We start from the raw sequence: 57671 nt of genomic DNA, 5'->3' as shown, positions 1-57671 counted from the left end.
TAGATGCAGTCGCCGGCAGCGTCACCGATCGAACGAAGCTGATGATCGTCAACTCACCGAACAACCCTTGCGGGTCGATAATCCCGAAGGAAGACCTGGAGAAGCTCGCCGATATCGCCAAGGAGCACGACATACTGGTGCTCTCCGATGAGATCTACAGCCGCTTTCTCTACGGAGGCGAACATCACTCGATATCCGGCTTCCCCATGATGAGAGAGCAGACTGTGATCCTGGACGGCTTCTCCAAGACATATGCCATGACCGGATGGAGAATCGGCTACGGCGTGATGCCTATGGAGCTGGTGGAACCGATCTCACGATTGGTGACTAACAGTGTTTCCTGCACCGCAAGCTTTACACAGATTGCCGCCCTGGAGGCGCTGAATGGCCCTCAGGACGACTCTTATGAGATGGTAGCTGAGTTCCAGAAGCGGCGTGACATCGTCGTGGACGGGCTGAACGCGATAGACGGTATCCGGTGTGCGGTGCCGCAGGGCGCTTTCTACGCGTTCCCAAATGTGGCAGACGTAGGCCTTTCCAGTCAGGAGTTTGGCGATCGTCTATTGAGAGAGGGCGGAGTCGCCTGCCTACCTGGTGAGTCATTTGGAGAGTTCGGGAAGGGGTTCGTGCGCTTCTCATTCGCCAATTCGACCGAGAACATCGAGAAGGCACTTGCCAGGATAGAAGATTTCGTCAAGAGTGTGCGTCAGTAGTTCAGACGCCGGCACTGTTGATCCGCTCAACTTTCCAGACTAGAGAATTCTTCCAGGCGACGACGATGCCACAGACCTGCGAATCCCGGTAGCGAAGGCCAACATATGCCCATGCGAAAGTTCAGAGTCGCGCTGGCGCAGATTAATGTAACGGTTGGCGACTTGCCGGGGAACACCGCGAAGATCCTCGATGTCATTAGCGATGCCAGAGACGTAGGCGCGAGTCTCGTAGCTTTCCCGGAACTCACTGTTCCCGGGTACCCTCCTGAAGACCTGCTCCTGAAACCGCAGTTTCTTACCGAGAACCGGCGTTGTATGGAGCGGATTGCAGAGGCCTCTCACGACATTTGCGTCGTGGTTGGATTCGCCGACTTCGTTGGTGGAGAGGTGTACAACGCCGCCGCCGTTGCCTACGACGGCAAGCATGTTGGCACATACCACAAGCAGTTCCTTCCCAACTACGGGGTGTTCGACGAGGACCGCTACTTTCGTTCAGGTGACACCTGCCCGGTGTACGTGATTGACGGCACTCCTGTGGGCGTCAACATCTGCGAAGACATCTGGTACGCGGTCGGCCCGTCGGTCGTACAGCGCTCAGTTGGGGCGGAGGTGATCGTCAACATAAATGGGTCACCGTTCCACGCGGGCAAGTGGCGCTTGAGAGAGAAGATGCTGGCCACTCGCGCGGCGGACAACGAGGTGTTCCTGGCCTACGTCAACATGGTGGGCGGGCAAGATGAGCTCGTTTTCGACGGCGGAAGTATGATTTTCGACCCTACCGGGGAGATGATCGCTTCTTCGAGCCAGTTCGAGGAAGACCTGTTGATGGTCGACCTGGACGTCGAGGCTGTATTCAGGTCGCGTCTGAGGGACCCGCGTCCTCGCAAGGAGGACCCTGAGTCGATCAGAAGGCTGGGACGGGGTGAACTGGTGCCAGTATCGGAATGGGACGAAGAGAGCCTGGACGGAGCCGCAGCAGAACCTGGTTCAGGCATGTTCCATGACGGACCCGCTGAGGTGTATCAGGCATTGACGCTCGGGACTCGCGACTACGTCTTAAAGTGCGGGTTCGAGAAGGTGCTCGTGGCCCTCTCCGGTGGAATCGACTCAAGCCTGGTCGCAGCGATCGCGGTCGACGCGCTTGGCAGTGATAACGTCGTAGGCGTGTCCATGCCATCGCGGTTCTCTTCCGAGGGAAGCGTCGTCGATGCCAAGCTTCTGGCTGATAACCTGGGAATCGAGCTTTGGACCCTGCCGATCGAGCAGCCCTTCGAGGCGATGCTGGACACGCTGGAGCCTCAGTTCAAGGGAACTGACTGGGGTGTCTCTGAAGAGAACATACAGTCCCGGATCAGGGGCAACCTGATCATGGCGCTATCCAACAAGTTCGGCTGGCTGGTACTTACAACCGGCAACAAGAGCGAGATGGCGACGGGGTACGCAACGATCTACGGCGACATGTCCGGCGGGTTCGCAGTGATCAAGGACGTGCCGAAGGTCATGTGCTACGAGTTGTCAGAGTACCGGAACAGCGAGGCTGACAGGCCGATTATTCCGGTGTCAGTCATAGAGAAACCGCCCAGCGCGGAACTGCGTCCGGACCAGTTTGACGAGGACAGCCTGCCCTCTTACGAACGCCTCGACCCTATCCTCAAGGCCTACGTAGAAGACGACATGAGCTTTGAAGAGATCATTTCGACTGGCGAAGACCCTGAGGTGGTCAAGCATGTGATCGGACTTGTTGACAGGTCCGAGTACAAGCGGCGACAGGCAGCGCCCGGCATCAAGATCACCCCTCGCAACTTCGGGAGGGACCGGCGAATGCCGATCGCCAACAGGTGGAGAGCCTGGCTGTAGTCTGAGCCCGCTACCAGTTGCGGTGGACCAGGATTCGGGAGCGGTCGGCCTCGGTGAGATGCGGCTCTATCTTGGACTCGAACTCGGCGACCGTCTCTTCTACGCTGGATGAGCTTGTATCCAAGGCAATTTTGTGCCTGAGCGTCGACCTTTCGAAAGCGTCGTTGTAGGCGTTGAGAACAGTTTGAATGTCGTCGCTCTTGAGCGGACTGTTGGGATGCGGGTCGGCTTCCATTCGTTGAGCGATTACATCGGCGTCCGCAGTAACTTGGACGAGGACTATGTCAGGGGCGAAGCGGAGAATTGAGCTCTCTACCTGGTGCGACACGACCTTGCGATCGTGGGGCTGTCCATCTCCACCGTAATCGAAGTAGAGAGGGCCATACACTGAATCGTCGATGTGCAGGCCAATGGCCATCCAGTCCGGCCCGTTCCACGAGTTTGCCTGAATGTGATAGTACAGGCTGTGACGCTGGGTCATCTCCTTGAGCTCGGAACTGAGAGCCAATACCTGACGTCGCTCGTCGTCAGTCATGTCTGGCTGTGGATGACCGGAGGTGTCAGGTATCTTCCAGTGATCATGTATCAGCGGGAAGCGTACCCCCATCTTTTCGTGAAGCCAGTCGTCAATGGCGAACGCCAAGGTAGACGTTCCTGAGTACTCGCAGCCTGCAATGACCAGTCTCATGTCTTTTCTCCATTACTCTATAAGTGTGTGTTCAACGAAGTGGCAGCACTCTGCCAAAGATTCCCACGCGTCCTGGTGATTTTCCAACTTGCAGGACTGGGTTGCAAGTGGGCGAATGTTGCCCACTGTGTGGAATCTAGCTACACTGATTCAGAATTTCCGAGGGTGAGTTTAAGTACAAATCAAAGCATGGTTATAAGGCGAAAAGTCGATAGTCGCGCGCAGTTGCGCAGTATGCGCGAGGAGTCGCTCCTTGGCGGAGGCCAGCGGCGTATCGACGCTCAGCATAGCCGAGGGAAGTTGACCGCGAGAGAGCGGGTCGACCTGCTGCTCGATGAAGGGTCTTTCCAGGAACTGGACACGTTCGTCACTCACAGGGCCACCGACTTCGGTCTGGCCGACCAGCACTTCCTGGGAGACGCGGTCGTTACTGGATACGGTAACGTCGACGGGCGGCTCGTGTTCGTATACGCGCAGGACTTCACCGTACTGGGCGGATCGCTATCGGAGGCCGTGGCCCAGAAGATCTGCAAGGTGATGGACCTATCCATGTCGACAGGAGCCCCTGTGGTTGGCCTGATCGACTCCGGCGGCGCGCGTATCCAGGAAGGCGTGGACAGCCTGGGCGGGTACAGTTCGATATTCCACAAGAACGTGCGGGCGTCGGGAGTAGTCCCGCAGATTTCGGTAATCCTCGGTCCGGCTGCCGGTGGCGCTACGTACTCCCCTGCCCTTACCGACTTCATATTCATGGCGTCGGGTATAGGCCAGATGTACATAACCGGGCCAGACGTGATTCGTTCGGTCACCGGAGAAGACGTCAGCCATGAGGACCTTGGGGGTGCGAACGCTCACACCTCTCGAAGCGGCGTGGCGCACTTTGCTATTGAGGGGGAAGAGGCCTGTTTGGCGGAGGTAAGGCGGCTGCTGTCGTTCCTGCCGCTCAACAACATGGAGGACCCGCCGAGGGTCCAAGCGGCAGATGATCCACTCAGGAAGGACGAAGAACTCGCCTACGTCGTCCCCGACAACCCGAACCAGCCATACGACATGCTGGACGTAGTTGGCCATGTTGTCGACAACGGCGACTTCATGCAGGTGCATGAGAACTTCGCCCCGAACGTCATCGTTGGTTTTGCCCGCTTCGATGGGAGAACTGTCGGCATCGTCGGCAACCAGCCTTCACAGCTTGCAGGTGTGCTGGACATAGACGCATCCGTAAAAGCAGCGAGGTTTGTGCGCTTCTGCGACGCCTTCAACATCCCACTTGTAACGTTCATCGACGTGCCGGGATTTATGCCAGGTACCAACCAGGAATACGGCGGCATCATAAGGCATGGCGCGAAGCTGATCTTTGCGTATGCCGAGGCCACCGTGCCGAAGATTAGCGTGCTGACTCGAAAGGCATACGGTGGCGCCTATATCGTCATGAGCAGCAAGAACCTTGAAGGTGACATCAACTACGCCTGGCCGACTGGTGAGGTCGCCGTGATGGGTGCGGGTGGCGCAGTCAACATTATCCATAGGAACGAGATTCGCGCATCCGACGAGCCCGAGGCGACCCGAGCCGAGCTGGTTGCCGACTACGAACAGCGCCTGATGAACCCTTACGCTGCGGCCGCGCGTGGGATGATCGACGACGTGATCGATCCACTGGACACCCGGCCCAAGATCATCGCCTCGCTGGAGATGCTCGAAAACAAGCGCGAGCATCTCCCTCCCAAGAAGCACGGGAGCATTCCACTTTGACATCGGTGACGATAAACGGTTCCTACGGTGTCAACAGCGAAGTGGTCGCGGCAGCAATAGCTGCGGTTCAGGCGTATCTCGAGAGCGAGGCCCAAGCGGCTCCTGATTCGCCACGAAGAGGGATTTCATCGTGGCGAATGGCCCAAGCCGACCGACCAGCGGTGCGCGGATTCGGCGCTAACGTGTCCTGGCGTTGTCGGGACTGATAGACAACTGACGAGAACCAAGGAACAATGAACGGACCTCCCCTCAAACTCAGCGACACCACATTCAGGGACGCACACCAGAGCCTGATGGCGACGCGGCTGAGGACGGAGGACATGGCGCAGCTGGCGGAGGAGATGGACTCCATCGGGTTCTATTCGATGGAGGTCTGGGGTGGCGCGACGTTCGACAGCGCAACGCGGTTTCTCTATGAGGACCCATGGGAGCGGTTGCGGACATTCAAGTCGCTCATCCCGAACACGCAACTGTCCATGCTGCTGAGGGGACAGTCCCTCGTAGGCTACCGCAACTATGCCGATGACGTCGTCGACGCGTTTGTGGAGCGGTCGGCTGAGAACGGAATAGACATATTCAGAGTGTTCGACGCCCTGAACTATGAGCCGAACCTCGAGCGCGCCGCGGCTGCCGTAAAGCGGGCCGGCAAGCATTTACAACTCACCATGTGCTATACGGTGACAGACGAAGGCCGAATGGGCGGGCCGATATATAACCTGGACTACTACCGGGCCAAGGCGCAGAGCCTGAGGGACATGGGCGCCGACAGCATCTGCATCAAGGATATGGGCGGCCTGTTGGCTCCCTACGATGCGTATGAAATAGTCAGTGCGCTCAAGGAAGACAGCGACCTCCCCGTCCAACTTCACTGTCACTACACCAGCGGCATGGCGTCTATGAGTGCGCTGAAGGCAGTCGAGGCCGGACTGGACATCCTGGATGTCTGCCTTGCGCCATTGGCGCTGAGGACATCACAGCCGGCCGTTGAGCCAATCGCTGTGACCCTTGCTGGAACGGAGAGAGATCCGGGTGTCGACGTGGAAGCGCTTCTCGGCATTGGAGACAGACTCGAGGCGGTGCTGCCCAAGTACGCTGAGCACATGCAGCCGACGCGAGCTGCGGTAATAGACCCCAGCGTGCTCAAGCACCAGATTCCTGGCGGTATGGCGTCCAACATGGTATCCCAGCTCAGGGAAGCGGACGCCGTTGACAGGCTGGGTGAGGTACTTGACGAGATCCCACGAACAAGGGCGGACCTCGGCTATCCCCCGCTCGTCACACCAATGAGCCAGATGGTTGGAGCGCAGGCTGTCAGTAACGTCCTCTTTGGGCGATACGTAGCTGTTTCTGAGCCGGTAAAAGAGTACGTCAGCGGCGGTTACGGCAAGCCCGTTTCCGAGTTGAGCGAGGAACTTGTCGAGAAGCTGAAGGGCGAAGGGGTGGAAGTACCAGACGACAGTCCAGAACGCCCCGGTGATGCAATAGAACCGGAGATGGAGTCGGCTAGGCAGGCAGTAGCGGAACTGACTTCGGACATCGACGATGTGTTGATATACGCGCTGTACCCGCAGACAGGGGAACGGTTCCTGCGAATAAAGCACGGCGTCGAGCAGGCACCAGCGGAAGAGCAGACGCCAGCAGCATCTGCTGCTGAGGCCCAGCCTGCGGCCAGTGCGCCACCCCGGAGTTCAAGAGCCAGGCGATTCAACGTGTATGTTGGCGACCAGTTCTTTGAGGTGGATGTGGACCCGATCGGCGCTCAGTTAGGCGCTGCACCGGCAGTTCGAGCAGCCTCCTCAGCACCGTCCGCCCCCATCAGCGCAGCTCCCCAGCAGGATACACAAACTGCTGAAGGAGAAATCCAGGTCACCGCACCGATGCCGGGCATACTCGTTAGCGTCGCGGTGGAAGTGGCGGAGCAGGTAAGCGAGGGCCAGCCTCTACTGATACTTGAGGCGATGAAGATGCAAAACACCATTCCGAGCCCGTCGGACGGCACGGTCTCTTCACTACCAGTAGCGCCTGGTGTGCAGGTCACCAGAAACCAGGTGCTGGCAGTTATTAAACCTTAGGAATCCAAGCCAGGTCGGTCTGACCTGGGAAACATCAGGAAAGGAGCCTATTGTGGCTGACAAGCAGACTATCGAGGCCGCGAAGGAGCACTTTGGCGAGGTTGTGGCGCAGCAGTTGGAGCGAGTAGAGCGCCTCAAGAACGAGCCAGACTGGGTGGACTATTCGGCGGTGTCGCCCATAATCGTGGGAATGCTCGGGGGCGACGGCATCGGACCATCAATCAGCGCAGAGACCCAGACGGTGTTGGAGCACCTTCTCAGGGGCGAAGTGGACTCCGGCAAAGTCGAGTTCAGGGTAATCGACGGCCTGACCATTGAGAACCGCGCAGAAAAGCTGCAGTCTATTCCAGACGATGTGCTGGCAGAGATCAAGAAGTGCCACGTTACGGTGAAGGGCCCGACCCATACCCCGGAGCAAGGTGACGGCTGGCCGAACATTGAGAGCGCCAACGTGTCAATGCGTAAGGAACTCGACCTGTTCGCCAACATCAGGCCCGTCAGAATCCCCTCACAGGGTATCGACTGGACGTTCTTCCGTGAGAACACGGAAGACATGTACGCCGTAGGAAGCCAGGGTATGAACGTCTCCGACGACCTAGCCATGGACTTCAGGGTGATCACCTCACAGGGTTCGAGGCGGATAATCGACGCCGCGTTCGCGCACGCACGCCGAACGGGCAAAGACCGCGTCACAATCGTAACCAAGGCAAATGTAGTTAAGACCACTGACGGAAAGTTCCTGGACATCGCACGCGAAGTCTCGGAGAACTACCCGGGCATCGAGTGGGATGGCTGGTACATAGACATCATGACGGCCGCGCTCATCAATCCGGCCCGTCAGAAGGACTTCCAGGTCCTGGCCCTTCCCAACCTGTACGGCGACATCCTCACTGACGAGGCGGCGCAGATACAGGGCGGTGTCGGGACTGCCGGCAGCGCGAACGTTGGCAAGCAGTACGCAATGTTCGAGGCTATCCACGGCAGCGCGCCCCGAATGGTAAGAACTGGACGGGCGCAATTCGCCGACCCCAGCTCTCTGCTGCGTGCAGGCGCGATGATGCTCGAGCACGTTGGATACTCTGACATCGGCGCCAGGCTGCATAAGGCGATCGACGTTTGCGGTCAGTACGAGCGCAAGATCGTCATGACGGGACGCGACACCGGCGCGACGAGCGCAGAGTTCGGTCAGTACCTTATGGACACTGTCGCCGACCCGACGCTTGACGACCGCTGGCAGGAGTATGTCGAAACAGTCGGCTAGACACGGACTGCGAGACCGATAGAAGAGTGTAAACAGAGGGGCGGGTACATACTGACCCGCCCCTTCTAACGTCAGAAAGGCGCGAACGCGCCGGAGGTTTGAATCGATGGCAAGGAACAAGGTGACAGTAGTTGGCGCGGGCAACGTCGGCGCGACGGCCGCCCAGAGAATCTACGACAGGGGCTATGCCGACGTGGCGCTAGTCGACATTGTCGAGGGACTGCCACAGGGGAAAGCGCTCGATATGCTGGAGTCGGGCCCAGTGCTGGGATCGGATGCCAAGGTAATCGGCACGAATGACTACGCGGACACAGCGGGGTCGGACGTAGTCGTCATAACTTCGGGGATTGCGCGACGCCCCGGCATGAGCCGTGACGATTTGCTGCTAACCAACATGAACATCGTGACGTCTGTGACCGAGGCGGTGGTCGCGGCATCTCCTGACTGCATTCTTGTCATTGTTACCAATCCTCTTGACGCAATGGCGCAAAGGGCATTCCAGGTAAGCGGCTTCCCCAAGGAGCGAGTGGTCGGGATGGCCGGCATCCTGGACACAGCGAGGTTCCGGACGTTCCTCGCAGAGGAACTCAACGTATCGGTCAACTCAGTCGAAGCGTACGTACTTGGTGGACACGGAGACACGATGGTGCCGGTGACGGCGAGCACGACTGTCGGCGGAAGGCCTATTGCCCAGGTGCTGTCGGCTGAACGCATCGACGAGATCGTCAAGCGCACACAGGACGGTGGAGCCGAGATCGTCAACCTTCTGAAGACGGGCAGCGCGTACTACGCTCCGTCGGCAGCGATCATGCAGATGGTCGAGGCGATCCTGTTCGACAAGCAGGAGATACTTCCCTGCACCGCCTTGCTGCAGGGCGAATACGGTATCGACGGCCTCTTCGTTGGAGTGCCACTGAAGCTTGGCGCCAACGGAGTCGAGGAGATCATCGAATTCGACCTCACGCCCGATGAGCAGGCTGCCCTCAAGCACTCCGCGGATGCTGTCCAGGAGCTCGTCGAGGTCATGGCCAACAGCGGATAGTTTCCGCAGCTTACCTGCCTGACTCTCTTACATCCCCGAGGCGACACGCCAGCGTATAATCATCAACAGTTGACTACTGTTGTGATGCTCTATGCGTTTCCCGTGGGCGAACATACTTCTGCTGTTCTTCCTGTTCCTCGAACTGGTCTCGGGGTTCTATGGGCTGACGTCTGGCTCTGAGGAGCGCGCCTTCCACATACAGATACACCGCATAGCGGGGTACGGCATAATCGTGGTGGCAGCCTGGAAGGTGCTGAATGTTCTCAGGTCGCTTAGGTGGCCGCGGGCAGGGTCTGTAAGAGTCGCATCGCTGGCATTGGTAGTTGGGCTCGTAGCGACCATGACTCTCGGCCTCTTCTGGTCAATCGGCGGCTCGTATCGATGGTGGCTGTTCAGCGGAATGAGCTGGCATATCTATGCTGGTGCGGCGATCGTTCCACTGCTGGTGTGGCACTCGTGGTACATGCTGAGCAAGTTTCCTATTGCAGTCTGGGTCGAGCGGCGGCTTGCGATCAGAGCGCTTGGTCTGGCAGTAGCGGGCTTCGTGGGATGGCAGTTGATCGAACGAACGGCCTCCTCCGCACAGCTTCCGGGCAGTGAGAGGCGATTTACAGGGTCGTATGGCCAGGGCGAATTCACTGGTAACGCGTTTCCGCGGGTCTCGTGGCTGAATGACAATCCCTCGCGAATCGACGTAAATGACTGGGAGCTGAGGATCACCGGTGCTGTTGACCAACCGACCGTGCTGAACTACGACGACCTGCAGTCAGATGCGGAGGTGACGGCAACGCTGGACTGCACGGGGGGATGGCACACGACCCAGCTTTGGAGCGGAACAAGGCTCGCGGATCTTCTCGAGCAGGCGGGGCCCTCATCGGAGGCCAGGTCGATCGTTGTACGGTCAGTGACCGGCTACTATAGGCGTTATGCCATGAGAGATGTCGATAGCCTGATACTGGCAACGCACGTCACCGGCGATCAGCTGTCGCACGGGCACGGCTTTCCGGTGCGGCTGGTGGCTCCTGGTCGCAGGGGGTTCGAGTGGGTGAAGTGGGTCACCGAAATCGAGGTCGATGAGACGCCGTCGTGGTGGCAGCCGCCGCTACCGCTGCAGTGACTGTGGCGCGACACTGAGGTCAGGCAGCCATTTCAGGGATTTCGGGAAGTACCAAGCTGCCGAACCGAGTAACTTCAAAGTGGCAGGCAGAAGGACCAGTTGGACTACCACCGCGTTCAGTACCAGGCCGACAGCCATTGCCACTCCAAGCTGATGGAACGGGAACAACCGCCACCCGAATATCTCTAATACGAGGTTCCCGAAGACCGCCGCCATGACCAGCGACATCAGTGTGACAGGCACGACAGTACCACTCATGCCTGCTGCAATTGACTCTGTGTATTCGCCGCTATTGCCAAGGAGCTCCCGGATACGTCCCAGTAGGACGAGTTGAGAAGCCATGAGAAGTCCGAAAAGCAACGGTACGATAAGCATAGGCAACCATGCTTCTGTGACCAGGACTCCGTCGGCCGTTCCGCCACCATTCTGAAACAGGAGCGCCATGACTCCAAGAGCCGCTCCTGCCGAGAACATGTTTAACACAGTAAGCAGAACCGGGACAGCCAGCGAGCGTGTTCCCACAAGAAGAATCAAGAGACTCGACACTATCACCAAAGCCACCACGACGGGAGTGTAGCTCTCCACGAGATGGAGCAGGTCCGCGGCAAAGGCGGACCGTCCGGTCACCACAGCCACGATATCTGTGTCGCCGAACACATCCGGCAAAGGCTCATCCCTGAGGCTGCGCACGGCTCCAATTGCCGACTCACTCTCGGGATGACTTATGGTTGGAGAAGAGATCAGGACGACGTCCCGATCAAGATTGGTCTGAACAAACGTCTGACCCGATAAGTCCGGTGCGAATATTAGCCCAGCCTGAAGATCCGCCACTCGGGCCTCCACATCAGGATCCACAAAAGGGGCGTCGATCACCACCTCTACTGGTGACATGGCCCCAACGGGGAAGTTCTCGGCAAGTCGCGTGAATGCCTCGTAGTGTTGAGGACCGTATGCCGCCCTGTTGTCATGACGGTTGGGTATGGTCTCGGGGCTGTTGAAACCGAGCGTTAGATCGAGGACTGGAAGAGACAGGGCAACCAGGATGGCTATAGCAGCGAGTGAGCTCAGCACTGGCCTGTTCATGGCAACGTCGACTATCCAGTCCAGCATACGAGAGAGCCGGCCCCTCCCATCGTATGAGGCACCAACTACTTCTTCCGCATCATCCTGCTCAGCAGCCCGGGAGTTGGTTACGCGATCGTAGCGGAGGGTCAACAACGCCGGGGTCAGGGTAACGGCCCCAACCAGCGGTACGCAGAGTGCGAGAATCGCTCCGAGTCCCACGCTCACGACTAAGTTGGAAGGGACGATCAACAGTCCCGCAAGTCCGATCACTGCAATCAATACACCGAAGGCAATGGCCATGCCAACGGTGGAACATGTTCGCTCTATCGCGTCCAGGTTATGGAAGCCTCGATGCCTCTCTTCCCGATACCTGAGTGCTATCAGGACCGTGAACACCAGTCCGAGTAGCGCTGCGATCAAGACCAGCAAATTTGCGGCGATGGCATGAACGGGGAACAGCATTCCGATCAAGGCCATAATGGCCGATGGTATAGCGACCATTGGCAAGCTCAGCACAACGGGCAGCCGCATTCCGGCCAGTGCGCCGATGCCGAGTAATCCAATGAATGCAATGTAGTATGCGGCATTGCCGAACCCAATCGTTTGGGAGGCGAGATATAGTCGAGTCGCCGATTCCGCGATTCGCGCGGCAACCGAAGCCTCGCCAACCAGGAGAACCTCGAAGTCATCCTGCCCGTTGTGGCGGCGAACCACGCTCATGAGTTCGGAAATGTTTTCGGCGGCCTCATCGAGTGTCCCTGACATCGTCACAGAGATAATGGTCGAGTGACCGTCGTCCGACACCTGCCAATCTGATCCGGAGTTGTAGTACTGGCTGACACCTGAGACGACACCAGGAGCGAGAGCAGCAAGGCCGAAGAACAGGTTTTGCACCGTGGCCTCAAATTCGGGATCGACGATCGTGTAAGTGTCCGAGTGGACTACCACGACCTCAGTAGCTGGACGAGGGCCCCGGAAACGTTCCTCCAGAATCTCTTCGCCGACGTTATATTCGGACCCGTCGAAAAGGACGCTTTCGCTGGTGAAAGAGCCTTCCCATAGCAGGCCAATCACTCCAAATGCCGCGAGCATGACCACGGCCCAGAGGGCGACAATCACCCAAGGACGACGGGCGGAACATCGAGCAAGTGAGCCAAGGACCACTTCGAGACACGCCCCCTTTCGCGAACGTGAGGAGCCTAGGGCGTCAGGGCGAGTTCTGAGAGCAGGTTCTTGGTGGAGACTATGTGGCGGTTGAGACGCATGGCCTTCGGATCGATGCCGAGGGCCAGCCCGATGAGCTGCGGCAAGTGCAGAATCGGGATGTCGATGGGAGCCATGGGGCTGTTTGCCTTGGCCGCCTGGGGCTGGTAGCCGTCCAGGTTGAGGTGGCACAGCGGGCATGGCGTGACCATAGCGTCGGCGCCGAGACCCTTGGCGTCCATGGTATGAGTGGCGACCATCTTGAGCGAGTTGGTCTCGTTGATCGTAAGGATGGGGAAGCCACAACAAAGGGTCTTCCCCGCAAATTCCACGACCTGGGCGCCCACGGCTTCAATGACACACTCGAGGGCGTCTTCGCGCTCGGGATGTTCGGCGAACTTTAGATCTGAGGACGGCCTGACTATGTAGCAGCCGTAAAAGGGAGCCAACTTCAGGTTGGGCAATCTCTGGACGACCATGGACTCGAGCTTTTCGACACCGATCTCCTCGACCATCACCCAAAGAAGGTGACGTGGATCGGCGGTGCCGCTGTACTGTAGGCCCTCTTCTGCGAGGTCTTCGTTGATGGAGGCCCTGTACTCATCGTCCTGGAGTCGAGCGTTGGCCTGTGACATTACGCCCTGGCATGTGGAGCAGATGGTCATGATCTGCTGACCGGCGCGTTCTGCCATTGCGAACGTACGGGCATTCAGGGTATCGCCGAGTCGCAGGTTCTTCTCCTGCAGGACTCCTGCACCGGTGCAGGAAGCGCCCTGCATCGTTATGAGGTCAAGCTCGATTCCGAGCCTGCGGCATACTTCGAGAGTGGCATCGTATAGTTCTGGGCAGGCGCCGCGTGAAACGCAGCCCGGATATAGGGCGTATCTCATGGTCTGTTTTCTACCTTGTTACTGAATTGCGGGGTGAATCTTACTTTCACCCTCACCCCAGCCCTCTCCCTCAGGGAGAGGGGGCCGTTAGTTGGTATCAATCATCCTGGCGGCTCTCGACTTTTTCGAACACTCGCTGGACGTTTTCGACTCCAGGGATGCTCTTGTGAACGAGAGGCGGCATCTTGCGAGCTTTCATTGCTCTCAGTCCGACAGGCACAAGCTTGAGCATCTCGCGGAAATTGGTCATACCGTGGCTCTTGACCACGAGCTTGGTCTCGTCCAGCCACCCGCTGTGCTCTACTGACTCCGCGAAGGCGTTGGCGTGGCGCGCGCCGGTCGTGTTAACGTACCCAGCCTCCATCGCACGATCCCTGAGAGCCATGATCCTGCCCATCGGGTCGACGCCCTTGGGGCAGACTTCGACGCACTGCATGCAGCGTGTGCAGTCCCACACTCCGCCATACTCGTTGAGCGCACCGAGACGCGCATCGTCTGCATCGTCCCTGGGGTCGCCGACAAACCTGTACGCCTTGGCGAGAGCGGCTGGTCCCAGGAAGTTGTCGTCGACGTTCAAGACCGTGCAGTCAGAGACGCATGCGCCACACATGATGCAGGCTGTCACGCCTGTCAGATGCTGCATGTCTTCCGCAGGCGCCAGATATTCAGTCTCCGGCTCGGGACCCTCGGGTTGCAGCCAGGGCTGGACGTCACGGACCTTGCTCCAGAACGGGGCGAAGTCAACGATGAGGTCCTTCTGGACTTCCAGGTTGCCGGCCGGTTCGACGACGATTGGGCCACCGTCTTTGGGCATGGCGTGGATAAGCAACGTGTTACACGCCAAGCCAGCCTGACCATTGATGCGCATCGCACAAGAGCCACAGATCGCGCTCCGGCATGAGCAGCGCAGAGCGAGGGTGCCGTCCATCTCTTCGCGAATTCGAATCAACCCGTCCAAAACAGTGTTGGACTCGTCCATCTCAAGCTCGAAGTCGTCGTAGTGCACGACCGGACGATCAGCGTCGGGATCGAATCTCTTGACCCTGAACTTAACTTGCATATATGTTCCCTTTATCGCCTGTAGGGTTGAGGTTTATCGAACTAATCACCCCAGCCCTCTCGTTTGGGGAGAGGGGGTAGTCTTTTAGTAACTTCGGACCTGAGGCTCCCACTGCGTTATGACGACGGGCATTTCGGAAAGCGCCGGGCCGTCTTCAGTCTGCTCAACCAGTATGTGTTTGAGCCAGTTTTCATCGTCACGTTCGGGGAAGTCCTCACGAGTGTGAGCGCCACGGCTCTCCTTGCGCTCGATTGCCGCAAGAGTAACCGCTTCCGCGCAGTCAAGCATGAAGCCGAGTTCCAGCGTAAAAACCAGATTGGTGTTCCAGGTCTTGCCCTTGTCGGGTACGTAGACAGACCGGTAGCGCTCTCGGAGCTGCCTGACCGTATCCAGGGCGGTCTCCATACCATCCTGGTTTCTGTAGACGGCCAGGTGTTCGTTCATCGTGCCGCCCATATCCTGCCTGATTTGGCCGAACATGTCGCCGCCGTTCTGTTCGTTGTCGAGAAGTCGCTGAATGTTGGCCTTCTGTCCGTCCGCGGCCGAGTCATCAACGGAGCCGTGGGACTTGGACCTGGCAGCCTCAGCCGCGTGTACGCCTGAGCGTCGCCCGAAGACGAGGGTGTCAAGGAGTGAGTTCGCGCCGAGCCTGTTGCCGCCATGGACGCTTACGCAAGCAACCTCGCCAGCGGCGTAGAGACCGGGGAGCTGGGTCTGCCCGTCTATGTCTGTCTTGATGCCACCCATCTGGTAGTGCATACCGGGACGGATCGGGACAGGCTCTTCCAGAAGATTGACGTTGGCGAAGTCTCGGGCAATGTCTAGGATCTGAGTCAGGCGTTCGCGAATCACGCGCTCGCCGAGGTGTCTCATATCCAGGAAGACACAGCCATCTACACCCCTTCCCTCGTTGATCTCAGTCTGCTCAGCCCTGGAGACCACATCACGGGAAGCCAGTTCCATCATGTTGGGGGCGTAGCGCTTCATGAAGCGTTCGCCCTCGGAATTCAGCAGGTAGGCGCCTTCGCCGCGGGCACCTTCGGTGATCAGCACGCCGCTGCCCTTGAGGGTGGTGGGATGGTACTGGACCATCTCCATGTCCATCAGGGACGCGCCTGCGCGGTATGCGAGGCCCATTCCATCCCCTGTGCAGATTAGAGCGTTGGTTGAAGGCTCGAACACCCTGCCGAGTCCTCCGGCGGCCATGATTACGGCCTTGGACCTGATAGTGTGGATTTCGCCGGAGCGGATCTCCATGACTACAGCGCCGGCGCACTGACCGTCCTCGATTATCAGGTCGAGAACGAACCACTCTTCGTACACGCGGACTCCAGCCCTCATGATCTGTTCGTAGAGAACGTGCAGCAGGGCCTGGCCGGTGAAGTCTGCAACGAAGAATGTGCGGGCCTTACCCTGACCTCCGAAAGCGCGGGTGCCAAGCCTGCCCTCTTCGTCGCGGCTGAAGGTGACACCGTAGTGTTCCATCTGGATAACTTCGGAACCAGCCTCACGGCACATGATCTCGATGGCGTCCTGGTCTCCGAGATAGTCGGATCCCTTGACAGTGTCGTATGCGTGGTCGTGCCAGTCGTCTCCGGCGTGTTCAAGCGCGGCGTTGATGCCGCCCTGAGCCGCGTTGGAGTGGCTCCGAACAGGATGGACCTTGGAGATGACCGCTACGTCGGCCCCGTTCTCGGCCGCGGACAGCGCCGCTCTCATGCCGGCCAGTCCAGCGCCTATGATCAGGACATCGTGGGAGTACATTCAGGGCCACCTCTGAGGTCGCAAATTCCGCAAATGAACATAGCACACCGCACCTATGGCGTCCACATTGACTGCCAACATCTTAGTGGTTTGAAAGGCAAACATTACACCCTCACCCTAACCCTCTCCCTGAGGGAGAGGGGAATTGGAATGGGATCTTGATTACGATGCAGTGCGGTCGCGTCTGAAGATGTGGCTGCGTGCGGCTCTTGCCTCAGCAGCCTCCTTTAAAGTGACGAAGTGCTTGCGTATGACGCTGTGGTACATGGGTCGAGTGTAGATGACTCCGCCGAACCATCCGAAGAAGGGGAAGCGTTTCCAGATGAAGCTGCCGGAGTGAGTCAGCAGAGTGCCCCCGTCAGAGGTCTCGTCCAAGGTGAACTCCTCTTCCGAGAAGTCGAGAGGGCCTTCTAGGTGCTTGAACTCGATCCTCTCAGGTCTGTGTAGAGTGACTTCTTCGAGCGTCCTGTACGAGAAGGGGCCGGCCCTGGTGACGAATTCGACGGTCTTCACGTTGCCATCTTCTGAGATGAGTCGGGTCGACTCGGAGTTGTCGCCGGCGATTCTGCCACGTCGGAACGAGGACAGGATCTGGAACACAAGCTCGCGGGGAGCGTCGATTTCGACAGACTGGGGCTTTAGCTGAATTGCAGGCACAGGACTAACCTGTTGCACGTACAGCAGCGGCGAATGCCCTGATCTTTTCGGGGTCTTTCACGCCGTCCGTCTCGACACCCGTGGAGACGTCGACAGCCCACGGCCTGACCGTGTCGATGGCATCGGCGACGTTGTCAGGCGTGAGGCCTCCTGCAAGTGTCACGCGGTGGTCTTTCGCAATTTCGCGCGCCAATCCCCAGTCGAACACGATGCCTGTCCCGCCCAGGTGGCCGGACTGATGCTTGTCCAGGAGGACGCGGTGTCCAGCGTCCAGAGCCTCCTCGGCCTGTCGGCAGGCGAGGGCGAGGGACTGATCTCGCGGCAAGTCCTCTCTGACTTTGACCTGGCGAATCACGGGGGCGTCGAGCAGGTCCCACATCTCAGGCGGTTCGTCGCCGCACAACTGGAGATGGTCGAGGCCGCAGAGTTCGATTACCTCGTTAATGTAACGCGGAGCCTGGTTTGCGAAGAGTCCAACTATTCCAGGAGGTGCTCCAGGTACACCATCACGAAGGGCGGCGATGATTTCTGCGGCCGCTTCGGGGTGCAACTGGCGTCGGACGCCTTCGACGAATACAAACCCCACAAGGTCGGCCCCGGCCTCGGCCGCAATCAGGGCATGGGACGGGTCGCGAAGTCCGCAGATCTTGAACCTGGTCACGCCAGTTCCCGAAGCTTCTCACCGGGGTCGGGCGCCGTTACGAGCGCGTCGCCGATCAGAACGGCGGACGCTCCGGCATCACGCACACGCCCGATGTCCTCCGGGGTACGCAATCCGCTCTCGCTAACCAGGATGCATTCGGACGGGACCATCTCCGCCAACTCGAAGGTAGTATCGAGCGTGGTGTGGAACGTACGAAGGTCGCGGTTGTTGATGCCGATGATCTTCGCCTCGGCTTCAATGGCGACCGCGATCTCGTCTTCGTCATGGACCTCGACCAGGCACTGCATTCCAAGTTCTTCAGCCTGAGACTTCAGGCGCATGAGCTGATCCGGTCTGAGCATACTCGCAATCAGGAGTATCGCGTCAGCACCATGCGCGCGCGCCTCGATAACCTGGTATGGATCGTAGACGAACTCCTTACGGAGCACCGGTACGTCGTTACGGTGCGCGATCGTACCGGCCGCCTGCATATCGTCGAGGCTGCCGTGGAAGTGGTCTGTGTTGGTGAGAACTGAAATGGCCGCGGCGCCGTTTTCGACGTACAGGTTGGCCAACCACTCAACGTCAAGATTCTCACGCAGGACGCCACGAGATGGGGACGCCTTCTTGATCTCGGCGATGATCTTCACACGAGTACCCGAGAGGGCATCAGCGAAGTCCAGCGGCTCCGACTGGCCCTGAAGCCGTGCTTCGAGGTCAGCGACTGGCACTTCGTCCTTTAGACGGTCGACCTCACGGCTCTTGACCTCGACTATCTTCTTGAGTATGTCGGGGGAGTCGGTTCTGACAGTCATGATCGGAGCTAGCCTTTCATTAGCGGACCGGCTGGCAGTTTTTCCATTCTAGCAGAATCGGGGCTAATCTCGAACGAGGTCAGCTACGCTCTCAAGCAGGGCCAGCCTGGGATACGCGTCAAATGTCTCAAGAGGAGTGGCACCTGTTCGTACTGGCACGAACGGAATTCCCGCCGATTTGGCGGCACTCGCATCAACTTCATTGTCCCCCAAATAGACGCAACGCTCGATGGGCAACCCAAGTCGGTCGGTCGCCTTGAGCAGACTCTCGGGATGTGGCTTGTGGTGCGTCACGTCCTCACCACCGATGATTACCTCGACAGTGTCAAGTACACCGTCGCGTTCGAGTGTGGTCTCTATGCGGAAGCGGAATTTGGTCGACACGATCCCCAGTCGGTAACCTAGTCCATGAAGGGTCTTCAGCACATCAATTGCCCCTGGCAGGAAGTAAGTGCCTTCGACCATAACCTCGTCAGCCTTGTGGGTGAAGAGCTTCATGAATTCCTGACCCATTGGCCGGTGCTGCTCGCCCCTGAGTACCACAAGGGCCTCAGGGATATACAGCCCTATTGTGTTTATTATGTCTTCAGTGGACGACTCACCAAGTCCCATCTCGGTGAGGGCGTAGTTCATGCAGGTTATGATTCCAGCCGACGAGTCGGCCAGCGTAAAGTCGAAGTCGAATAGGACCGCGTCGGCATCGACGACGGCGGGGTGAATTCCACTTCTACTGGCGCTTGGATCGTGGGTCATTCGAGTGACTGGCTCAGTTCGACCAGCTCGTCGAGTTTGGCGATAGCCCTGCCATGATCGATAGATCGGGCGGCTAGCTCGACTCCTTCGACCAGATCCGCGGCCACGTCAGCGGCAACAAGCGCGGCGGATGCGTTCATCAACACCACGTCGCGTGCGGGACCGTACTCGCCGGTCAGAACACCACGAGCCATGGCTGCACTCGACTCGGGACTGTCGATCTGGATCGATTCTAACGCAGCGCGTTGGAGTCCCAACTCGGGAGGAGTAACTTCCGTCTCGGTAACCATACCGTTCTCAAGGTTCCAGACCGATGTTGACGCCGAGATTGAGAGTTCGTCTATTCCGTCGATGCCGTGCACGATTAGCGCCTTCTGGCTGCCCAGTCTACCAAGAGCCTCAGCCATTCGACGCGCGAGGCTTGGGTCGGCTACCCCGATGACCTGCCGGTCAGCTCCTGCCGGGTTGGTCAAGGGGCCGAGAATGTTGAACACGGTGCGGATGCCTATTTCACGACGAGGGCCGGCTGCGAAGCGCATCGACGGATGGAATCCCTGGGCGAACATGAATCCGAAACCGATCTCGTCGATGCACCTGGCGACTGCTTCGGGCGACAGTGCGATGTTGACTCCGAGAGCCTCAAGCACGTCGGCAGAACCAGTGGAACCAGACATAGCTCGATTGCCGTGCTTGGCTACCTTCGCCCCTGCACCAGCGGCGACGAGAGCGGCTGTGGTCGATATATTGAAACTGGATGAGCTATCGCCCCCTGTCCCAGCGGTATCGACGACGGTGCCTTCGACCTCGACGTGCAAGGATTTCTCTCGCATCACTCGGGCCATGCCGACGATCTCATCGACGGTCTCGCCCTTCATTCTGAGCGCGGTTACGAGAGCGCCAAACTGGGCTGGCGTCGCCTCGCCAGTCATGATCTGTTCCATGGCGTCAGACGCCTGGTCAGTTGAAAGATTGCGTCTGGAGACGACAATCTCAATTGCGTCCTGGATCATGGTCCTTCTCCTCGTTAATCGGCAGTTTCGGCAGGTGCCGGAGTGTCCAGAAAATTCTGCAGCAGGTCCTTGCCGACCTTGGTCATGATCGACTCGGGGTGGAACTGTATACCTTCAACGGGATAGTCGCGATGGCGGATCCCCATTACGAGGCCGTTATCGGTCCAGGCGGTTACTGAGAGGTCTTCGGGCAGGTCGTCCTGGTATACGGCGAGCGAGTGGTAACGTATTGCTTCAAAAGGATTGGGCAGTCCTTTGAACACCCCCTCACCGTCGTGGTGAATGAGCGACATCTTGCCGTGCATAATCTCACCCGCTCCTCCGACGGTGCCACCGAAGGAGTAGCCAACACACTGGTGTCCCAGGCACACGCCGAGCGTGGGCAGGCTTGTGCCAAAGTGCCGGATGACATCGTTCGATATGCCTGCCTCGGCGGGAGTACACGGACCGGGAGAGATGACGATCTTTTCCGGCGACATGTCAGCGATCTCTTCGAGCGAGATCTGGTCGTTCCGGGCGACGTGGACGTCGGCTCCCAATTCACAGAGGTACTGGTAGAGGTTGTATGTGAAGCTGTCGTAGTTGTCTATCAGAAGTATCATCGTTGAGGTCTCCTTCATCCTTCGACAGGCTCAGGACGAACGATGTGGATCAAATGTCGATCTCCCGCTCGGCCTGGTCTATGGCGGTCAGGATGGCCGATGCCTTGTGCAGGGTCTCCATGTATTCGAACTCGGGAGTCGAGTCGTACACAATTCCCCCGCCCGCCTGGACATGCGCAACGCCGTCCTTGACGACCGTGGTACGGATAGCGATTGCGGTGTCCATGTTGCCTGAGAAGTCGAAGTAGCCAACAGCTCCAGCGTATACGCCGCGACGGTCGGGCTCCAGCTCAGCGATTATCTCCATGGCGCGTATCTTGGGGGCTCCTGAGACCGTCCCTGCCGGGAAGCAGGCACGGAGGGCGTCGTAGCTGGTGTAGCCGTCCTGAAGCTCTCCAGTTACATGCGACACGAGGTGTATGACGTGCGAGTATCGCTCGATGTCGAGAATCTGCGTTACGTCAACTGTGCCGGGTTTGGAGACGCGGCCAACGTCGTTGCGGCCGAGGTCGAGCAGCATGATGTGTTCTGCTCGCTCCTTCTCGTCGTTGCGCAGCTCGTCTTCAAGGGCCAGGTCCTCGGCCTCGGTCCTTCCCCGCCTGCGAGTTCCTGCGATGGGATGAACGGCGACCTGCCCGTCCACGACCTGTACCAGCAACTCCGGAGAGGCTCCAACGATCTGGAAGCCGTCGAGGTCGAGATAGTACATGTACGGTGAGGGATTAATGGCCCTGAGCGCGCGATAGATCTGGAAAGGGTGGGCCGAGGTCTTCCTCGACATTCGCTGGGCGACGACCGTCTGGATAACATCGCCGGCGATAATGTACTCGCGGGTCTTCTCGACCATCTCCTCGTAGGACTCGCGGGTCATGTTGAACTCGAGATCGGCGTCAGTCTCGCCCTCGAGATTGGGCTCGGGCAGGCGGGGCTGGTCCTTGAGCCTGGTGACAAAGCCGTCAATTCGAGCGCAGGCATCTTCGTAGGCGATTTTGGCGTCTTCCTCGATATGCGCGTGACTAACCACCTTGATCTTGTGGCGAATATGGTCAAACACGAGGTAGCTGGTCGAGAGCATGAAAATCGATTGAGGCAGTCCCAGCGGGTCCTCGTCTGGGGAAGGCAGACGCTCGAAGTGTTGAACGGCATCGTAGGCTATGTAACCGACCGCGCCGCCATTGAACTTGTCGAGATAGTCGACGTCGGCCAGCTTGTACTTCGACAGCATATTCTCGACCGGCTTGAGCGGATCGACTTCTCCAAGGAGTTCGTCTGCGCCGGTCTTTACGATCTCCACAGGGTCGGTACCGATGAAGCTGTACCGCGCCAGTCGTTCGCCTCCTTCGACGCTCTCGAGCAGGTATGAATATGGAGGCTTGGCGACCTTCAGGTAGGCCGACACGGGTGTCTCCAGGTCGGCGCTGATCTCTCGGAAAACAGGTATGAGGTTCGCGTCCTTCGCGTACTCCTCAAACTGTTCGAGTGTTGGGTAGTGCATTTTGGTTTTCCTTAGTAGGGCATGAGGGGCAGGCATACGTCCAATTCACCCTCATCCCAACCCTCTCTCCCTGAGGGAGAGGGAGTATTTCTTTTCAGCTTGGCAGGACGAAGCCGACCCGCTCCTTCATCTCTTCGAGCTTGGGGCTTGAGACTTCGCGTGCCTGGTCGGCGCCCACTGCCAGGAGTCTGTCCAACTCGGCGACGTCGTCCATCAGCTCGTAGTAGCGTTCACGGATGGGTCTCAGGCCCTCGATGACTACCTCGGCGACTCGACGCTTGAGATCGCCGTAGCCACGGGCGTCCGCGAAGTCACTTTCTACTTCGGACTCGGACTTGTCTGTCATCACCTTGTAGATCCCGAGGAGGTTATTGACGCCAGCTCGTTCGGGGTCCTCGCTGAAAGTTATGTCGTTTCCAGAGTCGGTGACCGCGCGCATTATGGTGCGCTCGATCTCCTTGGGCTCGTCAAGCATCCTGACAGCGTGTCCCCTGATGTGGGAGTAGCTCTTGGACATCTTGGCGTTTGGGTCGTTTAGCCCCATTACCCGACCGCCGATTTCGGGAATGACGGCCTCCGGTATGACGAAGGTATCACCGTAAATGCGGTTGAAGCGGAGAGCTATGTCACGGGTCAGTTCGACGTGCTGTCGCTGGTCATCCCCAACGGGGACCTCATGAGCGCTGTACAGAAGTATGTCGCCGGCCATCAGCACCGGGTAATCGAGCAGGCCAGTAGATACGCTCTCGAGGCCCGCTGACTTCTCCTTGAACTGTGTCATCCGTTCGAGCCAGCCGATTGGCGTGACGCAGTTGAGTATCCAGCATGCCTCGGCGTGGGCTGTAACGTGGCTCTGGACAAAGAGCGTGCTCTTGGCAGGGTCGATACCGCTGGCAAACAGTACGGCCGCAAGCTCACGGCTCTGGCGACGGAGCTCGTCCGGAGCAATATCGACCGTAATGGAGTGCAGGTCGACTACACAGAAGAAGTTTTCCTTCTCGTCCTGTCCCTCGACCCAGCCCTTGAAGGCTCCGATGTAGTTGCCGAGCTGCGGGTCGCCGCTCGGCTGAACTCCGCTGAAGACTCTACGGCGAGTCGGGGCGTTCGGTCCAGTTTCTGTAGATGGTGTCGTAAGTGTGGTCATGATTGCTCCGTTGAGGCTTCTTCAAGTCTCCCCTAGCGGGAGAAGACTAGGATGAGGGGTAGCTGTTCAGTTCATTCACCCTCACCCCAACCCTCTCCCATCAAGGGAGAGGGAGGCGGATGTGATTCCCACAAGTGTCGGCGGACTGTCCTGTACACGCCTACACCTCCAAGTGCGCTAAATTTCTGCAAACAAAAACCCGTCCCCCATAGGGACGGGTATCGATGATCCGTGGTACCACCCTAATTCACCGTCCGCCATGGCGGACAGCCTCTATTCAGGCACGGAAGACGCATCCTCGATGCCCTGAGCGTTGGTAACGGCGCTCTCTCCGTCCAAGCCTACAATTCGCCGCGGCGAAGTTCGGTTGGCGGCTCCCAGGTCCATTCAGTCCTCTCGTAAGCGCCGGGCTCTCACCTGCCCCGACTCTCTGAGGCTCCGTCTGAAGACTTACTAGTCCTGATCTCAGCCTTTAAATGTGCTGTGTGAGTATAGCCGATGGGCGTCGGCGAGTGTCAAGAATCCCTAGATCGATTCAGCGAGCGGGATGATCTCCTCGGCGAACCGGGACATCCGGTCTTCCGTCTCGACGGGGTCCTGGCTTCGGAAGTCGAATATCAGGTGCGTCACGCCGGTGTCAGAGTAGATGCGGATGTCTTCGAGGACGTCCTCCGGGCTGCCTGAGAATCGTCGGCGGGTCCCTTCGCTGTCCATCGATGCATCATATAGCGGTGCCTTCATCGACAAGTCGATTGAAGCAGGATCACGCCCTGCCTGTTCGGCTACTTGGTGGAGCATAGCAACGTTTTCAGCAAGTTCTTCGGGTTCGAGCGGAGTCGCGGGAATGGCCCCTACGGGATGCCATGCATTCCCCAGCCGGGCAGCGCGCCGGATCGCGGGGCGACTCTGACCGCCAATCCATATGGGCGGATGGGGCTTCTGAACAGGTTTGGGCAGGAATGTAACGTCGGCGAAGCTGGTGTACTTACCTTCGAAGGAGGGGCTGTCCTGGGTCCAGAGCTCAATGAAGGCCTGAAGATACTCGTTGGTCACGGCACCACGCTCTGAGAAGGGCGGAGCGCTCAGCATCTCGAACTCCTCCTCCATCCAGCCAACTCCCGCCCCAACTATCAGCCGTCCCTTAGAGAGCACGTCCAATGTGGCGAGCATCTTGGCAGTCAGCAGAGGGTTGCGGTATGGGACTATCATCACGCTGGTGACGAGGCGTATTCGTTCTGTAACGCCAGCCAGAAAAGCGAGAGTCGTGATCTGCTCTGGCCACTCACCTCCACCCATGTTGCCGCCCGCGAGGATATCACCAGTGAGGCTGTAGGGATAAACGGAGTCGACGTTGTTGGGCTGCAGGATGTGGTCTGGAGCGACCATACAGTAGAAGCCCAACGTGTCGCCGAGGCGGGCGATTGACTCCAGCGCATCTGGCCGCGCGCCCGCACCGTTGCTGGGAAGATAGTAGCCGAAGTTCATGTGAATACCTCAAGCGGACCTTGCGCCCATTCTCTGGACGATGTGAGCAATGTGCCCTCAAGGCACGTGACGACCTCGCAGGGCGAGGCGATACCAGGAAGTCGCGGACCCTACTCGTCCGACGCGAGCGTACCAGCCTGCGCCCAGTTCTCCTTGGGCACGTCTTCGAAGATGACAAACGTGGCTTCGGCAGGGGCCTTGCCGATATTCACAACAGCGTCGGTAATCACCTTCGCGAGTTCCTGCTTCTGCTCATGAGTGCGTCCTGGCCACATTTCTACTCTAACGATTGGCACTGTTTTTCTCCTTTTGCGAAGTCCTGTTGGTAACTAAGTGTTTTGAATGGTCGATCACTTCAAAAAGGGTACAACGCGGTCGAGGATCTCAACCCCTACGTCGTACTTTGACATGAGGGGCAGCCTATCTATTCCGCCCTCGCGGTCGAGGATGATTACACGGTTGTCGTCAACGGCGAATCCAGCGTCCTCAGCCGTGATGTCGTTGGCGACTATCATGTGCAGGTCTTTCGAAATGAGCTTGGACTGGGCATTGGCGATTAGGTCTTCGCTTTCGGCAGCGAACCCGATTTTGACGAGGTTATCGGAGGCGAGGCCTGCGATAAGGTCCGGGTTCTTTACGAGATCGATTGTCCACGTGTCTTCGCCGCCCTTCTTGACCTTCTGATCGGCGACGTCAGCCACCCTCCAGTCAGCCACGGCAGCGGCCATGACGACAGCGTCGGCGCTGGCGCACTCGTCGTAGAGAGCGTCACGCATGGACAGAGCCGATCCTACCCTGACAACGCGTACGCCTGTGGGATCCGGCAAGGCAGTAGGAGATGTAACGAGGACCGCATCGGCGCCTCTGTCCCTGGCAGCCTCAGCGACTGCGTAGCCCATCTTTCCCGAAGAGTGGTTGGTAATGACACGAACAGGGTCTATGGCCTCCTGTGTGCCGCCAGCCGTTACCACGATCTTACGGCCTGCGAGGTCGCCGTCCTGTCCGAGGACGATGCGAATGTGCCCGATCAGTTCGGGCGTCTCTAGGAGTCTTCCCTTGCCAATGAGACCAGATGCAAGTCGGCCCTCGGCGGGCCCAGCAATGTGAACGCCACGGCGATTCAGCAACTCGACGTTTGCCTGTGTCGCAGGGCTGTCGAACATGTTAGCGTCCATAGCTGGGACCACGAGCAGCGGGGCACGAGTGGCCAGGACCGTGGCTGTGATGGCATCGTCGGCTATACCGTGGGCGATCCTTGCCAGGGTGTTTGCTGTAGCAGGTACTACCGCCACCAAGTCGGCGCGTTCGGCGAGGGCAACATGGTTGATGCTGAGCTCGGAATCCGGTTCGAACATGCTGGTGACGACAGGCCGATGCGTGATGGACCTGAACGTCAACGGGGCCACGAACCGCTGTGCGGCCTCTGTCATAATCACGTCGACTTTGGCGCGCAGTTGGGTCAGTTTGCTAGCGAGGTCAACAGCCTTGTAGCAGGCTATGGAACCGCTGACGGCGAGGACTATGTTTACTCCTGCTAGGTCCTGCGGCATGTTTCAGCGACCGTCCCTATTCATGTCGAACACTATCTTGAGGCCAGTCAGAGTGAGGTTGGGGTCGACAGAGTCAAAGACACCGGCCTCGGAGGCTACCACTTCTGCCAATCCTCCGGTTGCGATAACCCTGGAGTGCTGGCCGAGTTCATCCCTGAATCGGCCTACCATGCCTTTGACGAGCTCAGAATAGCCGAGGACCAGGCCCGCCTGGAGAGCGTGGATTGTATTCCGGCCGATGGCGGTAGGCGGCGGAGCCAGCTCGACCCTCCTGAGCATGGCTGTAGAATGAAACAACGAGTCTGCGGCGATGGAGATGCCGGGAGCGATCGCTCCACCGAGGTAGTCTCCCTGGTCGTTGACGGCATCGAACACGGTAGCCGTACCGACGTCCACGACTATCACAGGGCCACCGAACATCTTAAAGGCAGCAGCTGCGTCTACGATGCGATCTGCCCCAACGTCGCGGGGGGCATCATAGCGAACACGGATGCCCGTTCGAGTCCCTGAGCCGACTTCCAAGGGCTCTACGTCGAAGTAAGTCCTGGCAAGATCCACGAAGCTGGGAGTCAGTGGCGGCACCACGCTGCAAAGAGCAACGGCGTCGATATCGCCAAGCACCATTCCCTGCAGGGGAAGCAGCTGGTTGATCGTAACTGCGTACTCGTCAGGCATCTTTCGGGTATCGGTGGCGAACCTGAAGGTCGTCCTCAGATCGTCCCCGTCGAACACACCGATGGTGACGTTCGTATTGCCTATGTCTATGGCTAGCAGCACGATCTATTTCAGCGCTGGCATGACCTCTTCGCAGAACAGTTTCAGAGAGGACTCGATCTTTTCAGGAGGGATCTCTTCGCCGGCGTTGAACTCGGCGACCACGCCAGTCAGGCTCAGTTGGTCGCGCAGCCTGGCGAGCTGTTCGACGACCATGTCAGGAGTCCCGACTGCGACCTTTTCCTTCCTGACCTCAGTCCAGTTAATCTCAGCGAGCTGAGAACTTCGCTCGGCTCGATCCTCCCGTGGATCCGTACCAGCGCGGGAAACAGAGGCCGCTAGCTGTGACCCCAGCCTCTTGAACTGCTTCATGAAGCTGTTCTCCGGGGTGCTCACGCCGTCTTCCTCCGTCTCACTGACGTACACGGGTATGCGGAGCGAGATGTCAGTCGGCCCGGTGTGGCCCGCATCGCTCCATGCCTTCTTATACATTTCGACCTGCTCTGCGACCTGTGACGCTCCCAAACCGCGTACGCCAACGAAAATCGGGTATCCGAGCTCTCCTAGCAGTGGGAAGGTGTCCGTCGTTGTAGCAGCAATTCTGAACGGAGGGTGCGGCTGCTGGAAAGGCTTGGGGGTGAGACAGACCTCGTCGTACTTGTAGAAGTCGCCCTCGTAGCTGAAGTTGTCCGACATCCACGCGCCCCTGATGATCTCAAGGTATTCGTAGAAGCGTGCCCTGCTCTCGCCATAGGCCATACCGTATCCTTCGTATGAGCCCGGGAAACCGCTGCGGCCTACTCCGTACTCGAAGCGTCCCTGGCTGACCTGGTCGAGCGTGGCTGCTTCTTCAGCCATTCTTATGGGGTTACCGAGAGGGATGACGTGTACCGCAGTACCAATCTTTATGGTGTTCGTACGTCCGGCAATGGCGGCGCCAAGCACGAGGGGCGCCGATAGAACGGACCGCTGCGGGTTGAAGTGGGACTCCGCCATCCAGACCCCGTCCAATCCAAGAGACTCAGCAATCTGAATATGGGAAAAGCCTTCGTTAAACGCATCGGACTGCGTGAGGCCAGGCCGAGTGTGAAATTCCATGAATGAGCCGAATTCCATTTGAACCTCCGAACGACTCCAGTGAAAGCCGCTAGTGAGTCCAAGCGTACGCCTTCACCAGATTGGGGTCAAGATTTGGCACTCAGTTCTCTTTCTGCGTACGTGCCGATACCGTCCGGAATTGAACAGAGTTGATCAAATCAGTCACACTTATCTGGTGTCGCACATCCAGAGCATTTGAGGAGAGCCACATTCATGCAGGCGGGAGATCGGGATCCGCTGGTAGTCGCCAGCAGTGTCCACAAGACATATAGCAGCGGCAAGGGTGTGAAAGTGCACGCACTACGTGGAATCGATCTTCGCGTCGATAAGGCAGAGGTCGTGGGAATCATGGGACCGAGCGGATGCGGGAAGACCACGCTCCTGAACTGCCTGTCCGGGATCGACAACATTGACGAGGGCGAGATCACGATTGGCGGCGTGTCTCTGAATGAGATGGACGACGACAGCAGGACCGACTACCGCGCTGAAGAGATGGGGTTCGTGTTCCAGCTCTACAACCTTCTGCCTGTGCTGAGCTCGGTGGAGAACGTAGAGTTGCCGATGTTGGTCAGCGGGTCAAAGCCAGCCGTGGCTAGATCGAGGGCGATGGAGTCGTTAGACCTGGTAGGGCTAACAGACTGGGCCGGTCATCGACCTGCCGAACTCTCAGGGGGTCAGAGACAGCGCGTGACCATTGCCCGAGCCCTGGTCAATGAGCCTGAAATCGTCTGGGCGGATGAACCGACAGGTGACTTGGACTCGGAGACTGCGCAAGAGATTATGGACCTGATTCTCGACCTGAACCGGAAGAACAGCCAGACATTCATCATAGTCACGCACGCACCGGAGATCGGAGAGCAGTGCCACCGGATAGTACGGATGCGAGACGGCCAAGTAGAGAGCGACGGGCTGCAGACTAGATGAATCCCCTGAGCTGAGATACCTCGGCCACCCGGCCCACACCTACCAGGAAGGCCGCGTCCCTGTAGCTGATCCCCTCTGATATAGCGGTCTCACGTACGGTCCTGTATGCCTTTGTGATGATTGCGTCCAGCTCTTCGTTGACCTCGTCTAGCGTCCACTTGTGCTGGTACAGGTTCTGTGTCCACTCGAAGTAGGAGACGATTACGCCGCCGGCGTTGACCAGAATGTCAGGAATCACGATCACTCCGCGATCTTCGAGAATGGCGTCCGCTTCTGGAGTGACAGGATGGTTGGCGGCCTCGACAACCAGATCAGCCCGGATACGCGGAGCATTGTCTTCGTTGACGACGCGACCGACTGCTGCCGGAACCAGCACCTCACAGTCCAACTCAAGAAGTTCAGCGTTGTCGATATAGTCGGCGCCCTTGAATCCGACAACCGTGCCAGCCTCTTCCGAATGGGCGACTAGGGCATCGATGTCGAGTCCGGTGTCGTTGTAAACGCCGCCATAGACGTCCGATATCGCCACTACCTTGCAGCCCAGCTCTCCAGCAATCCGGGCTGTCCATGAACCGACGTTGCCGAATCCCTGGATGACTATACGCGCGCCCTCCGGGTCCATTCCGAGGTCGGCAGCGGCGCCGCGCATCACGAAGACCACTCCCCTGCCTGTCGCCTGTTCACGGCCCACCGAGCCACCCAGCTCGACGGGCTTGCCTGTGACGATCCCCGGAGTGTAGCCATGAATCTGCCCGTAGGCGTCCATCATCCAGGCCATTGTCTGTGCGTTGGTGCCGAGATCAGGGGCAGGTATGTCGCGGTTCACTGCCAGAAAGTGCTCGATGTTAACGGTGTAACGTCGCGTGAGCCGGTTCAGTTCTTCGGTGCTCAGCAAGCGGGGATCACATTGGACTCCCCCCTTGGCGCCACCGAAGGGAATGTCTACAATGGCCGTCTTCCAAGTCATGAGAGATGCGAGAGCGCAGACCTCCTCCTGATCAACCTCAGGGTGGTACCGCACACCTCCCTTGTAAGGTCCTCTGACGCCGTTGTGTTGAATCCGGTAGCCGTTGAAGACCTCGATTGACCCGTCGTCCATTCTCACAGGGACAGACACGCGAAGTTCACGCCAGGGTCGGGCGAGCATATCTCGCACGCCATCAGCAAGACCGAGCCTTTCGGCGGCACGGTCGAGGAAGACATTTACACCACAGAAAGTAGACTGACGTGAGCTATTCTTCATGTTTATGCCTCAGCGATCTCTGGAGACGGCGTTAACGCGAGAATTCAGTACCCAAATTTTAGCACCGATGTCCGCGCGAGGAGTCCCAAATTCGCTGTTTCGAGGTCTGACGTGAAGGTGGAGCTCCACCCAGAGGCAGTGTTGCGTATTACAGCCTCGTTCATACGCTGCCATCGGGACTTGCGCTCGGCAAGAGGCATTCTGAGCGCATTGTAAAGGGACCGTGCCATTCCGTCTATGTCATACGGGTTAACTATCACGGCATCGGTGAGTTCGGCAGCCGCGCCCGTCAGACTCGACAGCATGAGCACGCCAGGGTCGTCAAGCTGCGAGACTACAAACTCCTTGGCAATCAGGTTCATGCCATCCCTGATCGGAGTGACCATGTTGACGTCGGCGTCCCTGTAGAAGGCCGCGAGACTCTCCTGACTGAACTGACGGTACAGATAACGCACCGGAATCCAGGCGCCATCTGAGTAGCGTCCGTTAATCTCGCCGGTAAGTCGCTCAACTGTCTCGCGTTCCCGGATGTACTCAGGCACGCGTGCTCGCGATGGGTTGGATATCTGAACAAAAGTGACTTTGCCTTGAATCTGGCGGTGCTGCTCGAGCATCCTGGAGTACGCTTGGAGTCGGTGGGGAATTCCCTTGGTGTAGTCCAGACGATCTACACCTATGATGACCTGGGTCGATGGGTCCAAGTTCAACATGCGCTTGAGAGACTCACTTGAGCTCCTGGCTGCGTTCTGAAAAGTGGACGGATCGATGCCGATGGGGTAGACGCCCAATCTCGACGACCGTTCCCCGTAGCCGAGGTCTATTCCGTTCCAGTCGCCCCCGAGTTCAGATCCGAAGGCGTCCACAAGGTTAAACAGGTAACGCCTTGTATGAACGCCGATCAAGTCGAACGACAGCATCGACGCCAGGATGTCTCGAGACCAGGGCAGGATGGAGAAGATGTCGGCTGCCGGGAATGGTATGTGAAGGAAGAACCCCAACTTGCCTTTCCATCCCAGGCGCCGGAGCTCCTCTCCCACGAAGAAGAGGTGGTAATCGTGAATCCAGACGAGATCGTCGTCACTCAGCACTGAACCCAATGCTGTTGCATACCTTCGATTTACGCGTCTGTACGCCCGGTAAGTGTCAGGGCGGATCTGAGTACGCTCGATGAAGCTGTGAAGGATTGGCCAGAGGGTACGGTTAGAGAAGCCGTTGTAGAAAAGATTGATTTCGTCGGACGTGAGATCGATGGTGGCCAGATCCACGACGCCGGGGGTTTGAGCAACTTCGCTTCCATTCCTGGATCGTCGGGGAACGGCACGGCCGCTCCAGCCGACCCACATGCCACCGGTCTCGACCAGGGAGGCACGTACGGCGCTAACAAGGCCTCCAACGGCGCCCGCCCCTCTGTTCGACGGATCCAGGTCAGAAGCCGCCGGGACCCGGTTGGAAACCATTACGAGCCGTCCCATGGCCGAATAGTAGTCTGAGCGCAACTCAGCCGTCAACCGTGGAACTACGGGCACAGGAGGCAATTCAGATAGGTAAGGTCAGGCCAACAACCCTTATGGAATTGCGAATTCCACAGAATGGACCGTCAGAAGTTCACCAGCGATCACTCATTTCCTGACAGGGTGGTGATCATGCTCTCTGAGCTACGGCGTCATGGTACCGCCGGATGTCAGTACTTTGACTACCTCTGTTCCTCAGCGTAGATGATCTTCCACTCCCCGTCTGCGTTACGGAAGGCCATGCGAATTCTGCGGGTGCCGAGTGGCTCTTTCAAATCGAGGTACATCTCTCGCTCGTCTTCACTGACTATGTGAGGAGGGGTGATCTCACTCACATCCAGCCTTACGCCGAAGAGTTCGATCAGTTCTATTTCATTGTGAATTTCTTCCTGCCGCTGCAGGCGGTAGCTCTCCTCCATGAATGCCAGGGTCTTTTCGGCATCGTAGGCATTAAAAGCCTCCCAATAGGTGAAGGCGAGTTGCCTGAGGGCATCTGCTTCTTGAGAGTCCGTAACCGTGCCAGAAACCGGGGCGTCAGCCGGCTCGGCGGTCGGTGTGCTCTCAGTAGATCGTCCGCAGGTGACGCCGATCAAGGCGACCACGATAAGCAGCATGAATGCCATCAGCTGTTTGGGCTTCACTTGCATGTGCCTCCAGGTGGTCCACCAGCACGGGCTAATTCACCTGCGTCATAAGCAGGCCATGGTCGGAATAATCCCATTCTTTCAAGCGTGGACTTAGGACACAACGACTCGTCCTCGTTCCACCTCTGGCCAGAATGGCACGAGAGACTCCTCCCACACTTCTGTGACTGCATCGTCCGATTGCCTCAAGTTGATGGTGTACTAGGCCCGTGCTATACTTGCGACAGCTATAGACTGCACATTTTCGAGGAATATAACAGCCTTGTTACGGTACGTTTCAGCTACATGCACTTGTTGCAGCACCCGTCTTTACGCACGGCGTTCAGACAGGGTTGCCGCAGTCCGGTAGCTAGCTGGCGGCCACGGCCATCCCCAGGGTGGCCCAGCTTAGAATCGGCCTCCACGTCAACGCCCTGCGTTCGACACGGGAGGCTTTTATTTTGTATCAAGTCACCGGTACTTAAGGAGCAACCAGCGAGCAATCCAGAATCGGAGGAACGTAATGACAACTACAACGGTCAGGCCCCTGACTCCCTACCAGGTGAGAAGGTACAGCCGCCACATCATCATGCCCCAGGTGGGCAGCGTCGGACAGCGGAAATTGATCGATGCAAAGACGCTGATCGTAGGCGCCGGAGGGCTGGGGTCGCCGATAGCGATATACCTTACACTCGCCGGAGTGGGGACAATAGGACTGGTGGACTTCGATACCGTCGACGTGACCAACCTGCAGCGCCAGGTGCTCCACTACGACGGCGACATCGGCAAGCCGAAGGTACAGTCGGCGGTTGAGACGCTCAACGCTTACAACCCTGAGACCAACGTCATAACTCATGAGGAGCCACTGACGTCCGACAACGCGATGGAGATCATGGCGGACTACGACATCGTGATCAATGGGGCCGACAACTTCCCGGCTCGGTACCTCGTGAACGACGCAGCTTACCTGTCCAACAAGCCACTGGTGGACGGCAGCATCCTGCTGTTCGACGGCATGGCAACCGTATTCCTTCCGGGCCAGGGATGCTATCGCTGCCTGTTCCCGACGCCTCCGCCTCCGGGTGAGGTCCCAAGCTGTGCCGAAGCGGGCGTGCTCGGAATGCTCCCCGGAATGGTGGGTACGATCCAGGCGACCGAGACAGTCAAACACATCCTGGGCATCGGCGAGTCACTATCGGGACGGCTGCTGCTGATCGACGCGCTGGAGATGGACTTCAGGGCCGTCAAGCTGAGGCGCAATCCTGAGTGCCCGCTGTGCGGCGACAACCCGACGGTTACCGAACTGATCGACTACGTACAGTTCTGCGGGGGAGCGCCGCTTACCGGATAGCTCAACAACCGCCCAACCGCACACTATTTTGAAGCGAGTTTCACCGGCAGGAGGAACACCAACAATGGCAGAGCAACCTGCACACCCTGAATCAATCGTTTCGACCCAGTGGGTCGCAGACAATCTTGGAAACTCAGACGTCGTGCTCGTAGAGGTTGACGTCGACACAGCCGCATACGACCAGGGACACGTGCCCGGGGCAGTCGGCTGGAACTGGTCGACACAGCTTAACGACCAGCTCACGCGCGACATCCTGACTCGCGAGCAGATGGAGAGTCTTCTCGGCGGGTCTGGCATCGGCAACGACACTACGGTCGTTCTGTATGGCGACAACAACAACTGGTTCGCCACATATGCGTTCTGGCAGATGCGGATGTACGGACACGACGACCTGAAGATCATGGACGGCGGTCGCCAGAAGTGGATCGACGAGGGGCGGGAGACTTCAATGGATGCACCGTCCGTCGAGGCGACCGCATACACGGCATCCAATCCAGACACGTCGATTCGCGCGACGCGAGACTACGTTCTGGGAGTCGCGACCACCGACAACAGCACCGACCTGGTTGACGTCCGAGCGCCTGAGGAGTTTGATGGCACGCTGCTGGCTCCGGCCCACCTTCCACAGGAGGGTTCCCAGCGCGGTGGACACATCCCTGGGGCGGCGAACGTACCCTGGGCAACAGCCGTCGCCGCGGACGGTACGTTCAAGTCGGTAGAAGAGCTCCGTGAGATCTACGAGGGCAAGGGAATCACCGGCGAGGGTGAGACCATAGCCTATTGCAGGATTGGTGAGCGCAGCTCGCACACCTGGTTCGTTCTGAGCCAGATCCTCGGGCACGGCAAGGTGCGTAACTACGACGGCTCGTGGACTGAGTACGGTTCCATCGTGGGAGCGCCAATCGAAAAGTAGCATTCCCAGACGATAGGATTGTCCAAGTAGTAGGGGCAGCCCTTGCGGCTGCCCCTTGCTGTTCACAGACTCTATCGGGCGACCACAAGGGTCCGCCCCTACCCTCTTTGGACTATCGCCCAGCTAGACTAGACCAGAGCTTGCCTGTCGACTAGATTTCCGGCAAGGTACACGTCGGTCACGTTCCGAAGCGCGTTGATGTCATCGACTGGGTTGCCGTTGACCACCAGCACGTCTCCCTGTTTACCAGTTTCCAGCGTCCCCACAGAGTCATCGATCCAGCATGACTTTGCGGCGTCCCTGGTTGCGGAGACTATCGCCTGCATGTTGGTCATTCCCGCCATGGCGTGGGCTTCGATCTCGGTCTGGAAGTCACCCATCTGGTAGAAACCCCAGGCCGTGTCAGAACCGGCGCTCATGACGACGCCAGCATCCACCATGCGGGCAACGTTTTCCATACGGATTTCGGAAGCCTCTCGCATCGCATCCAACTCTGCCTGCCGGGATGACGTGAGGTCGGCCGTGTTCTCCAGCATTCGGATGCGGGTTACGGCCCCGCCAAGTGTGGGATTGACGTACACGCCCTGTTCAGCGATCTTCTCGGTGATCTCAGGTCGGTACACATCGGAGCCGTCTGCCTCCTTGTGAACACCGTGGATGATCGTATCGATGCCGGCGGCAAGCACGTTCGCCATGCCCTGGGATGAGGCGCAGTGTGCGGCAGCGTGCTTGCCGAATTTGTGGGCCTCCTCGCAGATTGCAGACAGTTCGTCGACATTGAACGACGGTCGCAGCGGGAAGCTGGTGCGTGTGCTGCCTCCTGTGGCGGTGATCTTGATGAAGTCAGCGCCCTCCTTGATAAGCTGTCGCACGGCGGCGCGGCACTCGTGCTCGCCGGTAGCCTGGATACCGAAATAGCTCAGGTGGCCACCGATGATTGCCACGGGCCTGCCTGCGAGGACGAGTCTCGGAGAGGGGACGATGCCCATTTCGACTGCATCTCTAAGCAGGAAGGTCGTGCGATTCTTAGCGCCGCAGTCACGTACGGTGGTGACGCCCGAGTAGAGATGTCGCCTGACGTTCTGGGCCGCCTGTACGGTGAGGACTTCGTCCGGGAGGGTCACCAGCTCGTCGCCGGCACGACCGTCGCCAATGCCAATGAGGTGGACATGGCTGTCCACGAGTCCGGGCAGAATGGTGGCGTCGCCGTAGTCCACCTCTCGAACTGACGCACCCTCGGGGGCCTGCACTGTCTCATGTGTGCCTATCTGGCTGATGGTGTTGCCTTGCAGCATGATTGCTGCCTGCTCGGACACAGGTCCGCCGTTGCCGTCGATGAGTCTCGCAGCTTTTAGGATCGTAAAATCAGGACTATCCGGCATTGCTGTTACTCCCTTTGCTCAGACTGGGTTATAGGCTGGATCACGTGGGTCTACAGAGGGGCAGGTTGCTGGCGGACCGCGGCGAGCGACTCGTCTGAGCCGCGCTCGAGTTTCCGGCCACCGAAGAAGACCTCTCGGACGTTCCAGAGGTCGTTGATGTCTTCGGCAGGATTTCCGTCAACCACCAGCACGTCGGCCAGCTTGCCGGGTTCGAGCGTACCTACCTTGTCATCCATGTCCAGGGCGGCAGCGGCCCAACTGGTGACCGACAGCACACCCTGCATGTGCGTGTACCCGGCATGAACGAGCAACTCGGCTTCGTAGACGGTGTTGCCCAGCTTGTAGTTTCCCCACGAGGAGTCGGAGCCGGTGATGACTTTCAGGCCCATTTCGATCATCCTGCGCGAGTGGTCCAGCTTTACTTCCATGCTTCGGCGGGTCCCATCAAGATCCGCCTCCTCCTGGGGCGTCAGACCAACATCATCTCGCTTATGACCGAGTATCCATGCGCTTGAACGTCCAACATGGAGTGTGGGATTGACGTAAACGCCCTGCTCGCCTATGCGCTCGGCGATGTCCTGGCGGAAATTGTCAGTGCCGTCTCCATCCTTGAAGGCGCAGTGGATGATCATGTCTACATCTGCGTCAAGTGAGTTTGCGATTCCCTGAGAAGACAGGCAGTGGGTTGCGGTGAGTTTGCCGACCTTGCGTGCCTCCTCGGTCACAGCGTTAAGTTCGTCGACAGTGAAGGACGGTCTGAGAGGGAACGAGGTGCGAGTGCTGCCGCCGGTAGCGGTGATCTTGATGTAGTCCGCGCCCTCCTTGATTAGCTGCCTCGCGAGGGCTCGGGTCTGGTCAGGGCCAGTAACCTCGCCTCCGAAGTAGCCCATGTGACCGCCGATGATCGCGACTGGCCGACCGCACAACACCATGCGAGGACCAAGTGTAAGTCCGGCGTTGATAGAGTCCCTCAGCCTGAACATCGTCACGTTCTTGGGGCCGTTTTCGCGGATCGTCGTGACCCCTGAGTAGAGGCTCGCCCGAGCGTTTCGAGCTGCCTGCACGGTCAGGATTTCGTCTGCGAGCAGCGTGAGTTCGTCGCCGAACCTGCCGTCGCCAAAGCCATTGTGGTGCGTATGGCAGTCGACCATTCCAGGCAGGACCGTGCAGCCCGGGTAGTGGTGGGACTCCACGGAAGCTCCCTCGGGAGCCGCAACCTCGGATGCCCGTCCAACAGAGGCGATTTTGCCGTCGTGGACGAGTACCGCACCGTTGTCGATCGGTGGTCCGCCCGTGGAGTCGATTACGCGATCCGCGGTTATCAGTAGGTAGTCGGAGCCCGTGGTCATGTCGCATCCCTCCTGAACAGCACTGACGTTAGCACGGGCACGCTGAAGGCGCAACGATACATGCGCCAGCGTTGTTGGGGATGCTATGATTATTCAGTCGTGCGACGCTTGGGCCAACGTAGCTCAGTGGTAGAGCAGCGGTTTCGTAAACCGCAGGTCGGCGGTTCGAATCCGCCCGTTGGCTCCATTGCTTTTCCAGGGCTCCGTGACTAGTATCCCCGATCCCCCTGCGCGTCCTTCAGGTACTCCCGGATCATAAGGGCGGCGGTAGCTCCCTCTCCCACAGCGGCTGTGAGCTGCTTGGTACTTCCGGACCTGGCATCACCTGCAGCGAAGACGCCTTCAACGCTGGTCTCCATCGAAGCAGCAGTCAGGATAGCGCGTCGCTCGTCGAGATCGACCGATCCTTCAATAAACGAGGTGTTCGGGTCGAGGCCGATGAAGATGAATGCGCCAGAGGCGGGGATCTCGTTAACCTGACCATCATCGTCGACGGTAACGACGGACTCCAGCTTGGGCGTTCCCCTGAATTCCTGAACCTGTGTGCGCAGGCGTACCTCGAGATCGGGATGAGCGTCAGCCTTCTCCCTGAGGATGCGGCTCGCTCGCAACTGGTCTCCACGTTCCAGAAGAGTGACCTTGTCGGCAAAGCGGGTCAGGAATAGGCCCTCCTCCACGCCGCTGTTGCCACCGCCTACCACCACCACCTGCTCACCTTTGTAGAAGGGGCCGTCACAGGTGGCGCAGAAGTGGACACCGGCCCCGATGAGGTCTTCCTCGCCCGGAACGTTCAGTCGACGATAACGGGCCCCAGGAGTGAGAAGAACGGCGGTCGCCGAGTAGTCATCTCCACTCTCGGTGCTTACTACTTTGTACTGTCCCTGCGCACTGACAGAAGTCACGGCCTGAGCCGGTAGCACCTCGACACCAAAGCGCTCCACCTGGGCGCGGATCCTATCGGCGAGGTCGCCACCTCCTATGCCATCTGGAAAGCCGGGGTAGTTGTCGATACGCTCCGTCACGCCTGCCTGGCCTCCGACGCCGCTGCGCTCGATGACGAGAGTGTCAATGCCCTCACGTGCAGCGTACAGGGACGCTGTGAGGCCAGCGGGGCCACCTCCAATGACGATCAGATCGTAGTGTTGCCGCTCTGCCCTTGGGTTAATGCCGAGCTTGGCGGCGAGTTCGGCGTTGGACGGCTCCGCAAGGAACGAGCCATCCTCGAAGACGATCGTAGGGATGATCTGCTTGCCATCGTTGATGCTGCTGACGTATTTGCGGGCACTCTCGTCGAGATCGATGTCTATCCACTCGTATGGGACTCGCTGTTCGCCGAGGAACTGCTTGGATCGACGGCAGTCTGGGCACCAGGGGGCGCCATATACGGTCAATGCTGTGTTGGTCATGGTCCGCTCCTATCGTTCCGCGGCGAGCGACTGCTCGGCCGGCGTGGGGTTTTCAACGGTAGTGGCGACGAACCTCGGATGCATATCTCAGGCCTAGATTAGCTCCGTTCAGGTCCAGCCACTCTGATAGCTTAGTGTCCGCTGGGGGTTCGGCACCTGACCTGGAAACCAAGAGCCCAGCAGACAGGCCCCTTATTTCGTCCATGGTGAGAACTATGTCATCCAGGAAGACACCTAGAAACCGCCCGGCGGCGTAGGTGAGCCACTTGGGTGAAGGCATTACAAGGCACCTGGAGCCGATCTTGTCCCGAACCATCTTCACCATCTCGGCATAGGCGAAGACCTCGGGGCCGACCGCGTCAATCTCGACGTTCTCACGTGAGCAAGACGCCTCGACTGCAAGGTCAGCGAGGTCTTCTACGAAGATCGGCTGTATGCCATAGTTTCCTGTGCCTGGGAGCAGCACAACAGGGAATTTTCGAATCGTCCACGCGATGTTGTTTAGGAGAATGTCCTCAGTGCTAAAGAGGAGGGTCGGGCGGAGAATGGCGTATGAAATACCGAGTCCGCGCAATTCTTCTTCAAGTTGTCCCTTGCCTCTGAAGTAAGGGAGGGGTGAGTCTGGGTCTGGATTCGTAACGCTGACGTGGACGATGCGCCTGACTCCAGCGTCTTTGGCGGCGTTGAACAGGATACGTGTCTCCTCGACGCAACGTTCGTGGGTCCTGTCACCGTAGTTGACACGTATCCAGTAGGTGTTGAAAAGCGTATCGGTGCCTGACAGGGTTTCCCTGAGCAGGTCGGGGCGATCGAAATTGAACGGATGAAGCGCTACCTGGTCTCCAAATGGGTTGTCGCGCTGCGGGTGGCCCGTAATGGACTGGACAGTGTGCCCTTCTTCGAGAAGACGTCGAGCAATGTAGCGTCCGGTGTATCCTGTTGCCCCAGTTACCATATGGGTGAGTGACTCGCTCATTCCGGCCTCAATTCGTCATGCCCCTGAACCCTCCATAGGGAGGAGGTATCTTCACTTAAATGGTAGGTGAGGACAGGGGTGCAAACAACGCTAATGTCTGTGCGTTACCCCATAGAGCGAGTGTTATGAAGAGCGCCTGAGACGAAAGGTTACGGGGAGCACGTGAGGATCAGGTGACTTGGGGAAGGGTAGTCGGCGCTAGGACGGGCCGACGAAGGACTCTACCGCAGGGTCCACTCCGTGCCAGCGGGAGTGTCTTCGAGGGAGACACCGAGGTTTGTAAGCTCGTCGCGGATGCGGTCGGCCTGGTCGAATTGCCGGGCGGCGCGAAGGTCTGACCGGAGGTCCACAAGAAGCTGGATGAACGGACCGGCGGATGTATCAGCGTCATCTTCTGATTCAGTAAGGTCGAGGCCGAGGATGGCGGCAAGGTCGGACAAGGCCTTCTGAGCGTCCGAAACATCGGCATCGTGGTCGCGTCCCCTATTGATCTCTCTTGTGAGATCGAAGAGGACCGCAAGGGCACGCGGTGTATTGAGGTCGTCGTCCATTGCCTCGACGAACCTGGTGCGGAAGTCATCGGAAATCACTGACGGGCCAGAACCAGACTCAACCCGGAGCGCCTGACGCAGCCTTCTGATTGCACGTTCCTGGCTGTGGACGACTTCTTCGCTGTAGAAGAGCGGAGACCTGTAGTGCGAGCTCAGGAAGAAAAGCCGGAGCGCTTGAGGCTCAAACTTGTCCAGCGCTTCTGGCAGGGAGATGATGTTCCCGAGGGACTTGCTCATCTTCTCGACACCCAGCCTCAGCATCCCGTTGTGGAGCCAGAACCTGGCGAATGGTTCCACGTCGGTGAATGATTCGGATTGAGCAATCTCATTCTCATGGTGCGGGAATACGAGGTCTTCGCCGCCGCCGTGAATGTCGATCGATTCGCCAAGGTACTTGATCGACATCGCGGTGCACTCGATGTGCCAGCCGGGTCGACCGGGACCCCAAGGACTGTCCCAAGCGGGTTCATCAGGCTTCTGTGACTTCCACAGGGCAAAATCGAGTACGTCTTCCTTGCGCTCGTCGATTTCGATGCGGGCGCCACTGAGGAGGTCGTCGATGCTTCTATGGCTAAGCTTGCCGTAGTCCTCGTCGCGTCTTACGCGGAAGTAGACGTCACCGTCGACGTCATAGGCGTATCCCTTGTCGATCAGGGACTGGATAATCTCGACGATCTTGTCGATTTCCTGCGTCGCCCGGGGATACTCGTGCGCGGGAGCCACGTTCAGCTCTCCCATCGCATCTATGTACTCCTGGATGTTCGCGTATGCGAGGTCGGAAACCTCGATACCGCGCTCGTTGGCGGCGGCTATCATCTTGTCGTCGATGTCAGTAAAGTTCTGAATGTGCTTGACGTTGAAGCCACGGAACTCCAGATACCGCCTGACGACATCGAACGACACCGCGGACATCGCATGACCGATGTGGGAGGACGAGTACGGGGTGATTCCGCAAACGTACATGCGGACCTGCCCGTTGGGAGAGTCGAAATCGTGTAGCTGACCCGAGAGGGTGTCGTAGAGTCTCATGCTTTCGAGATGGTGACGACTACGATGCAGCAGATCCCTTCTTCCCTGCCGACGAATCCGAGATGATCTGTTGTAGTAGCTTTCAGGCTAATCAACTCGTACTCGATCTGCATGGCCTCGGCTAGCGCGGCGCGCATGTCGCCGATGTAGGGTCTGAGCTTGGGTCGTTCGGCGACAATTGTAGCATCAAGATATTCGAGCCGCCACCTTCCGGCCTGAAGCAACCTCATTGTCTCAGACAACAGAATGGTGCTGCGCACTCCGAGGTATTTTGGGTCGGAAGACGGAAAGTGAGCTCCGATGTCGCCCAGGTTCGTTGCGCCAAGGCAGGCGTCGATTACGGCGTGGACGAGGGCGTCGCCGTCGCTGTGGCCGTCCAGGCCTGTGTCGTGTGGAATGGCCACACCGCCGAGGACAAGCTCCCTGCCCTGCACGAGTGGGTGAACATCTACTCCGATACCAGTCCTGTACATCACCGCGGCGATGTCTCCAATCTGACCCTAGCTATTGCCTCGGCCACCGTAATGTCCTCTGGGGTAGTCACCTTGATATTGTCGTGTGATCCCATGAACAGCTTGACGGTCCTACCGAGAGCCTCAACCATCGCAGCATCGTCGGTCACGTCGTGCTTTATCCGCGAGTGCGCCTCTTTGAGCAGATCAAGACTAAATGACTGTGGAGTCTGCGCTGCCCAAAGGGTGTCCCTGTCCGGGGTCGAAGCGACGGTCATCTCCGGTGTCGCGACCTTGATCGTGTCCTTGACGGGAACGGCGGCAGATGCAGCTCCACAGGAATGAGCCTCATCGACGGCACGCGCTATGATTTCGTCATCCACAAAGGGACGCGCGCCATCATGGACGATAACGATGTCTACTTGCCCAAGGGCGGTTAGGGCATTGGAAACCGAGTCCTGCCGCCTTGCACCGCCGTGAACTACGGCAACCAGCTTGGAGATGCCATGTTCGAGCGCGATTTCCCTGACACGAGTGACGCTCTCGGAAGCTGTCGCAACCGCGATGCTGCCAACGTGGCGCGAGCGCTCGAAGGCTTCCAGGCAGTACAACAGTAGCGGTTTGCCGAGGATGGGAATGAAGAGCTTGTCCCGGCCGTCCATTCGGCGGCTGGACCCTCCGGCAACGACCGCAACTCCGACAGAAGGACGCAGACCGGTCACATTTTCACTGCTGGAGGATGGCAAACGATTCGTGACCTACGATGGGCTGGCGAAGATCATGCAGCCGGCGGCAGTCTGGAGGACTCGCGCTACGGTTACGTCGAGCTCTGAGTCGATGTACCGCACACCGGAGTCAACAACGACCATAGTCCCGTCTTCCAGGAAGCCGACGCCCTGTCCGGGCTCCTTGCCCTCGTGCAGTATCTTTAGCCTGAGACTCTCACCCGGGATCACAACAGGACGCAGGGAACTCGCAAGCTCGTTAACATTGAGGACGGCTATTCCGTCGATCTGGGCGACGCGGTTCAGATTGAAATCGGTAGTCAGGATCGAGGCGCCGATTTCCTTTGCAAGGCCGACGAGCTTAGCATCGACCTCGCGTGCGTCCGGATAGTCGATCTCAAGGATTTCCGTCCGTACCTGGCCCTCCTCCCTTATCTCGCGAAGCAACTCCAGACCCCGGCGTCCACGCGCCCGTTTCATCGAGTCTTTGGAGTCCGCAACATGCCTCAGTTCGTTGAGGATGAACCGAGGAACGATCAGGGTGCCCTGGAGGAACCCAGTCTTGGAAATGGCGGCTATTCGTCCGTCTATAATGGCACTTGTATCAAGCAATACGGGGCCAGAATGACCGTTGCTGGAGGACGACGCTACTCCATTGAGTGTATGGAAAGCTCGATTATCCGGCAAGAACCTGTGAAAGATGTCTCTCGACGGGGCAAACAGAAGCGTCGCGCCGAGATATGCCAGGAACAGGCTGATCGCTACCGGGAGAATCAGTCCCAGCCAGCCAGGAATCCTGAACAGAGGAATAGAAACAAGAAGGGCAATCAAGAGCCCAATGACCATTCCGACGATGGCGGAAAGCAGCCGGGACGTGGGTACGGAGCGAGTCTGATTGGCGATGCTGCGGGAGAGGCCAACGGTCGCAAACGGCGTGGCCACGAGTCCGATAACGACGCCGGCAATGGTCAATCCAAAGACCCAGAAAATGAATTGTTCCGGGCCCCACACATCTGCTATGAAGTTACCGAGACCCCATCCGACTACCGCTAGGATGGCGCCTCCTGCAATGCGGGATAGAATATCCGCGACCATGCTTCAGCACCCGTCCAGTTTCTTCTGCGGTCCACCACCTCGTAGGACCAAGCAATCCATGCCCTTTGGAATGATCTACGACCAGGAATCGAATCCAGATGAACCGCCGGGACGCAGCTTGTCCTACCGAATGATGCCGGAGCATTGACCAATCTCAGAATAGCATTGGGTAAAGATAGTGTCAAAGCAGGAAACGTTCTCAAAACAGTTCGTTCTTCCACGTAGTTAGCCTACTGCAGCGGTTTAGCAGAGCCCAGAAGAGAAGCAGCAGAAAGTGCCAGAACTGACGGAGGATTTGGCCCAATGGTACGTAGAGTGGGCAAACGTCTAGCGATAGGGTTCGGAGTGGTCGTAGCCATCGTAGTGCTATGGTTCGCGGTCACACCCGAAGGACGTGTCGCATGGCGGACAGCACTCTTCATACCCCAGGTGGTGGGCTCTCTTCCCGTCAATCCTCAGCCGTGGGTGATGGGTACTCCCACGAGGGAGGAAGTCTTCCATGAGATCAGCACGGGACGGGGCAGCGCTGACCTATATGCACCTGCTGGCGACGGCGTACACAGCGGAGTCCTTCTGTTCCTCGGAGTTAACCCTGCAGGACGCAACGACCCGCGTGTGGTTGGTCTAGCAGAGGGACTCGCAAGGTCGGGAGCAGTTGTGTTGATCCCCTGGTCCGAGGGAATGACGTCCCAGCGGGTCACTGCACAGGAAGTCGATGACCTGGTGAGATGGTTCGAGTTCCTGCTTGAACACGAACGTGTCGATCCCGAGCGTGCAGGAGTGGGCGGCTTTTGCGTCGGAGCGTCGCTGGTGGCGGTCGCTGCGAGCGACGAGCGAATACAGAATGATGTTCAGTTCGTCAACTTCTTTGCAGGATACTACGACGCCAGGGACCTGGTTGCCGCCGTGCTGTCGAACAGCAGGTATTACAAGGGGGGCGTCGAACCGTGGACTCCGGACCCACTCAGCAAGAGAGTGGTGACAACTCAGCTCATAGAAGAGATGGAGAACCCCGCTGAGATTGCTCTCCTCAAAGGCATGTTCGTGAGCAAGGACACCTTCGTGGACAAGGCTGAGCTATCCAGGCTATCACAGGAGGCCCAGATTACCAGCAGACTGCTGTCTGGTGTAGACACAGAAGAGGCCCGGCAACTTGTCGAAAGACTACCTGCATCGACTCTCGAGTCGCTGGCAGCGATTTCACCCAGTTCATCGGTCGACGAGCTGCAGGCCCGGGTACTAATCATGCATGACCGAGAAGACAGGCTCGTCCCGGCCGCCGAATCGCGACGCCTGGCGGATGCTCTTGAAGAGCGGGGGAACGCACGGCACACGGAGTTCTCTCTGTTTCAGCATCTCGATCCCACCAAGCCGGTCGGACCGGCAGAGTACTTGCGCGAACTGTTCAAGCTGTACAGGCACATGTACATGGTGATGGACGAGTTGCGGTGAAGTCGGCGGTTGGCTGAGAGCAGAGCCTTGATATAGACTGCAGACGCAATATCAAGGAGGAATGGACTGCAAAATGGGTTATGAATTCAATCACGTTCACCTCAAGGCGCCGGACCCCATGAAGACGGCGGAGTGGTACGCGGAGGCGTTCGACTTCACGATCGTCAGCGACATTGTTCGTCCGTCTGGGGACCAGTTTGTAGTCACGAGAACCCCGGACGGGGTGACGGTGAATATTTCGGGGGCAAGGACCGGTGAGTCCATGGGCGATGGGAACGCGGACGTTCACTGGGGCCTCGAGCATATCGGGATTACCATCGACGATCTCGACGCTGAGCTGGAGCGACTGGCCGGAATGGGTGCGGAGCTCAAAGAGGGTCCAATCGATGTACCCAACGGCCCGAAGATCGCGTTCATCGCAGGCCCGGACGACACGCGGATTGAGCTTCTCGAACTCCGCGGATAGACCAGCCAAGTGCTCCCAGAACCGCGCTCATACAACAGATTAGAGGTCAGCCATGCCGAGACGATCGTACTTTCCTAACCCCGACAACAAGCCGTCAGGCTTCTCGCCGGCCACCAGAGCGGGCGATCTTATCTTCGTGTCAGGTCAGGTCTCTGTGGACGCCGGGGGCAGTATCGTCGGAGAAGGTAACGCATATGCCCAGGCGGTACAGTGTCTGAGCAACGTCGAAGCCGCGCTCAATGCTGCCGGCGGGACACGTGCGGACATAACAAAGATCACGGCGTTCCTGATCAATGCTGAGGACTACGCAGGATACGCGAAGGCCAGGCTTGAATTCTTCGATGGAGACCCGGGACCAGCGTCCAGTACGGTCTTCATCAAGGGGCTAGTGAGTCCAAGCTACCTGATCGAGATCGAAGCACTGGCCGTTGTAGGCGTGTAGCAGCGCAGGATTAGACATGGACGAGTTCTGCGTCTTCTGCAAGATACGGGATGGAGAGATACCGAGCGAGGTCCTCCACCGCGACGACCACTGCTTCGTGATCAAGGACATCAACCCGGTGGCTCCGGTCCATCTCCTGGTGATCCCGGTGGAGCACTTCACCTACCTGTCCGGGCTTCAGCCAGAGTTTCACGGGACCATTGGCGCAATGTTCAGCGCGGCGAGTTCGGTAGCGGCCACCGAGGGTATTGCCGACAGTGGTTACAGGCTTATCGTCAACCAGAGGGACGACTCTGGGCAGGAAGTCCCTCATCTGCACCTTCACGTTATTGGCGGACGCCGTCTGGGTGCGATGGGGTAGCGACGATTGGGCGATCTACCAGACGCGATAGAATCCCGACTGATCGAACTACCTACCGGGCTGCGTGACCATGTGGAGCGTTCCCGGGAAGTTGGGCAGCAACTTGCGATTCGTCACGGAATCGATGTGCGTCAGGTAGACACTGGCATCGCCGCCCACGACCTCGCGAGGGCTGTAACGAGACGTGTCCTTCTGCGCGAGTCGGAACGGCTGGGACTGGAAATAGACTTCGTCGAGAGACACCAGCCACTGTTGTTACACGGCCCGGTGGCTGCTGCGTTGCTATGCGAGGACGATGATAACAGCTCTGGAGCAGTCCTTGAGTCTGTGCGGTTTCACACAACGGGCCACCCTGGCATGGGTGACATCGCCAAGGTGGTGTTCCTGGCAGACAAGCTGGACCCGTGGAAGGTAGAGAGGGCTTCCTTCCTAAGGCGCGTGGAGGAGACGGCCCGAACTGATCTGGATGCTGCGATTCTCCACTACCTGGACAAGACGATCGAGCGCTTGGTCGAAGATGGTCAGATGGTCCATCCAACCGCGGTGAAGTATCGGAACGATCTGATCTCGCAGCGTGTCGGAACGTAGTCTGGCGAAACGTTAGACCAAGTCGGTCACTGGGTCAGATCAGGGTCCTGCGGCCAATATCGTGACACTGTCACCAACGGATGCTTTCAGCGCCTCTGCCGCGTTGCCGTTGCCCAGGGCGATTTCTACAGTCCCCTGGCTTCCTATGATCGCCATGATCTGTCCAACGGACTCGGAGTAGGAACGGCTGAGTCCGGTGACCCGGTGTCCAGCGACTTCGAACGCTGTCGCTTTGGATACGGCATCTTCGGGGATGTTGGTTATCAGATTCCCGTACCGATCGATATGTACTATTGTGCCACTGCTCATGCCAGTCCCGTCCGAAAGCAGGGATGTTATGACTCCAACTGTCTCAAGGGGCGAGCCAAGGTCCGAGATCGGGACTCCATTCGCGATGTGAGCGGCCACGGGAGCGAAGACATCGCGTCCGTGAAACGTCCGGCTGACATTGGGCAGCCAGAGCGATGAATCGTCGAGCACGGCTCCCCTGCACTCTTCGGACAGACCGGACTGCGTTAAGGTCAACGGGTTGTCATTGCCCTCAACGCTGGTTTCCTGACTAACTGCAGGAATTTGCACGGACTCGGCAATCGCGAGGGAGAGAATTCCGTTGTCCGGGGCCACAAAGGTGCCGATCGGCGTCTGCACGGCAATCGGTCTACGGTTGGAGCCGACTCCGGGATCGACCACGGCGATATGAATCGTTTCTGAAGGGAAGTACTTTGCGCCAGTCGCCAGGACGTATGCGCCTTCGGAGATGCTCTGTGGCTCGACTTCGTGGGAGATGTCGACGATGTTTGCCTGAGGACAGTGACTCAGGATCACACCCTTCATCGCACCGACGTATGAGTCACGAGTGCCGAAGTCGGTTGTGAGGGTGATTTCCGGTCGGTCCACAGCCGGTCGACTAGAAGAAACGTGCGCTTGCTATCGACAGTCCAAGGAAGACGACTACCAGTGCAATCGTGAACCTGAAGAGCTGCAACTCCAGACCGCGGCGCGTTCTGAACGAGTTGTCCGCAGCCCCAAACAGACCTGTGCCCTGCCCTTTCACCTGGATCAGTATGATAATCACCAGGAGAATTGAGACAAGTATCTGAATGATGTTGAGAACTGTCATTTGTAGCTGACCCCGAAGTTCAGGTGCAAGTAGCTTTACACAGAACTGGACTGCAATTCAACGGCGCCGCGTCGTCTGCCATTGGTTGAAGCATGGACTTCCATTACTGCTGAGGCGAGCTTATCGGCATCGTGCCTGACGGGGTGGGTGGGATCCGCCATATCAGTCAGAACGACCTGGGCATGTGGTATCGATTGGCCGTCGTGGAAGACGGGTTGCCCGGCGAATCGCTCGTCCAGCGGGAGCGGGTCGCTGTTGGCCAGAACGTAGTCTGCGATGTCGACGAATGTATGCTTGTGCAACGCCTCCACGTGGTCGCGTACAGAGTAGGAATCAGTCTCTCCCACCTGCGTTGCGACGTTGCAGACGTAGACCACAGTTGCGTTCGTCCTGGCCAGTGCGTCCGATATCCCGCCGACCAGGATATTAGGCAGGATGCTGGTGTAGAGGCTGCCAGGGCCGATCACTACTATGTCCGCCTCTTCGATGGACTGGACTGCCAACGGGTGAGCAGGAGCCGAGGCTGGTTCAATCATCAGCCTCTCAATGTCCCCGCCATGGTCGGTGATGCTGGACTCTCCCCGCACGACCATCCCGTCGCTGAAGCGTGCGGACAGTCGAAGGTCGGCAGACGTCGAGGGCAGAACGCCTCCCCGTACCGCGAGTACGCGGCTGGACTCAACCAGGGCCTGATCGAAGCTATCCGTGACATTGGTCATCGCGACTATGAAGAGGTTTCCAAAGCTGTGACCCTTGAGGCCGCTGCCCTCGCCGAAGCGGTATTGGAACAGGTCCGCCAGCAACGACTCGTCTTCAGACAGGGCCACCAGGCAGTTGCGGAAGTCCCCGGGAGGGAGCACACCAAGTTCGCGCCGGAGAATGCCCGAGCTGCCGCCGTCGTCCGCGACAGTGATTATGGCTGTGAGGTTGTCGGTGTGAAGTCTGAGTCCACGCAGCAACACGGATTGACCGGTACCGCCGCCGATGGCGACCACCTTGGGTCCTCGCCCCCTGGACCACCTATTGTACACGGTGTCTGCCACCACGTCTATCGACTTGGAACGCATGAAGAGCGGGCTGAGAGCCCGATAGAATCCGTACATGGAGAGCAGTATCGCCCCGCCTCCGATAGCCAACAGGAAGAAGCCCTCAAAGTACCAGGGAAGAAAATCAGGAAAGCCAACCGAGAAGAATTTTCGGATCAGATACGCCAGCCCTATTGAGCAGAAAGCAACGCCGATCGCGCCGATCAGGGCCCAACGCTTCAGTCCAACTCCTGGGTGCAGTAGGCGCAGAAACCTCTGAACGCGTGACACCTGAGTGCCGCTCGGACCGGTTCTTGGCGATGCACCGTTGCTGTGTGCGGCCATCAGCGCATCGCTTCCAGCTGCTCGCGGACCATCTGGCTTGCCATCCGGGGGTTCGCCTTGCCACCAGTGGCTTTCATCACCTGGCCCACCAGGAACCCCATCGCCTGCTGTTTGCCAGCAAGGTAGTCAGCTACGGGGTCCGGGTTAGCTGATATCGCCTCCTGTACTGCAGTCAGGACGGCGTCGGTATCAGATATCTGGACGAGCCCCTCTGACTCTGCGATCTGGCGGGGAGACTGACCCGTCTCGAACATCTTCTCAAAGACAGTCTTGGCCATTGTTGAGCTCAGCGTCGAATCATCGACCATCGTCTGCAGCTCGGCGATCTGTGAGGGCTCTATCATGACTTCCGAAATCTCCTGGCCGGACTGGTTCAGCAGTCGGGCCATTTCTCCCAGCATCCAGTTGCTCGCTGCCTTCGCGAATTCCTCGGATTTCGCAGCGCGGCCGGGTGCGGAATGCAGTACTTCTTCGAAGTAATCGGCGGTCGATTTGGTGGCAGTCAGGAGCGAGGCGTCGTATTCGGGAAGTCCAAGCTGGGAGACAAAACGGGTCTTTCGAGAGTGGGGTAGCTCTGGAAGCGAAGACTCTATCTCATCGACCCACGTTGGTGAAATCCTCAGCGGTGGCAAGTCAGGCTCAGGGAAGTATCGATAGTCAGAGGCGCCCTCTTTGACGCGCTGAGAGACAGTCACAGAGTCTTCTTCGACCCAGCCGCGAGTCTCCTGGACGATACGCCCACCCGACTCCACGACTTTGACCTGACGCTCTGCTTCGTACTCTAGGGCACGGAACACCGAGCGGAAACTGTTCATGTTCTTGATTTCGACCTTGGTGCCGTATTCCTCCTGACCAACGGGCCGAATGCTGATGTTAGCGTCGCACCTGAAGTTGCCCTCTTCCATGTTGGCGCTGCTGGTCCCTATGTACTGGAGAATCGTGTGAAGTTGCATCAGGTACGCACGAGCCTCTTCTGCACTCCTGAGATCGGGTTCGCCGACGATCTCCATTAGGGGCACCCCTGCCCTGTTCACATCGAGCAGAGAATATCCTTCGCCGAACCCCTCCGTGCGATGCATGAGCTTGGCGACGTCTTCCTCGAGGTGGACGCGCGTTACACCAACGGTACGCTGTGCACCATCGACCTCTATCGGCATCGTACCGTCGGAGGCGATGGGCAGGTCGTACTGTGATATCTGGTAGCCCTTCATTAGGTCCGGATAGGGGTAGTTCTTTCGATCGAACTTGGTGTACGAAGCTATGTCGCACCCAAGGGCAAGTCCGGTGCGAATCACGTACTCGACAGCTTTCCGGTTAATGACCGGCAGCACACCTGGCATTCCCATGCATACGGGGCACACCACGGTGTTGGGGGCAGCGTCCTGATAGTCGGAGCTGCAGCCACAGAACATCTTGCTTACGGTTGATAGCTGGGCGTGAACTTCCAGCCCAATTACAACTTCAAAATCCATGTTGGTTGCTATCCAAGAGGAGCCTAAACGGCGAGGTTAAACACAACGTAAAGTATATGGAACAGCAGCGAGCGTTACAACGCCGCAGGTCTAACTGCTCAGGTCTGACTCAGACCAGGCGTCGCGTCCAATCAGGGGCACGAACCGGCAGGCTCCAAGGGCACGAGTGACAACGCCGTCCATTGTCCTAACGACCTTCATGAGACTCTGCTCACGCAAGTTCCCGACAGGAATGACGAGCCTTCCGCCAATTTCGAGCTGGCCAAGTAGAGTCCGAGGCAACCTTGGGGCCGCGGCGGCCACTACAATCGCATCATAAGGAGCACCCGCTGGCCATCCGAGGATGGGTCCGGCATCCTCAACACGGACGTTATCGTATCCCATACGTTCCAGTATTTCGCGAGCTGACTCGGCAAGTTGCGGGACACGCTCTACGGTTACGACCTCGCGCGCGAGTTCCCCAAGGATTGCGGTCTGGTATCCACTGCCGGTGCCGATCTCGAGCACTCGGTCAAACCTCTTGAGCTCCATTTCCTGCAACATGATCGCGACGATCGTAGGTTGAGAGATAGTCTGACCTGCAGCAATCCCGAGCGCGACGTCTTCATAAGCCGCATGGCGGTCCGCCTGGCGCACAAACCGCTCCCTTCGCACCGCGGCAATGGCGTCGAGGACCCGCTTGTCAGAGATTTCCCCTGACAGCTTTCTCAGAAGCCTATCTCTTGCCCGCTCGGTCGGCATGAGTGTATTGGCTGCCTTCCATATGACTTGTCGGTTGGTGACGTGACATCACCTTACCAAAACTGGCGTCGATTCAGCCTCGGCCCGACTTGGCGAATTCGCGAGCCACTATGGGGTAAACTTAATTGCAATACGAACTAGCCAACCGGGAGGATGTCGTTGCCAAGATACTATCCGGCCTTCATCGACGTTCGAGAGCGCGACTGTGTTGTCATCGGCGGCGGGGCTTTGGGTGAAGAAAAGGTAGTCAAGCTACTTGAGTGCGACGCGAAAGTTATCGTGATCTCCTCCGAGGTCACACCACTGGTGCAGGAGTTAGCGTCCCACGGAAAGATCGAGTGGCTCAGGCGGAACTATAGGCCTGGCGACCTGGCGCAGGCATTCATAGCCATTGCATCTACGGACGACGATGACATGAACCGCCAGATCTATACGGAAGCGGAAGAGCGCAACGTCCTTCTTAACGTCGTGGATGTGACGCATCTCTGCACATTCATCGCCCCATCGGTTGCACGACGCGGGGAAGTCACAGTCGCGACCTCCACTGGAGGGGCCAGTCCCGCGTTGGCACGGACTTTCCGCGAAAAGCTGGAGTCAAGCAGGATCCTGGAGTACGCCGACCTCGCTCCGATACTGGCGCGAGGGCGTGCTGAACTTCGACAGCGCGGCCTGAGGGTCGCTCCCGACCACTGGCAGAGGTGTATCACCGAAGAGTTGCTCGACACCGTTCAGAGTGGAGATGAGGCGACTGCCTACCAGATGCTCGAAGAAGGCCTCCTGGCAGGTGCGGAGCCGATGTCGCCTCTATGACGGACCGTGTCATAAGGATCGGCACCAGAGGGAGTGCGCTTGCAAGGGTGCAGACTGACGAGGTAGTCGAGACTCTAAAGGAAGCCTGGCCGGAGATCAGGGTCGAGATAGTAGCCATCACTCCAGATGGCGACCGTCGGAAGGCAGCACCTCTTCAGTCTCTCGGCAGGGGGACATTCGTCAAGGGCCTGGAGGAGCCCCTGCTGAAGCGAGAGATCGATCTGGCGGTCCACTCTGCCAAGGACATGCCTTCGGAACTTCCGCCCGGATTGGCCATTGTCGCGTACCCGGAGCGCAAGGACCCCAGAGACGTGATCGTCAACAGGTGGGATGCGAGATTTCAAGACCTGCCCCCCGGGGCGAGGTTGGGCACGAGCAGTCCACGGAGGACCGGACAGCTGCTGTCAGCCCGACCTGACCTCGAATTCGTAGCGATCCGCGGAAACGTCGATACGAGACTCGGCAGGGTCGGCGAAGATGGAATCGATGGTGTGGTCCTCGCGGCGGCCGGCCTTGCACGGCTTGGCTGGCAGGATAGAGTGTCGGAACATCTCGACCCAGAATTGTGTATTCCAGATGCGGGACAGGGGGCCCTGGGAGTAGAGGCTCGAGTGGACGATTCAGAAGTGGTTGAGCTTCTGGAGGAGATCAATCATCCGGCTACCTGGTCTGCGGTAACGGCTGAGCGTGCATTTGTTGAAGCCACCGGCGGGGGATGTCGCGTACCGGTGGCAGCTTACGCAACAGAGTCGAGCGGTACTCTCAATGTTCGGACGATGGCGTGTCTCCCTGATGGTTCTCTGATATTCCGCAGCTCGGTTGAAGTACCGGGCGACGACCCTACTGGCGCAGGCCAGGAGGCAGCTCGTGCTCTGGAGGCGACCGGGGCGAAGGAGATCATGTACACCACACGCATCGGCTGAGCACCGCAGTAAGTATTGGCAATGTGTTGTGTTACCTGGGATTGGGGCATCTTGAGCAAAGTCGGGAAAGTCTATCTCGTGGGAGCGGGGCCCGGAGATCCCAGTCTTGTTACGGTCAAGGGCCTGAGACTTCTCGAGTCGGCTGACGTGATCGTTTACGATCGACTGACCAACAGTCGCCTGCTTGCGATGGCCGGACCTGAAGTAGATCTCGTCGATGTCGGAAAGGTGCCGGGACAGGCTGGTCGAAAGCAGGCTGATATCAACGGCCTTCTGATAAGAGAGGCCCGACTGGGCAAGCTTGTTGTCCGGTTGAAGGGCGGAGACCCGTTCGTCTTCGGAAGGGGCGGCGAGGAGGCCGAGGCGCTGTCTGACGCTGGGATACCCTTCGAGGTGGTGCCAGGGGTTACGTCCGCTGTCGCAGTACCTGCATATGCTGGAATACCCCTCACTCACCGCGAGCACTCCTCATCCTTTACGGTTGTAACAGGCAGTTCCGCAGCTTCCAACGAATCGGACTCACCGGACTGGCAAGCACTTGCCAAGATCCCTGGCACACTCGTAGTCCTGATGGGATGGAGCACTCTCCCAGATATCGCTGCCGCGCTGGCCAGGAATGGTAAGCCAGGTTCCACGCCTTCGGCTGTGATCAGCTGGGGGACAGATCCGCAACAGAAGTCGGTGGTCGGCCCTCTTGACTCCATCGCCGACATAGCGAGGGCGAATGGCCTGACATCACCTGCTGTCGTCGTAATTGGCGACGTCGTAAGTCTCAGGGACAGAGCCAACTGGTTCGAGTCGCTGCCACTTCTTGGTCGACGCGTGCTGGTGACTCGTACCCGGAATCAAGCTGGTATTCTTTCACAGCGACTTTCCGACCTCGGTGCGGTCCCACTGGAGATTCCCACGATTGAAGTCCGTCCTCCGCAGGACTATGCGGAGCTGGACTCGGCGTGTGCAGGGCTGTCGTCATTTGACTGGGTAGTGTTTGCCTCGTCAAACGCAGTGCATGCTGTCTTCGACCGTCTCAAGGTGTCAGGACGGGACTCAAGGGCTTTGCACGGGGTCAAGGTGGCAGCAGTAGGCCCGGCAACCGGGAAGGTCCTGGAGAGGTATGGAATCACGCCCGATCTGGTTCCCACAACGGCAACATCTACCGGTCTGGCCGACGCTCTTGTCGAGAGCGGCGTCCATGGCAGTCGGTTACTACTTCCAAGGGCAGACATCGCGACGCGAGAACTGCCAGATATGCTCATCGATCATGGTGCAGAGGCCGTAGAAGTCACCGCTTATCAGACTGTGATGCCCGAAGAGTCAAGAGAGAGGGCCATGGAGGCGGTCAGGGCCGGTGTCGACGTGGCAACCTTCACAAGTTCGTCGACGGTTAGAAACCTGTTGAGGCTGCTTGACGACGGTGCTGAATCGCTCGTCGACACAAGGATCGCCTGCATTGGGCCGACAACTGCCGCAACTGCTGGAAGGCTGGGTTTGAAAGTTGATATAGTTGCGAATACACCAACCATAGATGGGCTGACGGCGGCCCTTGTTGAATTCTTCACCTCTGGGAAATAGGTCGACAATGGCGGCATATCCGAACACACGAATGAGAAGGCTCAGGGAGAACCCTGGTCTCAGACACCTGGTGGAAGAGACACGCCTGTCGACTTCAGACTTCATTTATCCGCTGTTCGTAACTCACGGGCGTGATACACGTACAGAAATTCCCCCGATGCCCGGGATCTTTCAGCTATCGTTGGATCAGTTGATCCACGAGGTTGGAGAAGCGGCCGATGTCGGTATAGAGAGTGTGCTCCTCTTTGGCATCCCGGCTCACAAGGACGCGACGGGGACCGAAGCTTACTCCAGCGGCGGAATCATCCAGGAAGCCATTGGAGTCATCAAGCAGGCCGTCCCTGGGATGACAGTCATTACCGATGTGTGCCTGTGCGAGTTCACCGATCACGGCCATTGCGGGGTTGTTGACGGAGACCGCATTGACAATGACGCCACGTTGGAACTCCTGGCGCAGATGGCACGAATCCAAGCCGAGGCAGGAGCCGACATGGTAGCGCCGTCGGCAATGATGGATGGCCAGGTGGGCGCGATCAGACACGCGCTCGACGATGCCGGCATGACGGAAGTCCCCATCATGGCCTATTCGGCGAAGTACGCCTCTGGGTTCTACGGACCCTTCCGGGTTGCTGCCGAATCGGCTCCAATGTTCGGAGACCGTGCAGGCTACCAGATGGACCCTCCGAACATCAGAGAGGCGATGCGAGAGATCGCCTTGGACATAGAGGAGGGGGCGGACATGGTAATGGTGAAACCCGCCCTGGCCTACCTGGATGTGCTGAGGACAGCCAAAGAAAAGTTCGCGACCCCGATCGCCGCCTACAACGTCAGCGGTGAGTATTCCATGGTAAAGGCAGCTGCCGAGAACGAGTGGATCGACGGGAGACGCATTACCCTGGAGATACTTACATCAATCAAGCGCGCGGGGGCTGACGTGATCCTCTCGTATCACGCAAAAGAAGTCGCCGGGTGGCTAGGCTCTGAATAACTCTGACTGCGTGGAAGAATAATGCCAACTTACATTCTGCTTCTTTCCCTGACACCTGAAGGCCGCCACCGGATGCTGGACAATCCTGACAGGCTCCTGATTGCAGAGCAGTCGATAGACCTCCCACGGACCCAGGTACATGGTCTTTACGCAGTCCTGGGAGAGTACGACTTCGTCACCATTCTGGATGCGCCGGACAACGAGTCGGCAGCTCGCTTTTCGATGGAACTTGGTGTGTCCGCTGGCGTGCAGATTACAACGCTCCCTGCAATTCCGATTGGCAGACTCGAGCAGGCGTTGGGAGAGTCCGAACCGGAACTGGACATTGCAGGGGCGCCGAACCCTAGCGATTTCATTCCCAACGACGACTAGCGAAGCCTGAAGGGCCGTCTGCTGGTGAGCGGCCACAGCCTGATGACCGCTACTCCGGTTATGCGTGCCATAGAAATGGGCCCCCATTCCCTACTGTCCGTGCTGTGGGCGCGATTGTCTCCAAACACCATGCACTCGTCAGGTCCGACCAGCCAGGACCTCTTCCGCGTCCCAAGATCGGCAGGCAGCCCTCCGAGGTACGACTCAGGGTGGTGCAGGCCATTGACGTACAGCAGGCCGCACTCCAAGGAGACTCTGTCTCCCGCAACGCCTACGACCCGTTTGACCTGCCACCCACTGTCTGTGGAGCCTGACTGACTGACCACAACAACATCGCCGCGTCGCGGTCTTCGCCGGAATCTCCTCACCAGCAGCACGTCCCCATCAGAGAGTGAGGGCTCCATACTAGATCCTCGAACGACGTATATTAAGGGTCGCAGGCCCCAGACTGGCAATACAGATACTCCCTGATACACCTATGGCAAAAGACAGTATAGCCCCACCTGCTTCAGTCGAAGAACGCTGGGTCAAAGTGGATGGCGACTCTATTCCGTACCTCGCTGCTGGCGAATCAGGCCCGGAGATCGTCACGGTCCACGGAGCCGGTGGTACTCGATGGGAATGGGTCGAGAGCATGACTGTCCTGGCATCTGACAATCGAGTGGTGGCCCCGGACCTGATTGGCTTTGGCGATTCCCCCAGACGGGACATCGTTCACTCGACTGGATACCTGGGCGACTTCCTTGCGAAGTTCCTCGAAGCCACTTGTACAGGCCGAGTAACACTGGTCGGCCATTCGCTGGGGGGACGCATCATCCTGGACGTTGCCCTGCGAAGACCCGAAATTGTGGAGGGTCTGGTGCTCATTTCGCCACTAGCAGGCTGCTGAAGAACGGGTTTCAGGGCGGCGTAGTGAGCGTGGCGGTCGCGTAGGAGCGTTCATTCGGACGATTTTCAGGCTCGTCATGGTCTCAGTCAACGCCCTCAGTGCCCAGACCGGGGTCTGACGGGCGCACC

General features: G+C 58.5%; 56 protein-coding genes, 1 tRNA gene and 1 other annotated feature (1 of these 58 running past the window's edge). Of the genes, 22 read left to right on the top strand and 35 right to left on the bottom strand.

The features are described from left to right. Both J4G14_01550 and J4G14_01545 read left to right on the top strand, forming a co-directional pair. Positions 1-713, top strand: partial view of a pyridoxal phosphate-dependent aminotransferase gene (locus J4G14_01550; protein MCE2456487.1) — the 3' portion only. The gene continues 457 nt to the left of window position 1, outside the view; the window shows 713 of its 1170 coding nt (coding positions 458-1170); its start codon lies beyond the left edge, outside the window; it ends in the stop codon at positions 711-713. 111 nt (positions 714-824) lie between these two features. Then, positions 825-2570, top strand: a complete 1746-nt coding sequence (locus J4G14_01545; GenBank protein ID MCE2456486.1) for an NAD+ synthase — start codon at positions 825-827, stop codon at positions 2568-2570. Between the two features lie 10 nt (positions 2571-2580). Here J4G14_01545 and J4G14_01540 read toward each other — a convergent pair whose 3' ends face one another. After that, positions 2581-3258, bottom strand: coding sequence for a hypothetical protein (locus J4G14_01540; protein ID MCE2456485.1), 678 nt, complete (start codon positions 3256-3258; stop codon positions 2581-2583). 189 nt (positions 3259-3447) lie between these two features. Here J4G14_01540 and J4G14_01535 point away from each other — a divergent pair, with 189 nt between their 5' ends. The 5 genes from J4G14_01535 to J4G14_01515 all read left to right on the top strand — a co-directional run bounded on the left by J4G14_01535 (position 3448) and on the right by J4G14_01515 (position 10499). Further along, complete coding sequence (locus J4G14_01535) at positions 3448-5007, top strand: methylmalonyl-CoA carboxyltransferase (protein MCE2456484.1); 1560 nt, start codon at positions 3448-3450, stop codon at positions 5005-5007. A gap of 233 nt (positions 5008-5240) precedes the next feature. Then, complete coding sequence (locus J4G14_01530; GenBank protein MCE2456483.1) at positions 5241-7079, top strand: pyruvate carboxylase subunit B; 1839 nt, start codon at positions 5241-5243, stop codon at positions 7077-7079. A gap of 52 nt (positions 7080-7131) precedes the next feature. Beyond that, the gene (locus J4G14_01525) at positions 7132-8340 is read left to right on the top strand and encodes an isocitrate/isopropylmalate dehydrogenase family protein (GenBank protein ID MCE2456482.1); all 1209 of its coding nucleotides are present in this window, start codon (positions 7132-7134) and stop codon (positions 8338-8340) included. 106 nt (positions 8341-8446) lie between these two features. Beyond that, entirely contained in the window at positions 8447-9382 is a 936-nt protein-coding gene (mdh, locus tag J4G14_01520) for a malate dehydrogenase (protein MCE2456481.1), read from the top strand. A gap of 91 nt (positions 9383-9473) precedes the next feature. Next, complete coding sequence (locus tag J4G14_01515) at positions 9474-10499, top strand: molybdopterin-dependent oxidoreductase (protein ID MCE2456480.1); 1026 nt, start codon at positions 9474-9476, stop codon at positions 10497-10499. Here the strand turns inward: J4G14_01515 and J4G14_01510 are convergent. The 17 genes from J4G14_01510 to J4G14_01430 form a co-directional block, all read right to left on the bottom strand. Then, positions 10485-12728, bottom strand: coding sequence for an MMPL family transporter (locus tag J4G14_01510; protein ID MCE2456479.1), 2244 nt, complete (start codon positions 12726-12728; stop codon positions 10485-10487). The genes J4G14_01515 and J4G14_01510 overlap by 15 nt on opposite strands. A 35-nt stretch (positions 12729-12763) precedes the next feature. Then, positions 12764-13657, bottom strand: coding sequence for a CoB--CoM heterodisulfide reductase iron-sulfur subunit B family protein (locus tag J4G14_01505; protein MCE2456478.1), 894 nt, complete (start codon positions 13655-13657; stop codon positions 12764-12766). A gap of 97 nt (positions 13658-13754) precedes the next feature. Next, complete coding sequence (gene sdhB, locus J4G14_01500; protein ID MCE2456477.1) at positions 13755-14717, bottom strand: succinate dehydrogenase iron-sulfur subunit; 963 nt, start codon at positions 14715-14717, stop codon at positions 13755-13757. An 84-nt stretch (positions 14718-14801) separates the two neighbouring features. Continuing rightward, positions 14802-16481, bottom strand: a complete 1680-nt coding sequence (locus J4G14_01495) for an FAD-dependent oxidoreductase (protein ID MCE2456476.1) — start codon at positions 16479-16481, stop codon at positions 14802-14804. Between the two features lie 162 nt (positions 16482-16643). Continuing rightward, entirely contained in the window at positions 16644-17138 is a 495-nt protein-coding gene (locus J4G14_01490; protein ID MCE2456475.1) for an SRPBCC family protein, read from the bottom strand. A gap of 4 nt (positions 17139-17142) precedes the next feature. Further along, a complete protein-coding gene (locus J4G14_01485; protein MCE2456474.1) occupies positions 17143-17799 on the bottom strand; it encodes a phosphoribosylanthranilate isomerase in 657 nt (218 codons plus the stop codon). Then, a complete protein-coding gene (trpC, locus tag J4G14_01480; GenBank protein MCE2456473.1) occupies positions 17796-18596 on the bottom strand; it encodes an indole-3-glycerol phosphate synthase TrpC in 801 nt (266 codons plus the stop codon). The genes J4G14_01485 and trpC overlap by 4 nt, the downstream gene beginning before the upstream one ends. Positions 18597-18659: 63 nt before the next feature. Next, positions 18660-19349 carry an HAD-IA family hydrolase gene (locus J4G14_01475; GenBank protein MCE2456472.1) on the bottom strand — a complete coding sequence of 230 codons (690 nt, stop codon included), beginning with the start codon at positions 19347-19349 and terminating at the stop codon, positions 18660-18662. Beyond that, positions 19346-20359: an anthranilate phosphoribosyltransferase gene (gene trpD / locus J4G14_01470; GenBank protein MCE2456471.1), complete on the bottom strand. Its 1014-nt coding sequence runs from the start codon at positions 20357-20359 to the stop codon at positions 19346-19348. Before trpD ends, J4G14_01475 begins: the two co-directional genes overlap by 4 nt. Positions 20360-20373: 14 nt before the next feature. Beyond that, entirely contained in the window at positions 20374-20961 is a 588-nt protein-coding gene (locus J4G14_01465) for an aminodeoxychorismate/anthranilate synthase component II (protein MCE2456470.1), read from the bottom strand. 49 nt (positions 20962-21010) lie between these two features. Next, positions 21011-22456 carry an anthranilate synthase component I gene (gene trpE / locus J4G14_01460; GenBank protein MCE2456469.1) on the bottom strand — a complete coding sequence of 482 codons (1446 nt, stop codon included), beginning with the start codon at positions 22454-22456 and terminating at the stop codon, positions 21011-21013. 94 nt (positions 22457-22550) lie between these two features. After that, positions 22551-23600: a tryptophan--tRNA ligase gene (trpS, locus tag J4G14_01455; GenBank protein MCE2456468.1), complete on the bottom strand. Its 1050-nt coding sequence runs from the start codon at positions 23598-23600 to the stop codon at positions 22551-22553. Positions 23601-23807: 207 nt separating this feature from the next. Next, positions 23808-24076 (bottom strand) — a binding site (T-box leader). 49 nt (positions 24077-24125) lie between these two features. Further along, positions 24126-25085, bottom strand: a complete 960-nt coding sequence (locus J4G14_01450) for an LLM class F420-dependent oxidoreductase (GenBank protein ID MCE2456467.1) — start codon at positions 25083-25085, stop codon at positions 24126-24128. A gap of 110 nt (positions 25086-25195) precedes the next feature. Continuing rightward, positions 25196-25381 carry a tautomerase family protein gene (locus J4G14_01445; protein MCE2456466.1) on the bottom strand — a complete coding sequence of 62 codons (186 nt, stop codon included), beginning with the start codon at positions 25379-25381 and terminating at the stop codon, positions 25196-25198. Between the two features lie 54 nt (positions 25382-25435). Then, positions 25436-26635 (bottom strand): bifunctional phosphopantothenoylcysteine decarboxylase/phosphopantothenate--cysteine ligase CoaBC, encoded by a 1200-nt coding sequence (coaBC, locus tag J4G14_01440; protein MCE2456465.1) that lies wholly within the window; start codon positions 26633-26635, stop codon positions 25436-25438. Between the two features lie 3 nt (positions 26636-26638). Continuing rightward, positions 26639-27412: a type III pantothenate kinase gene (locus J4G14_01435; GenBank protein MCE2456464.1), complete on the bottom strand. Its 774-nt coding sequence runs from the start codon at positions 27410-27412 to the stop codon at positions 26639-26641. A 3-nt stretch (positions 27413-27415) separates the two neighbouring features. Then, positions 27416-28465, bottom strand: coding sequence for an LLM class flavin-dependent oxidoreductase (locus tag J4G14_01430; protein MCE2456463.1), 1050 nt, complete (start codon positions 28463-28465; stop codon positions 27416-27418). A gap of 195 nt (positions 28466-28660) precedes the next feature. Here J4G14_01430 and J4G14_01425 point away from each other — a divergent pair, with 195 nt between their 5' ends. Continuing rightward, entirely contained in the window at positions 28661-29371 is a 711-nt protein-coding gene (locus J4G14_01425) for an ABC transporter ATP-binding protein (GenBank protein MCE2456462.1), read from the top strand. Here the strand turns inward: J4G14_01425 and J4G14_01420 are convergent. The 3 genes from J4G14_01420 to J4G14_01410 form a co-directional block, all read right to left on the bottom strand. Further along, positions 29364-30614 (bottom strand): glutamate dehydrogenase, encoded by a 1251-nt coding sequence (locus J4G14_01420; GenBank protein MCE2456461.1) that lies wholly within the window; start codon positions 30612-30614, stop codon positions 29364-29366. The genes J4G14_01425 and J4G14_01420 overlap by 8 nt on opposite strands. Before the next feature lie 44 nt (positions 30615-30658). Beyond that, positions 30659-32140: a trehalose-6-phosphate synthase gene (locus J4G14_01415; protein ID MCE2456460.1), complete on the bottom strand. Its 1482-nt coding sequence runs from the start codon at positions 32138-32140 to the stop codon at positions 30659-30661. Positions 32141-32307: 167 nt separating this feature from the next. Beyond that, a complete protein-coding gene (locus J4G14_01410; protein ID MCE2456459.1) occupies positions 32308-32766 on the bottom strand; it encodes a hypothetical protein in 459 nt (152 codons plus the stop codon). A 505-nt stretch (positions 32767-33271) separates the two neighbouring features. Here J4G14_01410 and moeB point away from each other — a divergent pair. Together moeB and J4G14_01400 are read left to right on the top strand one after the other, a co-directional pair. After that, positions 33272-34099: a molybdopterin-synthase adenylyltransferase MoeB gene (gene moeB, locus J4G14_01405; GenBank protein ID MCE2456458.1), complete on the top strand. Its 828-nt coding sequence runs from the start codon at positions 33272-33274 to the stop codon at positions 34097-34099. A 64-nt stretch (positions 34100-34163) separates the two neighbouring features. Beyond that, positions 34164-35012: a sulfurtransferase gene (locus tag J4G14_01400; protein MCE2456457.1), complete on the top strand. Its 849-nt coding sequence runs from the start codon at positions 34164-34166 to the stop codon at positions 35010-35012. A gap of 128 nt (positions 35013-35140) precedes the next feature. On the opposite strand, the gene J4G14_01395 is transcribed toward J4G14_01400, so the two are convergent. Continuing rightward, positions 35141-36394, bottom strand: a complete 1254-nt coding sequence (locus J4G14_01395; GenBank protein MCE2456456.1) for an amidohydrolase family protein — start codon at positions 36392-36394, stop codon at positions 35141-35143. 50 nt (positions 36395-36444) lie between these two features. Next, entirely contained in the window at positions 36445-37743 is a 1299-nt protein-coding gene (locus J4G14_01390) for an amidohydrolase family protein (protein ID MCE2456455.1), read from the bottom strand. Positions 37744-37855: 112 nt separating this feature from the next. Here J4G14_01390 and J4G14_01385 point away from each other — a divergent pair. Next, positions 37856-37930, top strand: a tRNA-Thr gene (locus J4G14_01385). A gap of 22 nt (positions 37931-37952) precedes the next feature. Here J4G14_01385 and J4G14_01380 read toward each other — a convergent pair. From J4G14_01380 to J4G14_01355, 6 genes are all read right to left on the bottom strand, one after another. Further along, entirely contained in the window at positions 37953-39149 is a 1197-nt protein-coding gene (locus J4G14_01380) for an FAD-dependent oxidoreductase (protein MCE2456454.1), read from the bottom strand. Between the two features lie 52 nt (positions 39150-39201). Beyond that, positions 39202-40125 carry an NAD(P)H-binding protein gene (locus J4G14_01375; protein ID MCE2456453.1) on the bottom strand — a complete coding sequence of 308 codons (924 nt, stop codon included), beginning with the start codon at positions 40123-40125 and terminating at the stop codon, positions 39202-39204. Between the two features lie 221 nt (positions 40126-40346). Then, positions 40347-41705, bottom strand: coding sequence for a cysteine--tRNA ligase (gene cysS, locus J4G14_01370; protein MCE2456452.1), 1359 nt, complete (start codon positions 41703-41705; stop codon positions 40347-40349). Continuing rightward, positions 41702-42178, bottom strand: a complete 477-nt coding sequence (locus tag J4G14_01365; protein ID MCE2456451.1) for a 2-C-methyl-D-erythritol 2,4-cyclodiphosphate synthase — start codon at positions 42176-42178, stop codon at positions 41702-41704. The genes cysS and J4G14_01365 overlap by 4 nt, the downstream gene beginning before the upstream one ends. Next, a complete protein-coding gene (gene ispD, locus J4G14_01360) occupies positions 42178-42819 on the bottom strand; it encodes a 2-C-methyl-D-erythritol 4-phosphate cytidylyltransferase (GenBank protein MCE2456450.1) in 642 nt (213 codons plus the stop codon). Before ispD ends, J4G14_01365 begins: the two co-directional genes overlap by 1 nt. 96 nt (positions 42820-42915) lie before the next feature. Then, complete coding sequence (locus J4G14_01355; GenBank protein ID MCE2456449.1) at positions 42916-43977, bottom strand: PIN domain nuclease; 1062 nt, start codon at positions 43975-43977, stop codon at positions 42916-42918. 303 nt (positions 43978-44280) lie between these two features. On the opposite strand from J4G14_01355, the gene J4G14_01350 reads away from it, so the two are divergent. The 5 genes from J4G14_01350 (at position 44281) to yqeK (ending at position 47286) form a co-directional block, all read left to right on the top strand. Continuing rightward, a complete protein-coding gene (locus tag J4G14_01350) occupies positions 44281-45429 on the top strand; it encodes a hypothetical protein (GenBank protein MCE2456448.1) in 1149 nt (382 codons plus the stop codon). A 73-nt stretch (positions 45430-45502) separates the two neighbouring features. After that, on the top strand, positions 45503-45895 hold the full coding sequence (locus tag J4G14_01345; protein ID MCE2456447.1) for a VOC family protein: 393 nt from the start codon (positions 45503-45505) through the stop codon (positions 45893-45895). Positions 45896-45947: 52 nt separating this feature from the next. Next, positions 45948-46337, top strand: coding sequence for a RidA family protein (locus J4G14_01340; GenBank protein ID MCE2456446.1), 390 nt, complete (start codon positions 45948-45950; stop codon positions 46335-46337). 16 nt (positions 46338-46353) lie between these two features. Beyond that, positions 46354-46698: an HIT domain-containing protein gene (locus tag J4G14_01335; protein MCE2456445.1), complete on the top strand. Its 345-nt coding sequence runs from the start codon at positions 46354-46356 to the stop codon at positions 46696-46698. 6 nt (positions 46699-46704) lie between these two features. Beyond that, entirely contained in the window at positions 46705-47286 is a 582-nt protein-coding gene (yqeK, locus tag J4G14_01330) for a bis(5'-nucleosyl)-tetraphosphatase (symmetrical) YqeK (protein ID MCE2456444.1), read from the top strand. Positions 47287-47325: 39 nt separating this feature from the next. Here the strand turns inward: yqeK and J4G14_01325 are convergent, their stop codons facing one another. The 5 genes from J4G14_01325 to J4G14_01305 all read right to left on the bottom strand — a co-directional run bounded on the left by J4G14_01325 (position 47326) and on the right by J4G14_01305 (position 51989). Next, on the bottom strand, positions 47326-48183 hold the full coding sequence (locus J4G14_01325) for an SAM-dependent chlorinase/fluorinase (protein ID MCE2456443.1): 858 nt from the start codon (positions 48181-48183) through the stop codon (positions 47326-47328). A 10-nt stretch (positions 48184-48193) separates the two neighbouring features. Next, complete coding sequence (secG, locus tag J4G14_01320; GenBank protein MCE2456442.1) at positions 48194-48406, bottom strand: preprotein translocase subunit SecG; 213 nt, start codon at positions 48404-48406, stop codon at positions 48194-48196. Positions 48407-48441: 35 nt separating this feature from the next. Further along, the gene (gene yvcK / locus J4G14_01315; GenBank protein MCE2456441.1) at positions 48442-49776 is read right to left on the bottom strand and encodes a uridine diphosphate-N-acetylglucosamine-binding protein YvcK; all 1335 of its coding nucleotides are present in this window, start codon (positions 49774-49776) and stop codon (positions 48442-48444) included. Then, a complete protein-coding gene (gene gatB / locus J4G14_01310) occupies positions 49776-51248 on the bottom strand; it encodes an Asp-tRNA(Asn)/Glu-tRNA(Gln) amidotransferase subunit GatB (protein MCE2456440.1) in 1473 nt (490 codons plus the stop codon). The genes yvcK and gatB overlap by 1 nt, the downstream gene beginning before the upstream one ends. Positions 51249-51338: 90 nt before the next feature. Continuing rightward, positions 51339-51989, bottom strand: a complete 651-nt coding sequence (locus tag J4G14_01305) for a protein-L-isoaspartate(D-aspartate) O-methyltransferase (GenBank protein MCE2456439.1) — start codon at positions 51987-51989, stop codon at positions 51339-51341. Positions 51990-52148: 159 nt separating this feature from the next. Between J4G14_01305 and J4G14_01300 the strand changes: the two genes are divergently transcribed. Genes J4G14_01300 through J4G14_01280 form a run of 5 tightly spaced genes read left to right on the top strand, consistent with a single transcriptional unit; the run spans position 52149 to position 56654 of the window. Beyond that, entirely contained in the window at positions 52149-52799 is a 651-nt protein-coding gene (locus tag J4G14_01300) for a bifunctional precorrin-2 dehydrogenase/sirohydrochlorin ferrochelatase (GenBank protein MCE2456438.1), read from the top strand. Beyond that, positions 52796-53722: a hydroxymethylbilane synthase gene (gene hemC, locus J4G14_01295; protein MCE2456437.1), complete on the top strand. Its 927-nt coding sequence runs from the start codon at positions 52796-52798 to the stop codon at positions 53720-53722. The genes J4G14_01300 and hemC overlap by 4 nt, the downstream gene beginning before the upstream one ends. Positions 53723-53773: 51 nt before the next feature. After that, on the top strand, positions 53774-55294 hold the full coding sequence (cobA, locus tag J4G14_01290) for a uroporphyrinogen-III C-methyltransferase (GenBank protein ID MCE2456436.1): 1521 nt from the start codon (positions 53774-53776) through the stop codon (positions 55292-55294). Between the two features lie 7 nt (positions 55295-55301). Next, positions 55302-56282 (top strand): porphobilinogen synthase, encoded by a 981-nt coding sequence (hemB, locus tag J4G14_01285; GenBank protein MCE2456435.1) that lies wholly within the window; start codon positions 55302-55304, stop codon positions 56280-56282. Positions 56283-56303: 21 nt separating this feature from the next. Beyond that, positions 56304-56654, top strand: coding sequence for a GYD domain-containing protein (locus J4G14_01280; GenBank protein MCE2456434.1), 351 nt, complete (start codon positions 56304-56306; stop codon positions 56652-56654). Here the strand turns inward: J4G14_01280 and lepB are convergent. Further along, positions 56651-57058, bottom strand: a complete 408-nt coding sequence (gene lepB, locus J4G14_01275; protein ID MCE2456433.1) for a signal peptidase I — start codon at positions 57056-57058, stop codon at positions 56651-56653. The genes J4G14_01280 and lepB overlap by 4 nt on opposite strands. A 74-nt stretch (positions 57059-57132) precedes the next feature. On the opposite strand from lepB, the gene J4G14_01270 reads away from it, so the two are divergent. Further along, positions 57133-57543: an alpha/beta hydrolase gene (locus J4G14_01270; GenBank protein ID MCE2456432.1), complete on the top strand. Its 411-nt coding sequence runs from the start codon at positions 57133-57135 to the stop codon at positions 57541-57543. Positions 57544-57671: the final 128 nt, after the last annotated feature.

It is taken from the genome of Dehalococcoidia bacterium, assembly GCA_021295915.1.
GTDB lineage: Bacteria > Chloroflexota > Dehalococcoidia > Lucifugimonadales > UBA1123 > VXRN01.
This window is presented reverse-complemented; position numbering and strand designations above follow the sequence as displayed.

What these genes read in the sequence shown, in the direction of transcription:
- trpE (MCE2456469.1), bottom strand. Translation starts at nt 22,456, where the DNA reads ATGCACTACCCAACACTCGAACAGTTTGAGGAGTACGCGAAGGACGCG.
- J4G14_01305 (MCE2456439.1), bottom strand. Translation starts at nt 51,989, where the DNA reads ATGCCGACCGAGCGGGCAAGAGATAGGCTTCTGAGAAAGCTGTCAGGG.
- J4G14_01535 (MCE2456484.1), top strand. Translation starts at nt 3,448, where the DNA reads ATGGTTATAAGGCGAAAAGTCGATAGTCGCGCGCAGTTGCGCAGTATG.
- sdhB (MCE2456477.1), bottom strand. Translation starts at nt 14,717, where the DNA reads ATGCAAGTTAAGTTCAGGGTCAAGAGATTCGATCCCGACGCTGATCGT.
- J4G14_01365 (MCE2456451.1), bottom strand. Translation starts at nt 42,178, where the DNA reads ATGTACAGGACTGGTATCGGAGTAGATGTTCACCCACTCGTGCAGGGC.
- trpC (MCE2456473.1), bottom strand. Translation starts at nt 18,596, where the DNA reads ATGACTGTCAGAACCGACTCCCCCGACATACTCAAGAAGATAGTCGAG.
- ispD (MCE2456450.1), bottom strand. Translation starts at nt 42,819, where the DNA reads ATGGACGGCCGGGACAAGCTCTTCATTCCCATCCTCGGCAAACCGCTA.
- secG (MCE2456442.1), bottom strand. Translation starts at nt 48,406, where the DNA reads ATGACAGTTCTCAACATCATTCAGATACTTGTCTCAATTCTCCTGGTG.
- moeB (MCE2456458.1), top strand. Translation starts at nt 33,272, where the DNA reads ATGACAACTACAACGGTCAGGCCCCTGACTCCCTACCAGGTGAGAAGG.
- J4G14_01505 (MCE2456478.1), bottom strand. Translation starts at nt 13,657, where the DNA reads ATGAGATACGCCCTATATCCGGGCTGCGTTTCACGCGGCGCCTGCCCA.
- J4G14_01465 (MCE2456470.1), bottom strand. Translation starts at nt 20,961, where the DNA reads ATGATACTTCTGATAGACAACTACGACAGCTTCACATACAACCTCTAC.
- J4G14_01420 (MCE2456461.1), bottom strand. Translation starts at nt 30,614, where the DNA reads ATGAAGAATAGCTCACGTCAGTCTACTTTCTGTGGTGTAAATGTCTTC.
- gatB (MCE2456440.1), bottom strand. Translation starts at nt 51,248, where the DNA reads ATGGATTTTGAAGTTGTAATTGGGCTGGAAGTTCACGCCCAGCTATCA.
- J4G14_01355 (MCE2456449.1), bottom strand. Translation starts at nt 43,977, where the DNA reads ATGGTCGCGGATATTCTATCCCGCATTGCAGGAGGCGCCATCCTAGCG.
- mdh (MCE2456481.1), top strand. Translation starts at nt 8,447, where the DNA reads ATGGCAAGGAACAAGGTGACAGTAGTTGGCGCGGGCAACGTCGGCGCG.
- J4G14_01425 (MCE2456462.1), top strand. Translation starts at nt 28,661, where the DNA reads ATGCAGGCGGGAGATCGGGATCCGCTGGTAGTCGCCAGCAGTGTCCAC.
- hemC (MCE2456437.1), top strand. Translation starts at nt 52,796, where the DNA reads ATGACGGACCGTGTCATAAGGATCGGCACCAGAGGGAGTGCGCTTGCA.
- J4G14_01450 (MCE2456467.1), bottom strand. Translation starts at nt 25,085, where the DNA reads ATGAACTTCGGCTACTATCTTCCCAGCAACGGTGCGGGCGCGCGGCCA.
- J4G14_01335 (MCE2456445.1), top strand. Translation starts at nt 46,354, where the DNA reads ATGGACGAGTTCTGCGTCTTCTGCAAGATACGGGATGGAGAGATACCG.
- yvcK (MCE2456441.1), bottom strand. Translation starts at nt 49,776, where the DNA reads ATGGCCGCACACAGCAACGGTGCATCGCCAAGAACCGGTCCGAGCGGC.
- J4G14_01270 (MCE2456432.1), top strand. Translation starts at nt 57,133, where the DNA reads ATGGCAAAAGACAGTATAGCCCCACCTGCTTCAGTCGAAGAACGCTGG.
- J4G14_01280 (MCE2456434.1), top strand. Translation starts at nt 56,304, where the DNA reads ATGCCAACTTACATTCTGCTTCTTTCCCTGACACCTGAAGGCCGCCAC.
- J4G14_01545 (MCE2456486.1), top strand. Translation starts at nt 825, where the DNA reads ATGCGAAAGTTCAGAGTCGCGCTGGCGCAGATTAATGTAACGGTTGGC.
- J4G14_01395 (MCE2456456.1), bottom strand. Translation starts at nt 36,394, where the DNA reads ATGCCGGATAGTCCTGATTTTACGATCCTAAAAGCTGCGAGACTCATC.
- lepB (MCE2456433.1), bottom strand. Translation starts at nt 57,058, where the DNA reads ATGGAGCCCTCACTCTCTGATGGGGACGTGCTGCTGGTGAGGAGATTC.
- hemB (MCE2456435.1), top strand. Translation starts at nt 55,302, where the DNA reads ATGGCGGCATATCCGAACACACGAATGAGAAGGCTCAGGGAGAACCCT.
- cysS (MCE2456452.1), bottom strand. Translation starts at nt 41,705, where the DNA reads ATGAGACTCTACGACACCCTCTCGGGTCAGCTACACGATTTCGACTCT.
- J4G14_01430 (MCE2456463.1), bottom strand. Translation starts at nt 28,465, where the DNA reads ATGGAATTCGGCTCATTCATGGAATTTCACACTCGGCCTGGCCTCACG.
- J4G14_01495 (MCE2456476.1), bottom strand. Translation starts at nt 16,481, where the DNA reads ATGTACTCCCACGATGTCCTGATCATAGGCGCTGGACTGGCCGGCATG.
- J4G14_01380 (MCE2456454.1), bottom strand. Translation starts at nt 39,149, where the DNA reads ATGACCAACACAGCATTGACCGTATATGGCGCCCCCTGGTGCCCAGAC.
- J4G14_01350 (MCE2456448.1), top strand. Translation starts at nt 44,281, where the DNA reads ATGGTACGTAGAGTGGGCAAACGTCTAGCGATAGGGTTCGGAGTGGTC.
- J4G14_01390 (MCE2456455.1), bottom strand. Translation starts at nt 37,743, where the DNA reads ATGACCACGGGCTCCGACTACCTACTGATAACCGCGGATCGCGTAATC.
- J4G14_01375 (MCE2456453.1), bottom strand. Translation starts at nt 40,125, where the DNA reads ATGAGCGAGTCACTCACCCATATGGTAACTGGGGCAACAGGATACACC.
- coaBC (MCE2456465.1), bottom strand. Translation starts at nt 26,635, where the DNA reads ATGCCGCAGGACCTAGCAGGAGTAAACATAGTCCTCGCCGTCAGCGGT.
- J4G14_01475 (MCE2456472.1), bottom strand. Translation starts at nt 19,349, where the DNA reads ATGACCCACGATCCAAGCGCCAGTAGAAGTGGAATTCACCCCGCCGTC.
- J4G14_01540 (MCE2456485.1), bottom strand. Translation starts at nt 3,258, where the DNA reads ATGAGACTGGTCATTGCAGGCTGCGAGTACTCAGGAACGTCTACCTTG.
- J4G14_01345 (MCE2456447.1), top strand. Translation starts at nt 45,503, where the DNA reads ATGGGTTATGAATTCAATCACGTTCACCTCAAGGCGCCGGACCCCATG.
- J4G14_01530 (MCE2456483.1), top strand. Translation starts at nt 5,241, where the DNA reads ATGAACGGACCTCCCCTCAAACTCAGCGACACCACATTCAGGGACGCA.
- trpS (MCE2456468.1), bottom strand. Translation starts at nt 23,600, where the DNA reads ATGACCACACTTACGACACCATCTACAGAAACTGGACCGAACGCCCCG.
- J4G14_01400 (MCE2456457.1), top strand. Translation starts at nt 34,164, where the DNA reads ATGGCAGAGCAACCTGCACACCCTGAATCAATCGTTTCGACCCAGTGG.
- J4G14_01340 (MCE2456446.1), top strand. Translation starts at nt 45,948, where the DNA reads ATGCCGAGACGATCGTACTTTCCTAACCCCGACAACAAGCCGTCAGGC.
- J4G14_01515 (MCE2456480.1), top strand. Translation starts at nt 9,474, where the DNA reads ATGCGTTTCCCGTGGGCGAACATACTTCTGCTGTTCTTCCTGTTCCTC.
- trpD (MCE2456471.1), bottom strand. Translation starts at nt 20,359, where the DNA reads ATGATCCAGGACGCAATTGAGATTGTCGTCTCCAGACGCAATCTTTCA.